Origin of the sequence: Nonomuraea composti, from assembly GCF_012034275.1 — a bacterium.
In the GTDB taxonomy this organism is placed as follows: Bacteria; Actinomycetota; Actinomycetes; order Streptosporangiales; family Streptosporangiaceae; genus Nonomuraea; species Nonomuraea composti.
On the sequence record NZ_JAATEP010000001.1, the window covers coordinates 57473 to 112066 of the forward strand.

The following is a 54594-nucleotide window of genomic DNA, read 5'->3' on the forward strand; positions in this document are numbered from 1 at the left end:
CTGGATCGGCGGGTGAGCCGGAGGCGGTAGCCTCTTCAGGTTGGATCCACACGTGAAGAGGGAGAGGCCGTGGCCGGTCTGGTCGTCGCCATGGACGGCCCTTCGGGGTCGGGTAAGTCGAGCGTGTCGCGCGGAGCCGCCCGCGCGCTTGGCCTGCGTTACCTCGACACCGGGGCGATGTACCGCGCGATGACCTGGTGGATGCTCCAGCAGGGTGTCGACCTGGCCGATCCCGCCGCCGTCGCGGCCCGCTGCGGCGAGCCCGCGATCGTCTCCGGCACCGACCCCGACGGCCCGGCCATCCACGTCGACGGCGTGGACGTAGCCGGCCCGATCAGGGAGTCCGACGTCACCGGCGCGGTCTCGGCCGTCGCCGCCGTGCCGGAGGTGCGGGCGCGGCTCGTCGCGTTGCAGCGCGAGATCATCGGCGCCGGTGACATCGTGGTCGAGGGCCGCGACATCGGCTCCGTCGTCTGGCCCGACGCCGCCGTCAAGATCTACCTGACGGCCAGCCCGGAGGCCCGTGCCCGCCGGCGCAGTGCCGAGGTGGCCGGCTCCACGGTGGAGGCGCAGCAGGAGGCCATGGCCCGGCGTGACACCCTGGACTCAACGCGTAAGACCGACCCGCTCTCGATGGCGGCTGGCGCCATCGAGCTCGACACCACCGCGCTGACGCTCGACGAGGTCATCGCCGAGGTGCTGAGACTGGTCAAAGAGCGCACCTGAGCCGTTCAGGTGCGGTACTCACCTTAAGGATGAAAAATCGTGTCAACGGGGGATTGGGTCGAGGCTGACCTCGACGAGCTGGAGATCGACGAGCACGAGCACCACAGCGCGCCGCTGCCGGTCGTGGCCATCGTCGGGCGGCCGAACGTCGGCAAGTCCACGCTGGTCAACCGCATCATCGGCCGCCGCGAGGCGGTCGTCGAAGACGTGCCGGGCGTCACCCGCGACCGCGTCACCTACGACGCCAACTGGAACGGCCGCCGCTTCACCGTCGTCGACACCGGCGGCTGGGACCCTGACGCCACCGGCATGAACCTGCGCATCGCCGAGCAGGCGCAGGTCGCGGTCGAGCTGGCCGACGTGATCGTGTTCGTCGTGGACGCCACCGTGGGCGCGACCGACGCCGACGAGATCGTCGGCTCCGTGCTGCGCCAGTCCGGCAAGCCGGTCATCCTGGCCGCCAACAAGGTCGACAACCAGCAGCTCGAGCTGGAGGCCGCCGCGCTGTGGTCACTCGGGCTCGGCGAGCCGCACCCCGTCTCGGCCCTGCACGGGCGCTCCAGCGGAGACCTGCTCGACGTCGTCCTCGACGCGCTGCCCGAGACGCCCGCCGTCACGTTCGGCACCGAGCGCGGGCCCGCCCGCGTCGCGCTGCTCGGCAAGCCCAACATCGGCAAGTCCTCCCTGCTCAACAAGCTGGCGGGCGAGGAACGGGTGCTGGTCGACCCGATGGCGGGCACCACCCGCGACCCCGTCGACGAGCTGATCGAGCTCGGCGGGCGCACCTGGCGCTTCGTCGACACCGCCGGCATCCGGCGGCGCGACCGCGAGCTGCAGGGCGCCGACTTCTACGCCGCCATGCGCACCAGGGCCGCGCTCGAACGTACCGAGGTGGCGATCGTGCTGATCGACGCCAGCGAGCCGCTCACCGAGCAGGACCTGCGCATCATCGGCCTGGTCATCGAGTCCGGGCGGGCCATGGTCGTCGCCTTCAACAAGTGGGACCTCGTCGACGAGGACCGCCGCTACTACCTGGAGAAGGAGATCGACCGGCAGCTCGTCCGCACCCCGTGGGCGCTGCGCGTCAACATCTCCGCCAAGACCGGCCGGCACGTCGACCGGCTCGTCCCGGCCCTGGAGAAGGCGCTCGACTCCTGGTCCACGCGGGTGCCGACGGCCCGGCTCAACGCGTTCCTCACCGAGCTCGTGCAGCAGACGCCGCCGCCGGTGCGGGGCGGCAAGCAGCCGAAGATCCTCTTCGCCACGCAGGCGTCCGTCGAGCCGCCCAAGTTCGTGCTGTTCACCTCCGGCTGGCTGGAGGACACCTACCGGCGCTTCATCGAGCGGCGCATCCGCGAGGAGTTCGGCTTCGCCGGCTCGCCCATCGAGGTGACCATGAAGATCCGCGAGAAGCGCGGCAAGAAGGACAAGTAATCGTTTTGCCGCCGATCCCCGCGTGATCGTAGGATCGGCGGCAACGCGTTGACGGAGACGAGTAGCCAGCGGCCCCGCACGGGCCGAGAGAGCCGCCGGTAGCTGCGAAGGCGGCGCCGTGCCCCGCTGGTGAAGACACTCCCGAGTGCGGGGAGGAAATGCCCCGCCGGCCTGACCCCCGTCATCGGGTCATCGAGGCCGTCCCCGCGGGGCGGCGAAAGTGCGGTGGCACCGGGAGCTCCCTTCTCCCCCGCACTCCCAAGGGGTCATGCACTTCCTCATGAGGAGCTGTGATGATCTCTCGTGTCATGTCGGCGGAGCTCGCGAAGCACGCCGGCCAACGAGTGACGATCGCCGGATGGGTCCATCGCCGCCGGCAACTCAAATCCGTGTCCTTCCTCGTCGTCAGGGACCGCACCGGGCTGGCGCAGGTCGTCGTGTCCGGCGACGCCGCCGCTGCCCTGACCGGCGAGGCCGCCGGTGTTGCTGCTAGGGTCACCGCTGGTGACCTGCCGTCCGAGGAGAGCGTCGTGCGCGTCACCGGCACGGTGGCGGCCAACGGGCAGGCACCCGGCGGCCACGAGCTGGTCTCGCCCGAGATCCACGTGCTCGCCCGGCCGGCCACCGCGCCGCCGTTCGACCTGTACCGGCCCGTGGTCGGGGCGGCGCTGCCGACCGTGCTCGACCACGCCCCCGTCGCGCTGCGGCACCCACTGCTGCGCGCCGGGCTGGAGATCTCCGCCGCGAGCGCGGCCGGGTTCCGCGAGACGCTCGACCGGCTCGGCTTTACCGAGATCCACACGCCCAAGATCGTCGGCTCGGCCACCGAGTCGGGCGCGAACGTCTTCGGCCTCGACTACTTCGGCCGGCCCGCCTACCTCGCCCAGTCGCCCCAGTTCTACAAGCAGGCGATGGTCGGGGTGTTCGAGCGGGTCTACGAGGTGGGGCCCGTCTTCCGCGCCGAACCGCACGACACGGTACGGCACCTGGCCCAGTACACGAGCCTCGACGCCGAGCTCGGCTTCGTCCGCGACCACCGCGACGTCATGGCCGTGCTGCGGGAGGCGGTGGCGGGCATGATCGAGTCGGTACGCCTGCGCGCCCCCGCCGCGCTCGACCTGCTCGGCGTCGTGCCTCCCACGGTGCCCGCCGAGATCCCCGCCATCCACTTCACCGAGGCGCAGCGGCTCACCTCCTCCGACGAGCCCGACCTGTCGCCGGCGCAGGAACGATGGCTGTCGGAGTGGGCCGAGCGGGAGCACGGCTCCGAGTTCCTGTTCGTCACCGGGTACCCGATGAGCAAGCGCCCCTTCTACACCCACCCCGACCCCGAACGGCCCGGCCACACCAACGGCTTCGACCTGCTCTTCCGCGGGATGGAGCTGGTCACCGGCGGGCAGCGGCTGCACCGGTACGAGGACTACGTGCGGGCCCTGGCCGAGCGCGGCGAGGGGACGGCGGCGTACGAAGGGTATCTCCAGGCCTTCCGGTATGGGATGCCGCCGCACGGCGGGTTCGCGCTGGGGCTGGAGCGGTGGACGGCGCGGCTGACGGGCGCGGCGAACGTCCGGCAGACGACGGCGTTCCCCCGCGACCTGCACCGGCTCTCACCCTGACCAGCGCATGACACCACCGCGTGCCCGCCGCCGCTCATGGGCGGGGCGGGCACGCCTCAGCGGCGCGGCATGAGGGTGGCGACCGCCGCGCCCAGCACGCAGATGAGCGCCGTCACCAGGAACATCTCCGTGTACTCCGTGTGCAGGGCCGCCTGCACCTTCGCCGTGTAGCCGGCGAGCTGCCGCTGGTACGTCTCCGGATCCACGCCGAACGGGAGCGGCGTGTCCAGCCGCGCCGTCAGCGATTGGAACCGGTGGAACCCCCACGCCGACACGGCCGCGATGCCGATCAGCATGCCCATCATCCTGGCCACCACGACCGCCGCCGACGCCACCCCGTGCTGCGCCGCCGTGCTCACCCGCAGCACCGCCGACGACACCGGCGCGATCACCAGCCCCAGGCCCAGACCGGCCAGCACCAGGTCGCGGTCCACCGTCAGGCCCGCTCCCGCCAGGTCGAGCGGCCAGCGGCTCATCAGCCAGTAGCCCCCGGCGGCCAGCACCATGCCCGCCACCGCCACGGCCCGGTCGCCCAGCCTGCGCGCCAGCAGCCCGCCCAGCAGCGCCGCCAGCGTCAGCGCCGCCAGGAACCTGGCCAGCACCAGCGCCGCCGCCAGCGGCTCCTTGCCCAGCAGCGTCTGCGCCGTGAGCTGCACGAACACCATCGTGACGAGCAGCGCGGCCCCGGCCAGGAAACTCACGGCCAAGGTGGCGAGGAGCGGGCCCTTGCGGGTGGTGGTGAGGTCGAGCAGGCGCACGGGGGAGCGGATCTCCCACCAGACGAACGCCGCCCCCGCCACCACGCCGGCCGCGATCACCGGCGGGCCCCACGGGGGGAGGACGGTGGTGGCCGGGTCGGGGTTGTAGAGACCCACGACCAGCAGCCCCAACGCCAGCGCCAGCAGCACCCCGCCGACCACGTCCACCCGCCCGGCCTGCACACCGCCGACCGTGTGCTCGGCCACCGCACCGCCGGCCACCTGCCCGGCCACCGCCCCGCCGGCCACCGCTCCGTCGGCCGCGTGCTCGGCCTGCGCGCTCCCGGTCGCCTGTCCGGCCTGCGCGCCGTGGCCCACTCGCACCGCCGCGTCGGGCGCGGCTTCGGGCGTTGTCGTGTGGGGCGCGGCGTCCGGCGCCGCCGCTGCACCCGTCAATGGTGCGGCTGCGTGGGCTGTGGTACCGGGCTGGGGTGGCGGGTTCGTGGCGCGTGGGCGTGGGGGGACGGTGAAGTGGATGGCGAGGGCGGCCAGGGCGGCGAGAGGGACGTTGATCCAGAAGATGGCGTGCCAGCCCCCAAGCTCCACCCCCGCCACCACCGTGCTGGGCACCAGCGCCAGCGCGCCGCCGTACAGGGGGCCGAGGGCGCTGCCCAGTTCCTGTGCGGCGCCCACCGCGCCCAGGGCGACGGGCCGCTCGCGTTCGTCCCACAGGTCCCCGATGAGTGCCATCGTGATCGGCAGCAGCGCGCCCCCGGCCACCCCCTGCACGGTACGCCCGGCCACCACCATCGTCTCCCCGGCGGCCAGCGCGGTCAGGACGGAGCCGAGGGCGAAGGCGGCCAGGCAGGCGTGGATGAGGGGGCGGCGGCCGTAGCGGTCGGAGAGGCGGCCGAGCAGCGGCATCGCGGCGACGTATCCGAGAAGGAAGCCCGTGACGATGGGGGTGGCCCGCTCCAGGTGGTTGAGCGGGATGCCGACGTCCTCGGCGATGTCGATCAGGACGGTGACCACCACGTACGCGTCGAGCGCCGCGAGCAGCACCACCGCGCCGCCCGCGCCGAGCACCACCCGCCGGGCCCGCCTCATCTCGCGGACCTCGCCGGAGGTCGTCTCATGGGGCTCACCCTGCGGCGGGCGGCGTGATCGTGACGGGTGCGTCGTAGTCGCTGAACGACACCGTGACGGTGCCGCCCTGCAACGGCAGGCTCGCCTTGGTGAGGCGGCTGGTGGCCTGGTCGAGCCAGACCTTGGCGTTGACGCCCTGGGTGACGCCCGGCACGATCGGTGCGATGACGTCGGCGGGCAGGGTGGCGGCGACCCGGTAGGAGCCGGACTCGGCGGCCTCGACCTTGGGGTCGGTGGCGGAGGCGAGCAGGTGGGCGATGCCCTTGGCGGGGGCCAGGATCGCGGACGGGTCGTAGTACTGGGCGAGCTGCTGCTTGCTCATCTTCTGGAAGCCGCCGGTGGGCCCCTTGAAGTGCACCGTCTCCCCGACGAGGGTGAAGGAGACCTCCTGGAGGCTGCCCAGGATGTTCAGGGTGAGCGTGCCGTCGGCGTCGCCGCCTGCCGTGAGCCGGCCGTCGGCCTTGGTGATCGGCAGGTTGGGCTTGCCCTCTGTGGTGATCGAGAAGCCGGCCGACTTGACGGCCTTCATGGCCTCGGCGGCCTTCTTCATCAGGTCGGGCCCGGCGGGCAGCTCGGCCCCGCCGCCACCCGACGAGCACGCCGCCGCTAACGCGAGCACGGCGACGACGAGGAGTCTTCTGAGCATGCCCGGATCGTATCGACCGCCGGCGCGGGCCGCGCGCGGTGGCCGATATCGGTTGGGTGTCGGCGCAGGCCCGCGGGATGTCACCGCTGGCCCCCCGGGCTCAGCGCGGGCCGGACGTCAGCACGGCGCGTCAGCGGAGCTTCTTCAGGTGCTCCACCAGCGGCGCGTACGCCTCCTCGATCGCTTCGAGCTGGTCGTCGGTGAGCCGGTCGACGAAGTGCTCGCGGACGCCCGCCACGTGGTGCGGGGCGACCCGCTGGATCGTGTCCCAGCCCTCGTCGGTCAGCACCGCGTACGTGCCCCTCCGGTCGTCGCGGCAGTCTTCCCTGACGACCAGGCCCTTGGCCTCCATGCGGGAGATCTGGTGCGACAGCCGGCTGCGCGACTGGATGGTCGCGTCGGCCAGGTCGCTCATCCGCATGCGCCGGCCCTGGCTCTCGGAGAGGTTGACGAGGATCTCGTAGTCGTTCAACGAGAGTGAGTGCTCCTGCAGCTCGCGGTCGAGCCGGTGCATGAGGAGCTTGTGCAGCGCCAGGTGTGTACGCCAGGCACGCTGTTCGGCGGGTGAAAGCCAGCGAGGCGCGCTCATGATCCCCAATCTAGCGCACGTAGAGTTGAACACCATGGGGGAGCCCAAGTCGGGGGAGAGCCTCGGCACCGTGCTCGTCGCCGGCGCCGCGAACCTCACCATCGCGCTGGCCAAGCTCGTCGCCGGGCTGATCGGCGGCTCGGCGGCGATGCTGTCGGAGGCGGCGCACTCGGCCGCCGACACGGTCACCGAGCTCCTGCTGCTGGTGGCGGTGCGCCGCGCGGGCAGGCCCGCCGACCGGCGGCACCCGTTCGGGCACGGCAAGGCCGGGTTCTTCTGGGCGATGATGGCGGCGGTGGCGACGCTGGTGGGCGGGGCGGGGTTCTCGGTCACGCACGGGCTGCACGAGATCAGCCATGGTGAGAAGCTGGCGAACCTCACGCCGTCGTACGTGGTGCTGGCCGTCTCGTTCGTGATCGAGGCGGTCTCGTTCTCGAAGGCGTACCGGCAGTTGCGGGCCGAGGCGGTCCGCTACGAGGTGAGCCCCGTGCGGCTGGTGCGGCTCACGTCCGACACCGCGTTGAAGGCCGTGCTGTTCGAGGACGCGGCGGCGCTCGTGGGGCTGCTCGTCGCCGGTGCGGGGCTGCTGGGGTCGCAGCTCACCGGCTCGGCGCTGTGGGACGGCGCCGCGTCCGTCGCGATCGGCCTGCTCCTGCTGGTCGTCGCGCTCATCCTGATCCAGTCGAACCTGTCGCTGCTCATCGGCCAGGCCGCGCCGCAGGCGCTCGAGACCGGGGTGCGGGCCGTGTTGCTGGCCCAGCCCGAGGTGGAGGACGTGGTCGAGCTGCTGACGATGATGATCGGCCCCGGCGAGGTGCTGGTCGCCGCGAAGATCGACTTCCGGGACGAGGCCAGCGCCGCCGGGGTGGAGAGCGCCTGCGAGGAGGTGGACCGGCGGCTGAGGGAGCGCTTCCCCGGCGTCAGGCAGGTCTTCCTCGACCCGACCCCCACCCGCCGCCGCTCATGAAGGCCCGTTCCTCGATCTGCCGCCACTCGTGAAGGCACACCCTCATGAAGGTGCGCCCGGGATGGGGGCGCGCCGGGCCGGGGTGTCGGTGACGACGGCCACCCTGATGTCCGGGCCGGCCGTCCACTCCAGCAGGTGGCGTCCGGTCAGGTCCTCGCCGCCCGCGCTCACCTTGTCGAGGGTCAGCTCGCCCCGCTTGATGAGCGCCTCCTTGCGCGTCCAGTGCCGGATCAGCTCGTCGTTGCCGGTGACCAGCGCCCGCTCGCGCGGGGTCAGCACGCGGTCGGCCAGCACCGTGTCCAGAGGCCCAGGGCGCACGCGCTCGGCGTCCACCCCGACCTTGCCGGGCCCGGCCGCCGCGCACACGTAGCCGCGCGTGTGGCTGAAGCTGACGCCGAGGTCGGGATACTGCTCGAAGTACGGCCTGCCGTGCCCGAAGCCGTGCATCTCGCAGTACTGCAGCAGCGTGAGCCGCGCCGGGTCCTCGCCCAGCACCTCGGCGGCGCAGAGCCGGACGAGGAGGTGAGCGGCGATGAAGATGGTGCGGTCGGTGTCGAACCTGAAGCGGGCGGCCCGCTCCTTCTCCACCTCGGTGAGCCAGTCATCGGGGGCGCGCACCTCGTCGGGGCGGCCGCCCATCGCTAAAGGGCCGATCGTCAGTCCTTCTTCTTCTTGTCGTCGTTGAGGTTGTACTGGTCTTCCGACGCCGCGCCGAGCACGGTCACGTCATGAATCTTCCAGGTCCCCTTCTCCTTGACAAGGCTGATCTTAAGGTGGGAGTCCTTCACCGAGCGGATCGCCTCCGAGGTGTTCACCTGCTGGTCCACGACGACGATGGCGTGGGCGGTGGCCTCGTCCACGTCCGCCAGGTACACCTCGCGCACCGTGGCCTGCGAGGTGGCCTTGAGCTTGACGATGACCTGCGCCATCGCGCCGCCGAACGCCGCGTCGTACGTGCTCAGGAAGTCGCCCGTGGCCTGGGCGGCGAGGGTGGAGCGGGTGCTCTGGAGGTTCTGGTAGTCGTAGCTGAGCAGGGCGCGGCTGAAGGCGCTGGCCGCGCCGGAGACCTCCAGGCGCAGGGCGCGCTCCGACTCCAGGCCGGCGCGGGCGTCCTCGGCCTGGGCGGCGGAGAGCCACTGCAGGACGGCGGTGGCGGTGATCGCGGTCACCAGCATGGCGGCCAGCGCGCCCATCACCTTGGCCCGCGTGAACCGCCCGCGCCGCGAGGGCCGCCCACCGTCAGGCGCGTGGGTGTCCTCAGGTTCCTGTGCGTCCTCGGGCTTCTGGATGTCCTCACGCTCCTGTGCGTCCTCACGCTCCTGGACGTCCTCGGGCGGCTGGACGTCCTCGGGCGGCTGGACGGCCTTGGGCTCGTCGGTCATCACGGCTCCTCACGGCGGCGGGCGGCCCGGCCCGCCGCGATCCAGCCCACGATGCCACCGCTCACCACCACGGCGAGGAAGATCGCGGCAATCAGCGGGACGACGTTCATGGGGGGCGCGGGCCGGGTGGCGGCCACACCCTTGGGCGACGGGGTGGTGCTGCTGTCAGAGGAAGGCTCAGGAGTGGCCTGCTCGCTGGGACGCTCGGCGGCCGAAGACGCGTCGGCGTCGTCAGCGGAGGTGTGGCCGCGGTCGGCGGTGAAGTCGGGGGCGGGCGCGGGCGAGCGGGCCGGGCAGGAGCGCAGCTTGGGGATGGCGGGCGGCCCGAGCGGGCCTGCGTACTCCTCGGCCGGCGTCGGCCCGCCCGGCACGCTGAAGATGAACGACGCCTTCCCGTACACGGTCCCGCCGCGCCGTTCGCTGATGTCGCCGGCGAGGCTGAGCGCGGTCGGCATGATGCTCAGCAGGTGGTGCACGTTGCGTTCGGTGGCGGCGGAGAAGGCGGGCTGGTGCGGCAACCCGGCGGCGGTCAGCAGGCAGGAGAAGCCGGGCCTGGACGTGCGGATGGCGGCGTCGAGCTGGGCGAACACGCCGGGCCCCTGGTCGAGGATGGCGTTCAGGTCCGTACGTGACTCGCGCAGCGCCGCCGTCACCGTGCGCAGGTCCGTGATGCCGGAGGCGAGCGCGCCGCGCCGGCCGGCCAGCGTGTGGGTGAGCCGGGTGAGCTGCACCGCGAGGTCGTCGAGGACGGCGGCGTTGTCGGCGAGGGTGCCGGTCAGGGTGTGGGCGTCGTCGACGATGCGGCGGATGGCGGGCGCGCGCCCGTCGAGGGCGACGGCGAGCTCGTGCACGATGGTGTCGGCGTCCTCGGGAGGCACGGCGTTGAGCAGCTTGCCGACCCCTTCGAACAGCTTCTTGTAGTCGAGCGGCACGGTCGTCCTGGCCAGCGGGATGGTGTCGCCGGGCGCGAGCGCGGGCCCGGCGACGCCGGTGGGCGGCGGGGAGAGCGCCACGTACGGCTCGCCGATGGCGGAGCGGCGCCGCACCTCGGCGGTGACGCCCTTGGGCAGCCGGATCTCCCTGTCGATGTCCAGGCCCACGATGATCTTGCCGGGCGCGAGCCGCACCTCGCCGATCTTGCCGACGCGCACGCCCAGGTACGCCACGTCGAACCCGCGGATGAGCCCGGGGGAGGAGACGAACTCGGCCGAGACCCGGTAGGGCCGCTCGACGGCGTCCAGCCGGATGATCGTGCTGAACGCCCAGACCGTCATGGCGATGCCCAGCAGCACGAAGAAGCCGAGGTTGACGTAGATGCGGTTTCTCATCGCGGCGGCTCCAGCAGCAGGCTGAAGTCGGCGCCGCGCTCGTCGCGTACGGGGGCGCCGCGCACGTTCGGCAGCAGGCCCTTCAGCCACACGTAGATGAGCACCTGCCCGTTGACGGTGATCGGCGGCGTGTCGATGAACGCCTGCAGCTTGGCCACCAGCGCCTTGAGGTCCTCCTTGCCCCGCTGCATGGCCGTCGAGATGGCCTCCAGCTCGCGCAGGAGCGTGCGCAGCCGCGCGGCGTGGCGCGGGTAGACGGTGAGGTTGGCCTGCTCGGCGAGCCGGGTGAGGGCGACGATGGTCTTCTTGACGTGCCTGCGGCCGTGCGCGAGGCGTCCGGTGGCGGCGGCGAGCGTGCCGGGCAGCTTGTCCAGCTCGGCGCTACCTTCTGCGAGGTCGTCGCCGAGCCTGGCCAGGGCGTCGATGGAGGTGCCGAGGTCGCGGCGGGCGGCCGCGTACGCGTCGGTGACCTGCGCGGTCTGCTTGATCAGCCGGTTCACGTCGTCGCCCTGCCCGGCGAAGGCGGTGGAGGCGGCGTCGAGGATGGCGTTGACGTCCTGGGCGCCGAGCGCCTCGATGAGCGGCCCGGCCTTGGCGGTGACCTGCTCGATGTCCGGCTCGACGGACGTCTCGGCGATGGTGGCGCCGTCCTTCAGGTACGGGCCGGTGGCGAGGTTCTTGCCGGGGGGCGGGGTGAGGCGGACGTAGTTCTCGCCCAGCACGGACGTCTTGGCGACGGTGGCCGTGCTGCCCTCGGGCACCCGGTGCGCCGACTGGATCGACATCGTCACCCTGGCGCGGTAGCCCGCCAGCTCGATGCCGGTGACGGTGCCCACGCGCACGTCGGAGATCTGCACGCTGTGCCCGGTCACGAGGCTCTGCGCGTCGTCGAAGACGGCGTGCAGGGTCAGGTCGCCGGTGGTGGCGCCGAGCGTCTGCAGCGAGCACCCGGCGGTCAGCGCCAGCGCCGCGAGCACTCCCGTCCACCGCCTGGTCATCGGGGGTTCCCCTGTCGCTCGAAGGGGCAGTTGCTCAGCCCGGCGGGCAGGCACGGCACCGGGCCCAGGTTCAGGGCGTCGAACAGCGGGGTCAGCCACGCCCTGGTCATCGCGTTGAGCACGACGCGGATCTTCAGGACGTGCTGCTTGCGGTCCCATGAGTCGATGAGCACGTCGGCGAAGTCGGCCGCGCCCTTGACCGCCCGCGCGGTGGAGGCGCTGTTGGCCCGCACGGTCAGCACCAGCTCGGCCAGCGTCGTGGCGGCCTGGGGCAGCCGCTTGGAGTACTGCTCGATGATGACGTCGCCGCGCCGCACGAACCCGGCCATGGACGTGACGAACCCGCGCAGCCGCCGCCGCTCCTCCGCCAGCGTGGCGCTGGCCTCGGAGAAGGCGTCGATGGCGCCGGTCACCTGGCTCTCGCGCTCGTTGAGGCTGGTGGCCAGCTTGTTGAGGCTCTTGGCGAGGTCCACGAGCTGCTGGTCCTGCTTGGCCAGGACGCCGGTGAGCTCGGCGGTGTCGGCGATGGCGCCGTTGATGGTCTTGCCGCGGCCGCGGACCCCGTCGGCCAGGTCGCCGGCCACCCGGCCGAGCTTGTCGTCGTCGAGCGCGTCGGTCAGCTTGGTGAACGCGTCGAGCGCCTCGTCGATCTCCACCGGCAGGTCGGTGCGCTCCAGCGGGATCGTCGCCCCGGCCTGGGCGCGCGCGTCGCCGGGCTTCCACGGGGGATACAGGACGACGTTGCGCTCGCCCAGCGTGTTCTGCGGCGCGACCACGGCATGGACGTCGGCGGGCAGCGGCACGTGCCGGTCGATGCGCAGCTCCACCCGTACCTTGTCGCCTGATATCCGGATCCGGTCCACGTAGCCGGCGTCGAGCCCCATCACCTTGACCCGCGCCTCCTCGTACAGGGAAGGCGCCTGGCTGAAGATCGCCACCAGCGGGTACGGGCCGGCCCCGCCCACCGAGCAGCCGGAGGCGAGCAGCACCCAGGCGAGCAGCACCGCCGCGAGCCGTCTCATCGCCGCTCCTTCCTGTCGTCGGCGATGGCCGCCAGCACCTCGGGGTTGATCGGCCCCAGGCCGGTCGCGATGGCCTCCAGCCACGGCCCCTGCCCGCCCATCGTGGCCAGCCCGGAGAACGTCGGGCCCGCCCACGCCAGCAGCGCGTTGAGCCGCTCGTTGCTGCCGCTGAGCCGGGTGGTGATGGCCGCGTTGTCGTCGAGCACCCGCACGAGCGCCCGCTCGTGCTCGGTGATCAGCCGGGTGGTGCTCGCCACGAGGTCGCTGCCGTCGCCCAGGATCACGCGCAGCTCGTCGCGGCGGCGGCGCAGCTCGTTCAGCATGATCTCGACCGCGTCGAGCAGCCGGCCGAGCTGGGCGTCCTTCTTCTCCAGGACCTTCATGATCCGGGTGCCGTTGTCGAGCAGCCGCTGGAGCTGCGGCTCGCTGCCGCTGATGGTCTCCGACAGCTCGCCGATGTTGTCGAGCAGGCGGGTGACCCGGCCGCGCTTGAACGTGTCGAGCTTGCCCAGCTCGGTGAGCAGGTCGTCCACGGCATCGGTGTCGAGCCGCTCGACCAGCCGGGTCGCGTCCTTGATGGCGTCGTTGACGAGGGTGGGCACGCCGGTGCGCTGCACGGGGATGCGCCGCTGGGCCTCGGGGAGCTGGTCGAGGTACGGGGGCGCGACGGTGCCGGTGAGCTTGACGTACCGGCCGCCGAGCAGGTTGGACAGGGTGATGTCGGCCCGCGTGGAGCGGCCGAGCCGCACGCCGTCGTCCACCTTCCACGTGACGACCACGTTGCCCTGCCCGTAGTCGGCCCGTACCTCGGTCACCTTGCCGACCCGCACCCCGGCCACGCGGACGTCGTTGCCGGTGCGCAGCCCGCCGGAGTCCACGAACACCCCCGACATCGTGTAGCCGCCCTCCAGCAGCCCCAGGTTCCCGACCAGGAACGTGGCCACCAGCACCACGGCCAGCGTGGCCAGCGACGCCAGGCCGACGGCGTGCTTGTCGCGGTCGCGGAAGGACTTCACCGGCCCACCAGCAGCTTCCTGAGGTCCTTCTCGCTCTGGATCCTGGTGTTGCGCAGCGGCGGCGGCGTCTGCATTCCGTACGGGCAGGGCGCGGCGCTCAGCGCCAGGCACGGCACGGCGGTGATGAAGTAGTGGCCCCGGTTGACCGACGAGTACGCCCGCGTGAGCAGCGGCGGGAACGTGCTGACCGCCTTGTCGATCTCGCCCACGTGCCGCCGGATGCCGCCGGTCAGCCCCGACAGGTTGTCGACCAGCCGGCCCAGCTCGCCGGCGTTCTTGCCGAGCACCTCGTTGGAGGTGTGGAAGGTGGCCGAGAGCTGCACGAGCGCGTCGTCCACGAGCTTCCGGTTGTCGGCGAACGCCTCCGACAGCGTGACGAGGTTGTCGACGAGCCGCTCGATCTGCTTGTCCCGCCTGGCGACGACGCCGGTAACGGTGGCGTAGTCCTTCAGCAGCCGCTCGATGGTCTTCCTGCGCTCGGCGACCGTGGTGGTGATCGCGTTGACGTTGTCGAGCAGGCGGGGGATGTTGTGCTCGTTGCCCTTGAGCGAGGTGGCGGCGGCCGTCAGGAGCCGGTTGATCTGCTCGGGGTCGAGGCTGCGGGTGAGCGGGCCGAGGTCGCTGACCAGCTCGCCGATGTCCACGACGGAGGAGGTGCGGGTGATGCGCGAGCCGGGCGGCAGCCGGCCGGGCGCGGTGCCGGGCAGCAGGTAGACCACGCGCTGGCCGACGGCGTTACGCCAGCGGACGGCGGCTTCGGTGTCGGTGGGCACCTTGACCGCGTCCCGCACCTCCATCGTCACCTCCGCCCGCCCGTCCACGACCCTGATCCGCTCGACCTGGCCGACCGGCGCGCCGGCGATCTTCACCTGGTCGCCCTCGACCAGCCCGGACACGTCGTCGAAGACGGCGGTCAGCCGGTAGCCGCCGCCCGTGCTCACCCGCGCGATCTGCACGGCGATGAACACGATCAGCGACAGCGTCACGCCGATGAACAGCACGAAGCGGACGAACGTCCAGCGGCGGCGCACGCGTTCCATCAGCGCCTCCCGTCGGTGGGGCCGCAGGCGCCGACGATCAGCTCGCAGATGTCGGTCGCCACGAACGCCTCCACCTGGAGCTGGCGGCTGTTGCCGGGCCCCGGGGCCTCGATGAGCTCGTTGAGCAGGTCGATGAGCCGGTTCAGGCCGCGCACGCCGTCGCCGGCCAGGCCGAGCTGGGCGTAGATGAGCGCGGCCACCCGCTCGCCCGAGTGCACGCCGGCCCGCAGGTCCTGCCGGTGCTTGGCCAGGCCGTGCGTGACCTGGCCCGAGATCGAGTCGATCCCGGCGAGCAGCGCGCGCACCTTGTCGGCCCGCTCCAGCAGGTCAGGGGTGATCACGTTGACGTCGGAGGAGATGGCGACCAGGTCGTCGCCCTTGTCCGACAGCGCGGTGCCGAGCAGCGCCGCGTCGTGCAGGAACTGCCTGGCCCGCTGCCGGTGCCGGTGCGCCACGCCCACGACGGTGCCGGCGTCGTCGATCAGCTCGCGCAGGTCGGTGCCCTGCCCCTCCAGGCCCTTGGCCAGGGTGTGCACGATGACGGTGACCTCGCGCGGATCGACCGCGTCCAGGCCCTCGTAGGCGTCGCCGAGCGTGTCGGACAGGTCCAGCGGGTCGCGCGTGTCGGTGATGACGGCGCCGGCCGCCAGGAACGGGCCGGTGGTCTCGCCCGAGCCGGGCTCCAGGCCGACGAACTTGGGGCCGAACACCGACGCGGGCTCCACGGACGCCACCGTGGTCCTGGGCAGCGGGACCGTCACGTGCATGGTGACCACGGCCCGGCCCTGAGGGTCCAGCGACAGGTTCGTCACCTCGCCGACCGTGATGCCGCGGATCTTGACGGGGGAGCCGGCGTCGAGGCCCTGCCCGGCCCGGCCGAACACGGCGTCGATCCGGGTGCCGGGGACCTGGGTGGCGGAGCGGACGGCGTACAGGGCCGCGGCGGCGAAGACGGCCAGCACGGCCAGCGCGAGGCCCAGCCGGGCGGCGAGAGAGAGATCAGCTCGGGCCACCGGCTCACCCCGTCAGCGGTATGTTGCCGCCGCCGCCCCAGAACAGGTACGACAGCAGCAGGTTGAGCAGCACGATCGTGACGATCGACTGGCGGATAGCCCGGCCCGCCGCCACCCCCACGCCCACCGGCCCGCCCGTGGCGTGGAAGCCGTGGAAGCAGTGGATCACGATGACCGCGAAGGCGAACACGGCCACCTTGGCGACGCTGAACACGATGTCGCTGACCGGCAGGTACAGATAGAAGTAGTAGTCGTAGACACCGGGCGCCAGCCCGAACAGCACGGTGCACATCAGCCGGGTGGCGAAGAAGCTGGCGAACAACGCGATCAGGTAGATCGGCACCAGTGCCAGCAGCGCCGCCACCACCCGCGTGCAGATCAGGTAGGTGAAGGCGTTGATGCCCATCACCTCCAGCGCGTCGATCTCGTCCGAGATGCGCATCGCGCCCAGCTCCGCCGTGAACGACGAGCCGACCTGCGCCGCCAGCGCCGTCGCGGCGATGATCGGGGTGATCTCCCGCACGTTCGCGAAGCTGCCGACCAGCCCCATGAACGACTCCGCGCCGATCGCCTGCAACCCCTGGTAGCCCTGCAGGCCCACGGTCGCGCCCACGACGAACGCCATCGTGAACACCACGAAGATCATGCCGCCGCCGATGACGGTCGCCCCGACGCCCACGACCACGTCGCTGACCTGCCGGACGACGACCTTGAAGTACTTCAGCCGGAGCACGACGTCGCGTACGGAGTAGAACAGCACCCGCCACACGAACAGCGGCCAGTCGGCCAGCGCGGCGAACCGCTCGGCGGCGTCCCGTCCCCTGCGGGCGAGCCGGAGGCCGGCGGTCCGGGTGACCATCAGAGCGACCTCGGCGGGTAGGCCAGGAAGTACACGGCCGAGATCACGTAGTTGAACGTGAACACCAGCATGAACGTCACCACGGTCGCCTGGTTGACCGCCCGCCCCACCCCGACCGGGCTGGTCGCGCACGTCATGCCCTTCCAGCACGCCACGCCCGCGGCCACGAACCCGAAGATCCACGCCTTGAACAGCGTCACGTACAGGTCGGACGCCACGACCAGCGACAGCGCCCCGTCGAAGTACGCGCCCGGCGTGACGCCCTGCACGACCACGTTGAAGAAGTAGCCGCCCGCCGCGCCCGCCACGATGACCAGCGGGCACAGGCACACCGCGATCGTGCTGGCCGCCCACATGCGCGGCGTGACCAGGCGGTGGATGGGGTTGACCGACATGACCTCCATCGCGCTCAGCTCGTCGCGGATGTGCCGGGCGCCGATGTCGGAGGTCATCGCGCTGCCGCCGGCCCCGGCGATGAGCAGCGCGCTGGCCAGCGGCGCCACCTCGCGGATGAGGCCGACGAAGACCGCGCTGCCGGTGGCGGAGCCGGCGCCCAGCTGCCTGGCCAGCTCGCCCACCTGCAGGGCCACGGTGGCGCCCAGCGGCAGGGCGACCAGCAGCACGGGGACGCTGGTGACGCGGGCCAGGAACCAGCACTGGTCGACGAACTCCCACCACCAGCGCCTGACGTCCCAGCTCCGGCGCAGGCCCTCCAGGACGATGACGAACAGGTCGCCGACCTGGCCGAGAGCCGAGCCGGCCCGGCGTCCGACGTACCCGGACCAGGCCATCACCACCTCCGCCGCCTACGGATCGCCCACCCTACTGACGGGTTGTCCAGTAGGCCATGGCTTGGCGGGAATTTGCGCGAAAGGGATGAGGGCCGGGCCGCGCCTTGTCAGGCGGGTACGAAAAGTGACCGCCCCGTTACACCCGGCCGATCACAGCAGGGCGCCCATCCACGCCTCGATCTCGTCGGGGTGGCGGGGCAGCGCCGAGGACATCAGGCGGGCGCCGCCGGCGGTGATCACCAGGTCGTCCTCGATGCGGATGCCGATGCCGCGCAGCTCCTCCGGCAGCGTCAGGTCGTCCGGCTGCAGGTACAGGCCCGGCTCGACGGTCAGCACGTGCCCCTCCTCCAGGACGCCGTCCAGGTACATCTCGGCGCGCGACTTGGCGCAGTCGTGCACGTCGAGGCCGAGCATGTGGCCGCTGCTGCACAGCGTGTAGCGCCGGTACAGGCCCGTCTCCATCAGCTCGTCCGTGGACTGCGTGAACAGGTCCCAGTCGCGCAGCCCGTCGCAGATGACCCGCATGGCGGCGAGGTGGAAGTCGCGGAAGCGGGCGCCGGGGCGCAGGGTGGCGATGGCGGCCGACTGGGCCTCGTACACCAGCTCGTACGCCTGCCGCTGCACCGCGCTGAACCGGCCGGACATCGGGATGGTGCGGGTGACGTCGGCGGTGTAGAGCGTGTCGGCCTCGACGCCCGCGTCCATCAGCAGCAGGTCGCCGGCGTTCAGGGCGCCGTCGTTGCGGATCCAGTGCAGCACGCACGCGTGCGCGCCGGCGGCCACGATGCTGTCGTAGCCGACCGCGTTGCCCTCAAGCCGCGAGCGCAGCCCGAACACGCCCTCCAGGTACCGCTCGCCGCGCGGGTGCCCGAGCGCCTGCGGCAGCGCGCGCACCACGTCCTCGAAGCCGCGCGCGGTCGCGTCCACGGCGCCCTGCAGCTCGCCGATCTCCCACTCGTCCTTGACCAGCCGCATCTCCGACAGGAACGACTCCAGCTCGGCGTCCCCGTCGCCCCTCGGCACCCGGGCGTCCACCGAGGCGTCCACGCCGCGCAGCACCCGGGCCGGGCCCTCAAGGCTCAGCTCGCGGATGTGGGCGCACTCGATCTGGTACAGCTCGGCCGCCTCCGCCAGGTCGGGCCGCGGGCCGGCCCAGAACTCGCCGTAGCGGCGGTCGCGGTAGAACTCCTGGCCCTCCTCGCGCGGGGCGCGCGGCCTGACGTACAGGACCGCCTCGCCGGACGGCTCGATCACCAGCACGTCGTCCGACTCGCCCGCCCCCGTCAGGTACGAGTACGCGCTGTGCGGCCGGAACCGGTAGTCGCAGTCGTTGCTGCGCACCTTCAGCGTGCCCGCCGGGATCACCAGCCGCTCGCCGGGGAAGCGCTGCGCCAGCGCGGCCCGCCGCTTGGCCGCCCAGGGCGCGATCGGCCGCGCGCTCACCTCGGCCGCGCCTTGCCGCCCCCAGCCGGTGCGCATGAAGGCGGCCAGCTCCTCGGTGACGGGCAGGTCGTGGCTTCCGGTGTTGAGCGGCTCGGTCATCTGGCAGTCCTCGGGTGATATTTCGGTCGTGTACGGGATTTCGTACGCCAAGCAGCCTACGTGACCCATTGACTCCGTCCCCACCGGCTTGTTTGCCTGGAGGCAGGCTTGGAAGACTGAGGGCAGAGGTGGTGCACATGCTCATCGGGACGATCCTTCGTGCGAAAGGCAGTGGCGTGACGACGGTGGCACCCGGGGCCACCGTTCGAGAGCTGCTCGCCCGGCTCGCGGAGCACAACATCGGCGCCGTCGTCGTCTCGACCGACGGCCAGACCATCGAGGGGATCGTCTCCGAGCGCGACGTCGTGCGCCGCCTGCACGACCGCGGCGCCGCGATCCTCGACGCCCCGGTCTCGTCGATCATGACGACCGAGGTCACCACGGTCGGCCCGGGCGAGAACGTCGACTCGCTGCGCCGCACGATGACCACGCAGCGCTTCCGCCACATGCCCGTGGTCGAGGGCGGCCGGCTCGTCGGCATCGTGAGCATCGGCGACGTGGTCAAGAGCGCGATCGAGGAGCTGGAGACGGAGAAGGCGTCGCTCGTCGACTATCTCCACCGTTGACAGGGATGGCACGCTTGGGTCCGTGATGTACGGGCCCCCGCCACCCCCTGACCAGTCCCGGTACCCGGATTACCCGCGGGCGACCAGCAGTCCGCCGATCATCGTGCTCGTCTCAGGGCTGGCGGCGCTGCTGGGCTTCCTGCTGGGCGTGCTCGTCGGGTTCGGGGCGGGCACGACGGGCGAGGAGGAGCCCGCCGAGCCCAAGGTGACGGTGACGGTCGAGGACACGCTGCCGGAGGAGTCCGCCCCGGCCGGGACCACGCCGCCCCAGGACACGCAGCCGCCCGCACAGACCCAGCCACCCGCACAGACCCAGCCACCCGCCCAGACCCAGCCACCGGCTCAGACCCAGCCACCGGCTCAGACGCAGCCACCCGCTCAAACCCAGCCGGGGCAGGCCACCACTCCTCCGGCCGGTGACGGAGGTGCCACCGGGCCCGCCGTCGAGCTCTCCTCGCTCCTGCGCACGCTCGTCGTCGGCACCGACATCCAGCCCGGCACGTACCGCACGACCGGCCCCATGTCCGGCTTCCCGATGTGCTACTGGGCCAGGCTGCGCACCACGACCGGCGACGCGATCGCCACCGGCATGCCGAACGGCCCCGCCACCGTCACGATCCTGGCCACGGACAAGGCGTTCCAGACGGGCGGCTGCGTGGAGTGGACCAAGGTCTGACGCCCTTTCTTGACCGAAGCGCTGGACAATCCGGCAAGAACGCGCAATTCTGTCGGGCGACAGAGAGGAGGCACGCCCGGGCGTGCTGGCGTGTCGACCCTGCGCTCTATGGGCCACGCCACTCCGGCGTCCCTGGCCAGGACGCGCGACGGAGAGTGCGGAACAGCACGCGTGAGCCACCGATCCGAACCCTTCCGTTCGCGAGGAGTGTCCATGCGTCTTCCCGTTCTCATCTCCGCCCTGGTCGTCACCGCCGCTCTCACCACTGCGCCCGCCGAGGCCGCGACGCTGCCCGACCCCGTCCCGTGCGCCGGCTGCTGGAAGCCCGCGCTCAACACCAGCTGGGAGTGGCGGCTGTCCTCCCTGCCCGCCAAGCCGTTCCTCGACGTGCAGATGTACGACATCGACGGCTTCGCCGCCAAGAGCGGCACGATCGTCAAGGAGCTCAAGGCCGCCAAGCCCGGCCGCAAGGTCGTCTGCTACATCAGCGCAGGCACCCACGAGGACTGGCGCCCCGACGCCGGCCGCTTCCCCGCGAGCGTGATCGGCGAGCCGCTGGAGGAGTGGGAGGGCGAGCGCTGGCTCGACATCCGCCAGTACGGCGGCACGCTCGGCGAGATCATGAAGGCCCGGCTCGACATGTGCAAGGCCGCCGGGTTCGACGCCGTGGAGCCCGACAACGTCGACGCCTACACCAACGACAGCGGCTTCCCGCTCACCGCCGCCGACCAGCTCGCCTACAACGCCTGGTTCGCCAACGAGGCCCACAAGCGGGGGCTGTCCGTCGGGCTCAAGAACGACGTCGCCCAGATCCCGAAGCTGCTGCCGTACTACGACTTCGCCGTCAACGAGCAGTGCTGGCAATACTCCGAGTGCACCACCGCCCAGAACGGCACGTACGGCTACGACCAGTTCGTCAAGGCCGGCAAGGCCGTCTTCCAGGTCGAGTACGAGCTGAAGACCTCCCAGTTCTGCGCCAATTCCAACGCCCAGAACTTCAACTCGCTGAAGAAGACCTACGACCTGGACGGCACCCGCACCGCCTGCCGTTAAAGGCGTTTGCGCCGGTAGGGCGAGCGTAGGAGGATGCGCTCAGCCCACCAAGGAGGAAGACATGTCGGTGTTGCAGAGCTTCGTGGACAGCGTGCGCGGCGGCGCGATCGAAGTGATCGACCTCACCGCGCCCCTCTCGCAGGACACGCCGATCCTCCAGCTGCCCGAGCCGTTCGGCAACACGATCCCGTTCCGGCTGGAGGAGATCAGCCGCTACGACGACCGCGGCCCGGCCTGGTACTGGAACGACATCCACACCGGCGAGCACACCGGCACCCACTTCGACGCCCCCGTCCACTGGGTCACCGCCCGCGACGGCCAGGACGTCTCCCAGGTGCCCGCGCGCAGCCTCATCGCGCCCGCCGTGGTGCTCGACTTCGCGGCGGAGGCGTCGAAGGATCCCGACTTCCTCCTTCAGATCGACCACGTCAAGGAGTGGGAGCGGGCCAACGGCCCGCTCCCCGACGGCGGCTGGCTGCTCTACCGCACCGGCTGGGACACCCGCTCCGGCGACCAGGCCGCCTTCCTGAACGCCGACGCGAACGGCCCCCACACGCCCGGCATCTCCGTGGAGTGCGCCCAGTGGCTGGCCGCCGAGACCCCCATCCTCGGCATCGGCGTCGAGACCGTCGGCACCGACGCCGGCGCGGCCCACTCCTTCGACCCGCCCTTCCCCTGCCACTCCTTCCTGCTGGGCGCCGGCAAGTACGGCCTCACCCAGCTGCGCAACCTCGACCGCCTGCCGGTGACCGGCGCCGTCGTGGTCGCCCCGCCGCTGCCCATCGTCGGCGGCTCCGGCAGCCCCGTGCGGGTGCTCGCCCTGGTGGAGCGTTGATCGTCGCGGAGGCCGTCGGCCGGGCCCTGGCCGCGTGCGGCGCCGGCACCGTCTTCGGGGTGGTCGGCAGCGGCAACTTCCACGTCACCAACGCCCTCGTCGCGAGCGGGTCGCCGTTCGTCGCCGCCCGCCACGAGGGCGGCGCCGCCACCATGGCCGACGCCTACGCCCGGATGAGCGGCCGGGCCGGCGTGGTGACCGTGCACCAGGGGCCCGGCCTCACCAACGCCATGACCGGGCTCACGGAGGCGGCCAAGAGCCGCACGCCGCTGATCGTGCTCGCCGGTGAGGCCACCGAGGCCCGGTCCAACTTCCACATCGACCAGGCCGGCCTGGCCACCGCCGTGGGAGCGGCGGCGCTGCGGGTCACCTCGGCGCGGGCGGCGGTGGAGCAGGTGGTCGAGGCGTACCGGGTGGCGGTGGAGGAGCGGCGCACGGTGCTGCTGAACCTGCCGCTCGGCGTCCAGTCCGCCGCCTACGACGGGCCGCAGGACGTGCCCGCGCTCGTCGCCCGCCTGCTGGCGGCCGAGCCGCCCTCAGGGTTTCCCGCCGCGAAGGAGCCGGCCGGGTCCGAGGTGGGGGCGCTGGTGCAGGCGCTGGAGGCGGCCCGGCGGCCCGTGTTCATCGCCGGGCGCGGCGCCCGGCATGCCCGCCGTGAGCTGGAGGAGCTGGCCGAGCGGACGGGCGCGCTGCTGGCGACGTCCGCGGTGGCCAAGGGGCTCTTCCGCGGCAGCCCGTGGGATCTCGACGTGTCGGGCGGGTTCGCCACGCCGCTGGCCGCCGAGCTGATCCGCGCGGCGGACCTGGTCGTCGCCTGGGGCTGCGCGCTGAACATGTGGACCACCCGCCACGGCTCCCTCATCTCGCCCGGCGCCAGGGTGGCGAAGGTGGATCTCGACGCGGCGGCGCTCAAGACGCACGTCCCGGCCGACCTGGGCGTGGTGGGCGACGTGGCCGAGGTCGCCCGCAAGGTGGCCGCCCAGGTCGCGGTGCGGCCCGGTTGCCGGACGCCCGCGCTGGCCGCCCGCATCAGGGCCGAGGGGCGCTGGCGGGCCGTCCCGTACGAGGACGAGAGCGGCGGCGGCCGGATCGACCCGCGGACGCTCACGATCGGCCTGGACGAGCTGCTGCCCGCCGAGCGGATCGTCTCCGTCGACTCCGGAAATTTCATGGGATATCCGTCGATGCTGCTGGACGTCCCCGACGAGGGCGGGTTCTGCTTCACGCAGGCGTTCCAGTCGGTCGGGCTCGGCCTGGCGACCGCGATCGGCGCCGCCGTCGCCCGCCCCGACCGGCTCCCGGTCGCCGCGCTCGGCGACGGCGGCGCGCTCATGGGCCTGGCCGAGCTGGAGACCGTGGTCCGGCTCGGGCTGCCGATGGTGATCGTCGTGTACGACGACGAGGCGTACGGGGCTGAAGTGCACCACTTCGGCCCGCACGGCCACCCCCTGGACACCGTCACGTTCCCGCCCGCCGACCTGGCGGCCATCGCCCGCGGCCACGGCCTGGCCGCCGTGACCGTCACCCGGGCGGAGGACCTGGCGGGCGTCGCCGGCTGGGTGAACGGCCCGCGCGACCGCCCGCTGCTGGTGCACGCCAAGGTGGCGGGCGAACGCGGCTCCTGGTGGCTGGAGGAGGCGTTCAAGGGCCACTGACGGTGCCTTTCGCCACTAACGGTGTTTTCGCCACTGACCGTGCTTTTCGGCGCGTCAGAGCGCGTCAGAGCGCGTCAGAGCGCGTCAGAGCTTGCGGAAGGTGCGGGCCTCCTCGGCCGCCTCCAGCACGTCGGCCAGCGGAACGCCCGCGCCCGCCGCCACCGCCGCCGCGATCGCCCCCTCCACGAACGGCACGTCCGCCACCACCACCCGCCCGTCCTCCTCCAGCAGCCGGGCCGTCAGCACTGAGCTGCCGAGATCGGGGATGATCACCACCCCGGCTCCCCTGTCGACGCCGCGCACGGCCGCCTCGATGAGGTCCACGCTCGTGCCCAGCCCGCCGTCCTCGGTGCCCCCGGCCGCCGCCACCGGCGCGTTCTCGCCCGCGATGCCGCGCGCCAGCGCCGCCGCCTCGATCGCCAGCCCGGCGCTGTGCGAGACCAGCACCACACCCACCATCACGGCGTCCCACCACCTCCCGCGGTCGCGGCCGTCATCCCGCCACGTTGGCCAGCGCCGTCATGATCAGCGTCGCCGACGCCGCCCCCGGGTCCTCGTGGCCGATGCTGCGCTCGCCCAGATAGCTGGCCCTGCCCTTCCTCGCCTGCATCGGGATCGTGGCCTTGGAGCCCTCACCGGCCGCGCGGGCCGCCTGGTCGAGCGCCTCCCGCACCCCCACCCCGTCCCGTACGGCCAGGGCCAGCGCGCGCGACGCCGGCGCCAGCGCGTCCACCATGGTCTTGTCGCCCAGCGCGGCCTTGCCCAGCCGCTCGACCGCCACCACGCCCTCCTCGAACGCCCCCGCGAACCCGGCCAGCGTCACCGGCGTCTGCAACACCTTGCCCATCTGCCGGAACAGCGACCCGTACAGGGGCCCGGAAGCGCCGCCGACGCGGCGGATCAGCGTCGCGCCCGCCGTCGTCAGCACCTCAGCCTCCGACGCCGGCGCCGACTCGGCCAGCGCCTTCAGCACCTCCGCCAGGCCGCGGTCGAGGTTGGTGCCGTGGTCGGCGTCGCCGATCGCGGCGTCGAGGCGGGTCAGCCGGTCGCGGTCGGCGCGCACCAGCCTGGCCGCCTCCTCGAACCAGGCCACGAACAACGCGGTCTCCATCAGCGCCCCCACCGCAGGCCGGGCGTCTCGACCGGCGCGTCCCACAGCCGGGTCAGCCGGTCGTCGAGCCGGCAGACCGTGACCGAGAAGCCCTGCATCTCCAGGCTCGTCACGTAGTTGCCCACCAGCGACCGCGCCACCCGCGCCCCCTTGCCCTTGACGAACGCCGCCACCTCGGCGAACACCACGTACAGCTCCATGAGAGGCGTGCCGCCCATGCCGTTCACCATCACCAGCAGGTCGCCCTGGAGCGGCAGGTCGCTGTGGATCGCCTCCATCGCCACGCCCGCCAGCTCGCGCGCCGACACCATCGGCACCCTGGCCCTGCCCGGCTCGCCGTGGATGCCGATGCCCAGCTCCACGTCCGTCTCCGGCAGGTCGAACGTGGGCTTGCCGGCCGCCGGCACCGTGCACGACGACAACGCGATGCCGAACGAGCGGCTGCGCTCGTTCACCTCGGTCGCCACCGCCGCCACCTCGTTCAGCGGCGCGCCCTCCTCCGCCAGCGCCCCCGCCATCTTCTCCACGAACAGCGTCGCGCCCGTGCCGCGCCGGCCCGCCGTGTAGAGGGAGTCCTGGACGGCCACGTCGTCGTCGACGAGCACGCTGACCACCTCGACGCCGTCGGCCAGCTCGGCGGCCATCTCGAAGTTGAGCACGTCACCCGTGTAGTTCTTGACGATGTGCAGCACCCCGGCGCCGCCGTCCACGGCGTTCGTGGCGTCGATGATCTGGTCGGGCACCGGCGAGGTGAAGACCTCGCCCGGGCAGGCGGCGTCCAGCATGCCGTGGCCGACGAACCCGGCGTGCAGCGGCTCGTGCCCCGAACCGCCACCCGAGACCAGGCCCACCTTCCCAGGGCGAGGGCCGTCCGCCCGGTAGACCACCCGGTCGCGGACGCGCAGCGACGGGTGGGCCGCGGCCATGCCGTTCAGCGCGTCCTCGACCACGGAGTCCGCCGAGTTGATGAGCTTCTTCATGGTCAAAACATCTGCCCGTTTTCACGACCGCGCAAGCGTCGTAGCGTGGGCGGGGTGGATGTCGTCTACGACCCGTACGATCCCGCGGTGAACGACGAGCCTTACCCCGTCTACGCCCGGCTGCGCGCGCAAGCGCCCCTGTACCACAACGCCGACCTCGGCTTCTGGGCACTGTCCCGCCACGCCGACGTCTCCGCCGCGCTGACCGACAGCGCGCTGCTGTCCAGCGACCACGGCCCCATGCTCGACCCGGGGGCGTGGGGGCCGCACGCCCGCACGTTCCTGTCGTTCGTGGCCATGGACCCGCCCGAGCACACCCGCATGCGCGCCGCGATCTCGCGCGGGTTCACCCCGCGCCGCGTCGCCGCCCTCGAACCCATGATCAGGCGGATCGCCCAGGGGCACATCGAGCGGGCGGTCGAGCGGCGCACGTTCGACTTCGCCCGCGACATCGCCGCCAGGCTGCCGCTCGACGTGATCTCCGAGCTGGTCGGCGTGCCGCCGTCCGAACGGGCGCAGGTGCGCAGGAACTTCGGCACCCTGCTCATGTACGACCCCGACGGCAAGATGGCCGAACAAGGGCTCAGAAGCATCATCGGCCTCGGCGACTACTACCGCGCCATCGTCGCCGAACGCAGGAAGGCGCCCCGCGACGACCTCGTCTCCGTGCTGGTCGCCGACGACGAGCTGACCGACGACGACATCGTCGCCTTCCTCTTCCTGCTCATCGGCGCCGGCGCCGAGACCACCACCCACCTGCTCAGCGCCGCCTGGTACTGGGCGTGGCGCAACCCCACTCAGCGCGCCACCGCCTTCGGCGGGGCGATCGAGCCGTGGATGGAGGAATCGCTGCGCTACGACACGCCCGCCCACGGCACCGCCCGCCGCCTCACCCGCGACACCGGCTGGTACGGCGTCCGTGTCCCCAAGAACTCCAGGATGTGGCTGCTCATCGGCTCCGCCAACCGCGACGAGACCGTCTTCCCCGACCCCGACGTCTACGACCTCGGCCGCGACACCGGCCGCGCCATCAGCTTCGGCGCCGGCCGCCACTACTGCCTCGGCGGCCCCCTCGCCCGGCTCGAAGCCCGCATCGCCCTCGAAGAGCTGACAAAAGCCGTCAGACCCGGCTACGACGTCGATCCCGGCGGCATCAGCCGCACCGCCCACGGCAACGTGCGCGGCATGGTCAGCCTCCCCACTACCGTGACACCCGCCTGAGTAGGTTACCTTCTGCACATGGCTGAGATCGTGTACCCGCCGGTGATCGCCGCCGCGCGGACCCTCTTTCGCGTGCTCGACATCCGCTTCCACATGGAGGGCACCGAGCACGTGCCGCGGTCCGGGGGAGCGGTGCTGGTGAGCAACCACATCAGCTACCTCGACTTCATCTTCGCGGGGTTCGCCGCGCTGCCGTCCAAGCGCCTGGTGCGCTTCATGGCCAAGGAAGACGTGTTCACCCACCGGATCTCGGGGCCGCTCATGCGCGGCATGCACCACATCCCCGTCGACCGGGGGGCGGGCGCGGGCTCGTACGCGACCGCGCTGCGCATGCTCAAGGCGGGCGAGGTGGTCGGCGTCTTCGCCGAAGCCACGATCAGCCGCTCGTTCACCGTCAAAGAGATCAAGAACGGCGCCATCCGCATGGCCATGGCCACCGGCACCCCGATCATCCCCGTCGGCCTCTGGGGCAGCCAGCGCCTCTGGACCAAGGGCCGCCCCCGCAAGCTCCTGCAACGCCACGTCCCCCTCACCATCCTCGTGGGCGAGCCGATCTACCCCAAGCGCGGCGAAAACGTCAACCAGCACACCTCCGACCTCCACGCCCGCCTGTCCGAGCTCGTGGACCGCGCCCAGCGCACCTACCCGGAGGTCCCGAAGGGTGTCTGGTGGCAACCCGCCCATCTCGGAGGCACGGCACCCACACCGGAGGAGGCCGCGGCCCTCGACGCCGCCGAAGCCGAGGCCCGCGCCAACCGCGACCAACCCACCACCTGACCCGCCCGCCGGCGACAGCCCCTGGGCGGGGCAGCCACCGCCCGCGCCACGCCACCCACCGCCGCACTCGGCCTCGCCGCGTCGGCGCCGGTGGGGCGTGAGCCGCCGATCGTGCGTGAGCCGCCGCACGCTCGGTCACTCATCGTGTCCCGCCCCGCGGCCCGCCGGCCGCTGCCTCCGTCGCTGACGGCCGTCGCGTCCGGCGGCGGTCCCTTCGGGGGCCGGCCGCCACGTCCTTGGGGTTGGCCGCCGTGCGCGTCGCGCCGCTCGCCGCCGTACAACGTCTCGCCGCACCGGCGCCGGTCCAGCTCGTGCCACCGTGCGCTGTGCTGCGCCTCCGGTCGGGCGTGGGCTGCCGCACGGCCCGGCGCTCGCCGCGCTGCGCTCCCCGCTTGGCGCCCGCCGCGCTGGACCGGGGCTTGCCGGCCGTCGTGCCGCGCGTCCGGCATCCCGGCACCGGGCCGGGCCGTCAGATGGCTGCTTGGTAGGCGCTGGCGCGCATGCCGGCCAGCAAGCCCGCCGTCTGCTCCGGTGTGTACCGCCGCACCGGGTCGTGGTGCAGCAGACCTTCGATGAGGGGGCGCATCACCCCGGCTCGCCGTGGCGGCGGGTAGGGGCCGCTGCGGGCCATGCCGAGGACGGTGGCGGCGTCCTGGCCGGGGTAGGGGGGCTGGCCTTCGATGGCGCTGTAGAGGGTGGCGCCGAAGGACCACATGTCGGCCTCCTTGCTGGCCGGCCCGCCGTGCAGGCGTTCGGGCGCCATGAAGGCGGGGGTGCCGCGCAGGCGGCGGGAGGTGGTCATGCGGATGTCGCCCTCGGCGGTGGCTATGCCGAAGTCGGTCAGCACCACCCGGTCGCCGGTCAGCATGACGTTGGCGGGCTTCACGTCGCGGTGCAGCACGCCGGCCTGGTGGGCGGTGCGCAGCGCCGCGAGCAGGTGCTGGCCGATGGCCGCGACCGACTGCGCGGGCAGCGTGCCCACTTGGGAGAGCAGCTGGTGCAAGGAGAGCCCGTCGAGGTACTCCATCACGATCCAGAGCTTGCCGCCCTCTTCGATCAGGTCGTGGACCGTGATGATGTTGGGGTGCGTCAGGCCGGCTGCCATTCTGGCCTCACGCAGCACCCGGCGGCGTACCATCTCGGCCTCTCCGGCCAAGGTCAGCTCCTTAAGTGCCACCGTACGGTGGAGGAGCTGATCGAACGCCCGCCAGACGACTCCCATACCCCCACGACCGGCCTCCTCATTCAGGAGGTACCGTCCGCCGATCTTCCGCATACCATCCCCTCAAGCTCGGGGATAATCATGTCACCTCAGCACGAGCTGTAGGGTGCCTAACGTGATGTGGATATGTCGGAAAGTGTAGGTGCGCTGGTCAGAGGCCCAGAAAATTGATCTGACAAGGCGCGCCACACCATCCCGACCGCCACCAAACATACTCCTGTCGCGCCGACGAGGGCGGCGGTGAGGCCGGCGAGCTCGGCCACGAGCCCTCCGAGGGCGGCTCCGAGCGGCATGCCGCCCATTCCGACGAGGCGGTATGCCGAATTGACCCGGCCGAGCAGTTCCGCCGGGATGAGCCGCTGTCGGGTGGAGATGACCAGGACGTTCCCGGCGGCGCCGACGAGGCCCCACAGCACGGCGGTGGGGTAGAGGGTCCACGGCGACGGCACGATCACGGGCACGAGGAGCAGCACGCTGGTGACGAGCCAGTTGCCGACGAGGGTGCGCAGCTCGCCGAACGCGGTGGCGGCCCGGCCGGCCAGCAGCGAGCCGAACACGGCCCCGGCGGCGAAGGCCGTGGTCATGAGGCCGTACTCGCCGGGCTCCAGCCCGATCCGCGACCCGTCGCCGACCGCCCACAGGACGAAGACGGCGAAGTAGCCGGCGTTGGCGAGGTTGAGCAGCCCGGCGGTGATGGCGAGGCCGCGCAGGACGCGGTGCCCCCACAGGTAGCGCAGGGCCTCGGCGATGTCGGCCCGCATGGGGCGGCGCGCGGGCGGTTCCGGCAGCCGGTACGTGCCGCGCATGCCGAGCAGGAGCAGCCCCGCGGCGCCGTACAGGATGGCGGGGGAGCCGAAGACGGCGGCGGGCAGCGCGACGACGAGGAGGCCCGCGACGGGGGCGCCGACGAAGTCGTTGCCGATCATCTGGGCGGTGGACACGCGGCCGTTCGCCCTGGTCAGCTCCCCTTCGGGGACGGTCATGGGCAGGACGGACTGCGCTGACAGGTCCGCGAACACCTCGCACACCCCGGCGAGCAGCACGGCGGCGAGCAGGAGCCAGAGGTTGAGCAGGCCGAGGGCGGCCAGGACGGTGGCGCAGGCGAGGAGGGCGGCGCGGGCGAGGTTCGCGCGGACCATGATGCGCCGGCGGTCGGCCCGGTCGGCGATGGCGCCGGCGTGCAGCGCGAGGACCAGCCACGGCAGCGTGGCGGCGGCGCCGGCGAGGGCGACGAGGGTGGGGGAGCGGGTGAGCGTCACGGCCAGCAGCGGCGCCCCGATCTTGAGTACGCCGTCCGCCAGGTTGGACAGCCCGGTGGATGACCACAGGAAGGCGAACGATCGCCCGAGACGCGCCACAGTGCTCTCCGATAGTGTGTAAGGAAAAATGTGCACAGGTTTCTTTGCAAAGATAGGCTTGCACAGTGACGCAGATCAAGTCCTTCTCCGCCCGGACGCTCGACGCGAACGCGCTCAAGTCCTTCGCCCACCCCCTGCGGCTGCGCATCTACGAGCTCCTCGACGAGCACGGCCCCGCCACCGCCACCGGGTTGGCCGCCCTGCTCGGCCAGAACACCGGCGCCACCAGCTACCACCTCAGGGAGCTGGCCAAGCACGGCATGATCGAGGTCGTGGCCGGCATGGGCCGCGGCAAGGAGAAGTACTGGCGCATCACCCCCGGCGGCTTCTCCTACGGCGAGGCGAACCCCGCCGACCCCGAGGTGGCCGGCGCGCTCGACTACCTGCTCGACGACCTGGTACGCACGCGCGGCGCCGAGCTGTCCCGCTGGCGCGAGGAGTCGGCCACGGCGCCCGAGGAGTGGGTCCAGGCCAGCGTGTACGGGCGGCGCTCCCTGCGCCTCACCCCCGAGGAGACGGCGCGGATGCGGGACCAGGTGTTCGAGGTGCTGGAGCGCTACCGCGCCCTGTCGGACTCCGGCGAGCGCGAGGGGGCCGGGCACGTCGTCGTGCACTTCGACGTCCTGCCCGTGGGCACGAACCGCTCCTGACCGGCGGGGATGAGGTTCAGGGGTGCCCGCCGCGATCACAACCTAGGGATTTCCCTAGGTGCCGCCCTGAGGCCACGGCTTCGCGCCAGCCCTTAGGTTCTTCGTCACCCGGCCTATCACGAGCAGTGCTCAACTGAGGTAGGAGTCGACCATGGCACGCAGCACCGACACGGGCGACGGCCGGACCGCGGACCCTGGGCCTCGCGCCCGCCCTCTGGAACGGTCCAGAGGGGTGCGGCGGGGGACGCTCCCATGGGCGGCAGGCGGGGGCTCGCCCGCGCGCGAGCGCGCCCGTACGCGGTCCCGGCAGGTGCGGTCGCGGGCGGGGATGCTGGGCGCGGCGCCGCCGTCGGAGCGGGCGATGTTCGGCGGCGCCGCAGCCCTTACCGACACGCCAGACCTCCGGGCCCGCCGGACATAGGGCACGGAGGGGCGGCGCCCTCGTCCCGGGCTGGAGGGACGGGGGCGCCGGCTCCATCCACAGGATCAGGGGAGCAGGCTGAGGGCGCGTTCCATCATCGCCTGGGACGCGGTCTTCGCCGAGCCGGAGTCGAACGGCGGCTGCGGATCGTACTCGATCATGAGCTGCACGCTGCGCGCCGTCTCCTCGCCGCTCGCCTGCCCCAGCAGCGTCAGCGCCATGTCGATGCCCGCCGACACCCCCGCCCCCGTCACGATCTTGCCGGAGGTGACCACGCGCTCGCTCACCGGCTCGGCCCCGTACTTCTTGAGCTCGTCCAGCACCGCCCAGTGCGAGGTGGCGGGCAGCCCGTCCAGCAGGCCGGCCGCGCCGAGCAGGAGCGAGCCGCTGCACACCGAGGTCGTCCAGCGCGTGTGCTCGTGCGCCTGCCGGATCCAGGCGACCAGGGCCTCGTCGGCCAGCGCGTCGAAGGTGCCGCTGCCGCCCGGGACCACGATCACGTCCGGGGCGGGCAGGTCGGCGTACGAGGCGGTGGCGGCGATCCGGAGCGTGCCGTGATCGTCCGGCACCGGGCCCACCTGGCCCGCCACGAACGTGACGGTGAAGCCGGGCGCGAAGGCCAGCACCGTGTACGGGCCCACGGCGTCGAGCGCGGTGAACCGGGGATAGAGCGGGATGGCGACGTGCATCTTGCCTCACCTTTCACTGGAAATCGGGTCAGTGGGAGCCCTGTCGGCGGGAACCTTGGAGCGGAACCTCCTGCGGTGGTCGCCGGGCGAGATCCGCCAGTGCCGGCGGAAGACCCGGTACAGCGTCTCCTGCGTGCCGAGCCCCGCCTCCCTGGCCACCGCAGCCAGGGGGAGGGCGGTCACCTCCAGCAGCCGCCTGGCGGTGTCGGCGCGGCTGCGCTCGACGTACCGGCCGGGCGACAGGCCGGTCTGCTCGGTGAAGACGCGCGAGAAGTGGCGCTCGCTCATCCCGGCGAGCGCGGCGAGCGCGGGCACGCTGAGGTCGGCGGCCGGGTTGGCGTCGATGTAGGCCTGCAGCTCCCTGAGCGGCTCGCTACGAGGCGTCCTGACCCGCATGGGGGTGCTGAACTGGCTCTGCCCGCCCGGCCGGTGCAGGTAGACCACGAGGCCGCGGGCGACGCTCGTGGCCAGCTCGTGGCCGTGGTCGCGGGTGACCAGCGCCAGCGCCAGGTCCACCCCTGACAGCACGCCGGCCGAGGTCCAGATGTCGCCGTCCTCGATGTAGAGCGGGTCGGGGTCCACCTCGACGTCGGCGTACCGGCTGCCCAGCTCGCCGGCCGCCAGCCAGTGCGTGGTGACCCGCCGGTGATCCAGCAGCCCGGCCTCCGCCAGCAGGAACGCGCCGTTGCACACCGACGCCACCCGCCGCGCGCCGGCGGCCAGCCGGACGATGTCGGCGATCAGCGCCCGGTCCTCGACGTGCCGGGGCACGCTCAGCCCGCCCGCGACCAGCAGCGTGTCGATCGGCCCCGAGACGTCGCCGAGCGCCCCCGCCACGACCGTCACGCCGTTCCCCGCGGCCACCGGACCACCGCCCGGCGCCACCACCTCCACCGCGTAACCATCGCCGGGCCTGAGCAGAGTGGCCGTCCCGAACACGTCCGCGGGACCGGCCATGTCGAGAAGCTGGAAGCCGGGGAAGACGACGATCACGACCCGTCGCTGCATGCCTCTCATGCTGGTCGCGGCCCGGCATGGCGTCAACGACACGAATATTGCAGATTACGCCATCACCGTGGCCGGAACGCCGACAGCCCCCGGGGGCAGGACCCGGGGGCTGTCGGCGGAAATGGGCTGGTCTCAGCCCATGTGCGGGTAACGGTGGTCGGTCGGCGGCACGAACGTCTCCTTGATCGCGCGGGCGCTCACCCACCGCGTCAGGTTGAACATCGAGCCGGCCTTGTCGTTGGTGCCCGACGCGCGCCCGCCGCCGAACGGCTGCTGGCCCACGACGGCGCCCGTCGGCTTGTCGTTGACGTAGAAGTTGCCCGCCGCGAAGCGCAGCCGCTCCGCCGCCGCCGCGATCGCGTAGCGGTCCTGGGCGATGATCGAGCCGGTCAGCGCGTACGGGGCGATGCCCTCCATCTGGTCCACGACCGTGTCGTAGTCGCGGTCCTCGTAGACGTGCACGCCCAGGATCGGCCCGAAGTACTCCTTGACGAAGATCTCGTCGGCCGGGTCCGCGCACTCCAGGACGGTCGGCTTGACGAAGTAGCCGACCGAGTCGTCGTAGGAGCCGGTGAGCACGTCGATGTTCGAGGCCGCGCGCGCCCGGTCGATCGCCTCCTTGTGCTTGGCGAACGCCCGCGCGTCGATCACCGCGCCCATGAACGTCGACAGGTCCGCCGCCACGTCGCCCACCGTCAGCGACTCGGCGGTGGCGACGAAGTCGTCACGCATGCGGGTCCACAGCGAGCGCGGCACGTACGCCCGCGACGCCGCCGAGCACTTCTGCCCCTGGTACTCGAACGCGCCCCTGATCAGCGCCGTCGCCAGCACGGCCGGGTCGGCGGACGGGTGCGCGAGCACGAAGTCCTTGCCGCCGGTCTCGCCGACCAGGCGCGGGTAGCCGTGGTAGGAGGAGATGTTCTCGCCGATCGTCCGCCACAGGTGCTGGAACGTCGCCGTCGAGCCGGTGAAGTGGATGCCCGCCAGCGCCGGATGGGCCAGCGCCACCTCCGAGACGGCCTGCCCGTTGCCCGTCACCAGGTTGATCACGCCGGGCGGCAGGCCCGCCGCCTCCAGCAGCCGCATCGTGAAGTGCGCCGCGAACTGCTGCGTCGGCGACGGCTTCCACACCACGACGTTGCCCATCAGCGCGGCCGACGTCGGCAGGTTGCCGGCGATCGCCGTGAAGTTGAACGGCGTGATCGCCAGCACGAACCCCTCAAGGGGGCGGTACTCCATCCGGTTCCACACGCCGGGCGACGAGATCGGCTGGTCGGCGTAGAGCTGCCGGGCGTAGGCCACGTTGAAGCGCAGGAAGTCGATCAGCTCGCACGCCGAGTCGATCTCCGCCTGCTGCACCGACTTCGACTGCCCCAGGACGGTCGCCGCGTTCAGCGTCGCCCGCCACGGCCCCGCCAGCAGGTCGGCCGCCTTCAGGAAGATCGCCGCCCGCTCGTCGAACGACAGCGACCGCCACGCCGGCGCCGCCGCCAGCGCCGCCCCGATCGCGTCCTGCACGTCCTGGGCCGTAGCGTCGTTGGTACGGCCCAGGACGGAGGCATGGTTGTGCGGCTGCACCACGTCGATGGGGGCGCCGCCGCCCAGCCGCTGCTCGCCGCCGATCGTCATCGTCAGGTCGAGCGACGCGCCGGCCAGCTCCTTGATGCGGTCCTCCAGCGTCTCCCGCTCGGCGCTGCCGGGCGCGTAGCCGAGCACCCGCTCGTTCGCCGGCACCGGGACGTTGCTGATGGCATCCATTTACTTACCCCCAAGGGCACGAAGGAAGAAGGCGACGTTGGCCGGGCGCTCCGCTAGGCGGCGCATGAAGTAGCCGTACCAGTCGTCGCCGTAGGGGACGTACACGCGGACCGTGTGACCGGCCCCGGCCAGGGCCTCCTGCCGGTCGGTCCTGATTCCGTAGAGCATCTGGAACTCGTGGTCGCCGAGCGTGCGCCCGAACCGGTCGGCGAGCAGCTCGGTGATCGCGATCATGCGGTCGTCGTGCGTCGCCACCATGGGGTACCCCTTCCCCGCCATGAGGATCCGCAGGCATCGCACGTACGCCTTGTCCACCTCCGCCTTGGACTGGTGGGCGACCGACGCCGGCTCCCGGTAGGCGCCCTTCACCAGCCGCACGCGCGAGCCCTCCGCGGCCAGGTCGCGGCAGTCCTGCTCGCTGCGGAACAGGTACGCCTGGATCGCCACGCCCGTCGACGGATGGTCCTCGCGCAGCTTGCGCAGGATCGACAGCGTCGAGTCGACCGTGGTGTGGTCCTCCATGTCGAGCGTGACCGTCGAGCCGTTCGAGGCCGCCGCGGCACAGATCTCGCGGGCGTGCTCCAGCGCCATCGCCTCGTCGAGCCGCTGCCCGACGGCCGACAGCTTCACCGACACCTCGCCCCGCGTCCCGAGGTCGAGCGGCTCGATCGCGCGCAGCAGCGTGACGTAGGCGGCGGCGGTCTCCTCGGCCGCCTTCGCGTCGAGCGTCTCCTCGCCGAGATGGTCCACGGTGACGGCGAGGTTCGCGTCGCGCAGCCGTTCGATCGCGGCGCGGGCCTCCTGGACGCTCTCACCCGCGACGAACCGCCGCACGACCCTCTTCGTGAGCGGAAAGCCTGACACGGAACGGCGTACGACGCCGCTCCTCGAAGCGGCGAGCAGCAGTTGACCCAGCATGCGTTCAGTGTAGAAACCGCAGCTCAGAGGGGGCCATCGACGGGCGTAACGCCGGGTGTGGCAGGCTGTCGTACAAATGCACAACGCCGCTGACCTACAAGAGATCGTCGACGAGATCGCCGCCCGGCTGGGGGCGTCCGCGACACTGGAGGACCGCTCGTTCCGGCTGCTCGCCTACGGCGCGCAGCACGGCGACATCGACACCGTCCGCCAGGAGTCGATCCTGCGCCGGCGCGCCACCGGCGAGGTGCGCGACTACTTCGAACGCTACGGCATCGCCAGAGCCGGCGGCCCTGTCAGGATCCCCGCCGACGCCGAGCTCAAAGTCCTCGCCCGGGTCTGCTGGCCGCTGCGCCACGCCGACGTCACCTACGGCTACCTGTGGCTGCTCGACTCCGGCGAGCTCACCGACGAGCGGCTGCGCGCCGCCGCGCCCCTCGTCGCCCGCGCCGCCGCCGCCCTCGCCCAAGAAGCCAGAAGCCGCCAGGACCTCGGCCACGGCCTGCGCGCCCTCCTCTCCGCCGACCCCGAAGAACGCGCCAACGCCTCCATCGACGTCCCGGGGCCCGTCGCGGCCATCGCCGTGCGCGAATCACCCGAACGCGTCGCCGCCCTCTGGACCCTCCCGCGCGGCGTCCTCGCCCGCGCCGGCTCCCCCGTCGCCCTGCTCGCCCCCGCCCACCTCGCCGCCGAAGTCGCCCAAACCGTCCAGAGCGCCTACGGCACCGCGGCCGGCATCGGCGCCACCCGCGCCGACCCCGCCGACGCCTGGCTCAGCTGGCGCGAAGCCCGCCAAGCGCTGCGCATCGCCGAACACTTCCCCCGCCATGCGCCCATCGCCCGCTGGGAAGACCTCGGCGTCCACCGCCTCCTGGCCCGCCTCAGCCAGGCCGACCTGCGCGAACTCGCCGCCGAGATCGCTGCCCTGGACGTCGAGCTGGCCCAGACCGTGGAGGTGTACCTCGATCGCGGGGGGCACGTGCAGAAGACCGCGGCCGAGCTGGGTATCCACCGGCAGACGCTCTACTACCGGCTGGGCAAGGCCGAACGCCTCACCCACCGGGACCTGTCGGACGGGGATGATCGGCTGGCCGTCCACCTGGGCCTCAAGGCCGCCCACCTCCGGACCCAGAACGGGCCTTAGCGGGGGTTGGGGCTTTGTGCCCGGCTATCGTGTGCCCGGCTCGCCCGCTCCTGCGCATGCCCTGCCCGCCCGTCGGTTCCTGCGCGCGGCTTCGTGCCGGGGTGGGGCCCGAGCTCCTGCGCGCCCGGCTCGCTCCGCGCTCCTGCGCGCACGCCCTGCCGCGCGCCGGTTCCTGCGCGCCCTCGGGCCGGGGTGTCGTGCTGGGCGCCGTGCGCGTTGCGCCGGTTACCACCGTGCGGCTCGCCGTACCGGCGCCGGGGAGGGCCGGCGCGGGTCGAGGTGGCCGGCCGTCGCGACGCCGGTCATCTCAGCGTCGGGTAGGAAGGCGTCCAGGGGAGGCGCTGGGCGGGAAACGGGCGGAAGGGTGGGGCGGCCCGCCGGGGTGGGAAGCGCGCCGCAACCTCGCGTGGCGGGGCGAGGCGGTCCTTGGGCGGAGCCTCGCCCCGGCGGGACGGTCCAGGGCAGGAGCGGGGCCTAAGTGGTCAGGACCTGGCGGAGGGTGGTGGCGAAGGCTTCTGGTTGGCCGGGCATGCCGAACTCGTTGCCCAGGAAACCGCCGTGGTTGCTGGGGAAGGTGACCGGCTTCGTGCCGAGGCGGTCGGCCACGCCCTCGCCTCCGCGGTGGGCCATCTCGCCCTCCGACTCCGCCCCGATGCCGATCACGATCCGCGTGGAGGCGGCGCGGAGGGCGTCGAAGTCGGGCTCGTAATGGGTGCAGGTGATGAGGTTCTGGCCGAGGAGGGGGTCGTCGCGGGAGCCGTCGTCGGCGGTCGGGAGCCCCATGGTGGCGGGGTCGGGGGCCGGCAGCTCGGACGGGGCCGCAGGGAACTCGCCCTTGTGGCCGGTGGTGGCGATGAACTTGGCCATGGCCGGGCCGAAGCCCTCGCGTTCGTACGTCTGGCGCATGTCGGCGATCACGGCCAGCGCCCGGTCGCGGTCGGGCAGGACCTTGGCGACCGGCGGCTCGTGCGCCACCAGCGTGCGGACCTGCTCGGGGTGCCGGGCGACCAGGGCCAGGGCGTTGACCGCGCCACCGCTGCTGGCGAAGATGTCGACGGGCCCGCCGCCGATCGCGTCGATCAGCCGGTGCAGGTCGTCGGCGTGCAGGTCGGGGGTGGACTCGGCGAGGCCGTCGGTGCGCTTGCTCCGCCCGACCCCGCGCGGGTCGTACGTCACCACCGTGCGGTCCTCGAAGTGGCCGGCCAGGGTGGTGAAGCCGGTGGCGTCCATCGGGGAGCCGATCATCAGCAGGATCGGCTCGGTGGTGCCCTCCGCCTCGCGCAGGTCGTAGGCGATGGTGGCTCCGGGCACCTCAAGGGTGTGGGTCTTGGGCTCGGTCATGTGGCAGCTCCTTCTCGACGGTCGCCAATGTAGACGGCGGGGGTGACAAAAGCTCATCGCCGCCCGCGAAGCCGCCCGAGAGGCCGCCGCGAAGTCGCCGCGAAGCCCCGAAGAAGCCGCTCGCGAAGCCCTGGAGAAGCCGCCCAAACCGTCGGCAGGCCGCCGACTGACGTCAGCGGGCCTTGTAGATCTTGACCCAGTCCACGTACATGGACACGGTGTCGGGGGTCGTGGAGTCGCGGCACTTCGGCTCGCACACCACGTCGTTCTGCAGCGCCAGCCCCATCCGCCGGCCGGCGGGCACGTGCGGCCCCCGGTAGTCCCAGATCTTCCGGCCGTCCAGCCAGAACGTCAGCCGCCCGGGCAGCCAGTCCACGGCCACGGTGTGCCAGCGGGTGAAGTCCGCGTGCAGGACCTTCCTGGCGCGGCCGCGTTCGCTGTGGACGAAGATGCCGCCGCCCTGCCGTCGCGGGTCGACGATCTCGGCGATGTTGACCTCGGAGTAGCCGGAGTCCTCGGTGGCGGGCCAGAGCAGCGCCACGGGCGTGTAGCCGGCCCCGGCCTCGGCCTTGAACCTGACCTCCCACCGGCCGTACTCCTGGGCGAGCCGGCTGGCCACGCCGCCGGACAGGTCCTTGCCGCCGTACAGGCCGCCCTTGAGCCGCAGGACGCCGTTCGCGACGGAGGCGGCCTTCCCGGTGCGGGGGTTCCGCTCGGCCTGCGGCGAGTGGTAGATCATCCAGCGGCTGGTGTCGATGGAGGAGCCGTCGAAGTTCTCCACGAGGGCGGGGCGGCCCCATGGGGACGTCTGCGCGTGCGCGGTCTGGGGGAGGACGGCGACGCCGGCGAGCGCCACCGCCGCCAAGATCGGACTGCGTTGAGGCATGCGGTCCATCGAAGCAAAGATCTCGCTCGGATAACAACCCTTCTGTCCCATCCGTCACTCGGGTGGGGCGCCGAGCAGGGAGCGGGTGAGGGCTTCGTGGCCGTGCAGCATCTCCTCCAGCGCGGCCGTCAGGTGCTCCATGGAGGGCCGGTCGGGGGCGGGGTCCTCGCGCAGGGACTCCAGCACCGCCCGGCGCAGCAGCTCCTTGAAGAACGAGGCGGTCATGCCCTCGGTCCTGGTCACCAGCCGCTCCAGGTCCGCCTCCGGCAGGTGGCCGCCGCCGTACAGGCGCAGCAGGGCGGCGCGGCGGACCGCGTCCGGCCGGGGCACCTCGACGGCCAGGTCCACCCGGCCCGGGCGGGTGGCGAGGGCCTCCTCCAGCAGGTCGGCGCGGTTCGTGGTGAGCACGAACGTGACGTCGGCGTCGGCGCCGATGCCGTCCATCGCGTCGAACAGGGTGAACAGCAGCGGGCTGCCCTCCTCGGAGTAGCGGCGCGCGTGCGCGACCAGGTCGACGTCCTCGACGACGACGATGGCCGGCTGCAGCCGCCTGGCCATGGCGGCGGCGTCGGAGATGGCGCGCAGGGCCGTACCCGTCATGATCACCACTGTCACGCCCGGCATGCGGCTCATCAGGTAGCGCACCGTGTGGGTCTTGCCCGTGCCGGGCGGGCCGTGCAGCAGCAGGCCGCGCTTCAGGTGCTGGCCGCGGGCCAGCAGCGCCTCCGCGTGCCGGCCGATGCCGGCCACGTGCCGCTCCACCGTCTCCAGCACGCCCTCGGGCAGGATCACCTCGTCGGGGCCGAGCGCGGGGCGCGGCAGGAACGTCACCAGGCTGTTGCCCCGGTGCTCCGAGACGCCGAACGTGAGGATCTGGCCGCGCATCACGTCGTCGCGGCGCATCAGCCGCTCGATCTCCTCCCGCGCGGCGGTGGCGCTCGTCCGGGACGCGGCGATCACCTCGACCCTGCACCCCTCCCTGCCGAACATCTCGGCCGGCCCGCGCAGCCCGATCACGATGGGCGAGCCGTCCGGCGCGACGGTCTCGACCAGCCCGAACGTCACGACGTCGATCGTCTGGTCCGGGCCGGTCGCGGTGGTGGCGTAGTCGACGGCGCCGATCTCGAAGTGCTCGAAGCCGCGCCTGGACATGCCGAGGATGTCGATCGTGTCACTGTGGCTGCGGCCCTGCCCCGACACGCCGAACCAGGAGGAGGCGCCCCTCGTCGCGAGGTAGGCGTCCACGCCCCGCTGGAGGCTGGCGTGCTCCCAGTTCTGGAAGGACTGGGTGACGCACACCAGGTCCTTGATCGCGCAGGACAGGTGCCCGGTCACCCTGGAGGCCAGCTCCGAGACGGGGCGGGACTCGTCGATGACACGGTGGGCGTCCTGGAAGAGCTGCTGGAGGGCGCGCGCCAGAGCGTTCGCGTCGTGGAGGTCCATGCGCGCACGATCGCACATGAGGGCGGGCCTGGAAATGGCGCCGGCAGGTGGCCGCTGCCACCTGCCGGGAGTCCGTACGAAAAGGGGTCAGGCGCAGGCCGCCTCGTAGACGCGGACCAGCTCCTGGCTCACCCGCTCCCAGGAGTACCGCGAGCGCGCCCGGTCGGCGCCCGCGTAACCCAGCGCGGTGCGCAGGGTGGGGTCGTAGAGCAGCTCGCGGGCCAGCCGCGCGGTGCGGGCGGGCCGGTCCGGCGGCACCAGCAGGCCGGTGACGCCGTCGATGACGGAGTCGAGGTGCGCGCCCACGGCCGAGGCGATCACGGGGACGCCGCAGGCCATCGCCTCCAGCGCCACGATGCCGGTCACGGCCTCGCGCGGCACCGACACGACGGCGTCCGCGCTGCGCATGAGCTTCGGCACGGCGGACCGCTTGACCTGGCCGAGCAGCGTCACCCGGTCGGCCACGCCGAGCTGATCCGCCAGCGCGCGCAGGCGGCGCGCGTCCCTGTCCTGGTCGAGGTCCTCCGGCTCGGGCCCGCCGGCGATGACGAGCTCGACGTCCCCGAGGCCCTGCAGCGCCCGCACGATGGTGTGCGCGCCGCGCTCGATGGACAGCGGCCCCACGTGCAGGAGGCGCTTGCGGCTGCCGCGCGTGGCGACCGCGCCCCGGCGCTGGAAGCGCTCGGTGTCGACGCCGTACGGCACGACGGCGATGTTGCCGCGCGGGACGCCCAGCCTGATCAGCGCCGACTCCTCGTCGCCCGAGCCCGCGATGACCGCGTTGGCCCGGCGGCCGAGGGCGCGCTCCAGCTCGATGCGCTTGTTGTCGACCGTGTGGAACGTCTGCGTGACGGGCACGCCCAGACCCTTGGCTCCCGCCACCGCCACGAGGCCGCCGGTCCACGAGTGCGCGTGGATCACGTCGGGGCGATCCTGGCTCCACCGCTTCATCAACTGGTTGCCGACCTCGTTGAGGTAAGGCACCACGTCGTCACTGGTGAGCTCTCTGGCCGGGCCCACGTCGATGTGCTCCAGAGTGACACCCGGGGCCACCCGCGTCTTGGGCTTGCCATCGGAGTTGTCACGACGGGAGTAGATGGTGACGTGATGCTCACGGCCCAGCTCGCGTGCGACGGACAGGATGCGGTGGCGCTGGTTGCCGTTTGCGGAAGCGACGATCGCGATATTCATGGCACACCTCAAGCGTGGAAAGCCTTCAAAGGTGTGCCTGCGTCTTAGGCACGTCGTTCTACGACTTCGACCATACCCAGTTTTCCGTCGATCGCAAACCCCCGCAGATCAGACACCTCGCAGGGCGAACACCACGATCTCATCCCAAACCTGACCGCCCGAGAACGTGTGCCGGTCCGCCTCCACCGCCTTGACGACCGTGGACGGCGCCTGGCCGGCGCACCGGCTGAGCACGTCGGCCAGCCGCTCCTCCCCGTACGGCTCGCCGCGCTCGTTCCTGGAGGAGATGAGCCCCTCCGAGTAGAGCACCAGCGTCTCGCCCGGGGCGATCGTCAGCGTCTCGACCCCGGTCTCCGCCTCGGGCGAGATGCCCAGCGGGACGCCGCCGCCCGCGGCGAAGCGCACCCCGCCGTCGGGCTGGAGCAGCACGGCGGGATGGTGCCCGGCCGACGACATCCGGATCTCCCTGCCCTTCACGAACCCGGCCACGGCCATCACGAACATGCCCGTGCCCTGCGTCACCAGGGCCTCGTTCACCTTGCGCATCACCAGGTCGGGATCGGAGTCCCAGACGCTGAGCACGCGCAGCCCGCCGCGCACCATGGCGCTGACCGAGGCGGCCTCCTCGCCCTTGCCGGCCGCGCCGCCCAGCGCGAAGCCCCAGCCGCCCGAGACGGGGAAGACGTCGTAGAACTCGGCGCCCACCGAGGAGCCCGGGTGGTAGACGGCCGCCGCCTCGTAGCCGGGCACGTCGGGCAGGTTGCGCGGCGCGACGCTGGCCGACAGGGCGTCCGCGGCCCGCGAGCGGCTCTGGAAGCTGCTCTGCGCGCGTACGGCCAGCCCGATCTGCAGGCCCACCTCCTGCAGCACGGCGAGGTCGGCCAGCGCGAACGGCGGGCGGTCGTGCGCGCGGACGAGCGTCAGCACGCCGTCGGAGCGGCCGATCGGCACGCACAGCACCGACCCGGCGCCCATCACCGTCAGCAGCGGCCCGTCGGGGCAGAAGCCGAACAGCGTGTCGTCGTCCACCATCTCCAGCACCAGGCCGGAGCCGCGCTCCAGCACCTGCAGCACGAGCTGGCTGGCGGTCGGCTCGGCCGACTCCACCTGCCGGACGAGCCCGCCCAGCGGGTGGTTCTTCGGCGCCATGACGACCGAGCGGCGCGGCGCGCCGTTGCGCACCATGTCGGCGATCACCCAGTCGGCCCACTCGGCCGCCAGCAGCCGTGAGGCCCGCTGCAACGCCACGGGCCGCAGCAGCGCCTCCTCGTCGAGCAGCACCCGGCCCATCCGGGTCAGCAGGTCCTGGCGCCTGGCCGCGGCCAGCAGCAGCGCGCCGTCGGACTGCTCGGGCCGGCGCGCGCCCGGCTCGGGGAGCTGCACCTCGGTCGGCAGCGCCACCGCCGCCACCATCTGCTGCGGCTCGCCCGGCATCGTCAGCCTGGTCAGCGCGAGCTGCACGGTGTGCGTGCGCCCCTGGTGCGCCAGCCGCGTCTCGAACGCGGCCGGCTGCCCGGTCTGCAGCACCGCCGTCAGGTGCGAGCGGAACGCCGCCCGCCGCGACACGTCCACCAGCAGCGGGAACGAGCGGCCCACCAGGTAGCCGTCGGGGCTGCCCAGCACGCGCGAGGTCTCAGGGTTGATCCGCCGCACCACGCCGCCGCCGTCGAGGATGATGACGGGAACGGGAAAGGCACGCAGGACCTGGCGCAGCAGCTTCAGCTCCCGCTGCCCGCCGTCCTTGCGGCCGGTGGCCCGCTTGGGAGCCTTGCGCAGCTCCTCGCGGGCCTCGGCCAGCAGCTCGGCGGCGGTGTCGAGCTCGGCGAGCGCGGCATCCAGGGTCGGTGCCAGGTCGGCGGGGTAGGCGGCCCTCGCCTCGCGCAACGAGGAGACGCGCCCGGCCAGCGCGTCAAGCGCGTGTTCGAGGTCCGGCATGGTCATGGTCTGACGCTACGCCACTCGGGATAATGCTAGCCATAAGGGGTAGAAGCTTGTTGCTATGGAATCGACCGCGATGATCACTCCCGGACTTGCCCGAGACCTCGCCGCACTGGGCCGGCTGGGGGAGGACACCTCGACAGAAAGCGTACTGCGCGGCCTGACCACAGCCCTGGCGACCGGCGTCCCCAACTGCTCGGGCGCCTCCGCCGAGCACTGGCGCGACCACCGCGTCCTCGTCTCCGGCTCCCACAGCGAGCTCATCATGCTCGTCGAAGGCGAGCGCGAGCTCGGCGAGGGCCCCTCCATCGAGGCCCGCCAGAGCGGCGGCCGCGCCACGGTGACGGACGTGCTCAAAGAGACCCGCTGGCCCCGCTACGACGCCCTGGCCACCCGCTGGGGCGTGCGCTCGGTGCTCGTCGTCCCCATCGAGGTGCCGCCCGCGCTGCTCGTCGTCGGGCTCTATTCCGTGCGGCCCGGGGCGTTCTCCCCGCAGGGCGCCGGCTCCCTGGCCGACATGCTGGCCGAACAGGTCGGCGTGGCCATGGCGAACATGTGGGAGTTCGAGGAGGTGCGCACCGACCACGCGCAGCTCCAGGAGGCCCTGGCCGGCCGTTCGGTGATCGACCAGGCCAAGGGCATCATCATGCAGACCAGCGGATGCACCGCCGAGGCCGCCTTCGAGGAGCTGCGCAGGATCTCCCAGCACCACCAGGTCAAGGTGGCCGACCTCGCCCGGCTGCTGGTGGACGAGCACCAGCGCAAGTCGGCGAGACGCTGATGGACGCTAGGCGATGGCGGACAGGGCGTCCTCCAGCGTGTCGTACAGCGGCAGGCGCTGGGCCAGGCCGGTGATCCACATCACCTTCGATTTGGAGTACTCGACTCCGATCAGGGCGAACTTGGCGCCCGCCGCGAGGCTCGTCTGCCAGTGGTGCACGATCAGACCGAGGGCACGTGAATCCATGAACGTCACCCCGGCCAGATCCAGGATCAGATCGGGGCCCGCCATCGCCAGGTAGTCGGCGAACTGGGCCCGTGTCGTGGCGTCGAGAACACCGTCGACCCTGACCACGGTGATCTCGTTCACGGTCGACGACGTCAGGCTGAGGGCCGCCACTGGCTCCTCGCCGTTCTCCGGCATTGTCACGGGGCAACCCTACTGTCACCGCGCGATCGAGGAATACTTCCCGCGGCATGGGGGATACTGGAGCCGAAGTCCAGCAGAGGGCTTCGGTCTCGAGAGTTGAGCGAGGCGTGCCTCTGCATGGGCTTTTTCCTTGTGCGGCAGGCCGCCTGCGACCCATATGAGGAGCAGCGATGGCTGTGCAGGAATACGTCCTCGAGGAGATGTCCGCGGAAGAACTCCTGGCCGAGATGGTCAGGGAAGAGACGCCCGACAGCGTCCGGGAGCGTCTGCGCGAGCGCATCGTCGAGATGCACCGGCCGCTCGCCATGGAGATCGCCCGACGCTACCGCTACCGCGGCGAACCTTTGGAGGATCTCCTCCAGGCCGCGTATGTTGGCCTGATGAAGGCCGTCAACGGCTTCGATCCGACGCTCGGTCACGCGTTCAGGGGGTACGCGGTCGTGACGATGACCGGCGAGGTCAAGCGCCACTTCCGCGACCGCACCTGGGCCATCCGGGTGCCCCGCCTCTACCAGGAGCGCCGCTCCGAGCTCAACCGGCTCGTCGCCGACCTCAGCCAGGACCTCGGCCGGTCCCCGACCGTGGCCGAGCTGGCGGCCAAGATGAACATCAGCGAGGAGGACGTCCTGCTCACGCTCGACGCCTCCGCCGCCTACAGCACCCTGTCGCTCGACGCGCCGCTCGGCACCGACGACGACGCCGCCTCGCTCGGCGACGTCATCCCGGAGGACGACGACACGCTGAGCAACATGGTCGACCGGGAGGCCGTCAAGCCGCTCATCGACGCGCTGCCCTCCCGCGAGAAGCACATCCTGCTGCTGCGCTTCTTCGGCAACATGACGCAGGCCGAGATCGCGGCCGAGTTCGGAATCTCCCAGATGCATGTTTCGCGTATTCTCCGCAAAGTTCTCGACCAGCTTCGCACCGAGCTGGTCGGCTGACGAGGGCGGTCGCCGGGTGAACGAGGACGTCGAGCCTCAATCGGGCTACACGAGCCCGCCACCCGGCGCGCCCGTGAAATCCCTGCGCTTCCGCCTGCCGGACCTGCCGCAGGTCCGGCAGTTCGCCGAGGACGAAGCCAGAGCCGTCGGCATGCCGGAAGACGCCATCGGCGACTTCGTCATCGCCGTCAACGAGGTGGCCACCAACGCGGTCACCCACGGCGCCGGCGACGCCCGCATGCGCACCTGGGTGCTCAGCGGAGACCTGATCGTCGAGGTGCACGACGAAGGAGCCTGGAAGCCCGGCCCCATGCCCGGTGCCGTCGGCGGCATGGGGCTGTGGGTGGCGCGGCTGCTCTCCTCCGACCTGACCCTGCGGGTCGGCCGGGGCGGCAGCACCGTCATCATGCGCTTCCCCGGCAAGACCTGACCCGGCGGGACCTGACCCGGCAAGACCTGGCTTGGCAAGACCTGGCTTGGCAAGACCTGGCTCCTGACGGCAGATCGCCGGGTGGCTTCCGCCACCCGGCGATCTCATGTCGTGCTCCATCCTCGTCAGCGGCGGGCTCGGCCGCCACGCCAGTTGCTGTAGCCCGTACGGATGCTGGCCGTGCCGACGCCTGCCTGGTGCAGGGCCAGCAGGGTCAGCCCCAGCAGGACGAACGTCATGCCGGAGAACCCGCCTGGGATCCGCGCGCCTACCAGGTCGAGCAGGAAGCCCAGCCCGAAGATGATCGCCGCGATGACCGCGAGCATGTCATGTCACCTCATTCCCTGACTCTGGAACGGATCAGGCTGCACCGCGCCCACCGCCTGGGCCGGTTGGGCCGACTGGGCCGGCTGGGCGGGTGACTTGCTGGACAGGGCCAGCAGCCGCTCCAGGACCGTCCGGTAGTCGCGCAGGGCCAGGCGCAGCTGCTCGGTGTCGGCGCTGCTCCCGGTCTCCTTCCAGCGCTCGCGCAGGGCGTTCGTCCGGCTGGTGAGCGTGCTCGTGAGCGAGTCCACCACCTCGCCGACCAGCCCGTCCGCCCGGCGCACCGCCTCACCGGGGTCGTCCACGAAGGAGGACTGCAGGTCGCGCCAGCGGGCCTGCACCTCGGTCGGGTCCTGGTCGAACAGGACGACGTCGTCGGGAGCGGCGTGGGAGCCGGGGGCCTGCACCGGCTCCGGCTCGGGCTCGGGCTCGTCCGCCAGCATGTCGCCGTCGGTCCTGGCGTACGGCTCCCGGTAGTCGCCGTCGTCGTGCTGGGGAAGGGTCTCGGTCCTGGCCTCGCTGCGGGCCAGCTCCTCGCCGTCGACCGGATCGTCCCTCAGGGCGTCCCGGTCCCGGTCGTCGTGCACGTCATCCTTGACGTCGTCGTGCACATCGTCGTTCACGTCGTTGCGCTGCTGCTGCGACGGGACCTTCAGCTCGTCGCTGCTCATATCGTTCACCGTCCTCGGGTGGTTTCGTGCAGCAGCTCCTCGAACAGCGCGCGGTAGTGCACCATGGCCTGGCGGAGCTCCTCGGTGGAGGCCTCCTTCCTGGCGGCGCGCCCGCTGATCTCGTGAGCCTTCCGGTAATGGTCGAGCGTCTCCGCGTGCCCCACCGACAGGTCGGACACCCGCTGCTCGAAGTTCTCCGTGGGGTAGCCGCGCTCCGCCATGACCGCCGTCACGAGCTGGTCGGCCTCGGTCACCGCGAACCCGGGTGCGTCCACGAAGCGTTCCTGCACCTCGGTCCACCGGTTGGCGTAGGTGTCGCGCGACTCCTGCGTCAAGGGGCGGATGTCGAGCTCGGCGTGCCGCTGCTCACGGTTGAGCAGCTCCTGCTCCGCCTCCCGGCGGTTGTCGTGCTCGGCGACCATACGTTCGTATTCCGGGCCGAAGCGTTCGCGGAGATGGGCGCGGCGCTTCTGTTGCTGCAGCACGAAATAGCCGACTGCGGCGAGCGCCACCACCGCGACCACGACGACGGCCACCCATGCCCAGGTGGTCATGATGTTCGCCTCCGGTCTCTGTGTCGAGACCAGCGACTGCCCTCGAACGGCAGGTCGAAACGCGTTTCTCAGCGGTTGTCAAGTGCCTTCCTGGCCGCGGCCAGCACGGAGGCGACGTGTGAGCCGTGAGGGGCGGCCGGCACCTCGGTGAACCCCTCGTTGGCGTCGTAGCGCACGTCGAGGCCGCCGTCCACCAGCCGCTGCGCCCACCGCAACGCCGTGTTCAGCCGCTCCGCCGCCGGCGGCCTGCCCTGCGCCGCCGCCGACAGGTTACGCAGGTTCGTGGCAGGACCCGACTGGGCGTGCGCGCGCGCCAGCTTCCACGGCAGGGCGGCGCTGTGGTCCAGCATCGGCTTCGCCAGCCCGGCGGCCCGCTTGGCCTGCAGCACCCCCGACTCGCTGACGCCGAAGTGAGCGGCCAGCTCCTGCACGCTCATCCCCTCGGCCACCAGCCGCGCCAGCTCCTTGCGATCAATGGTCGCCTTACGCCCCACCTGGCCGCCTCCGCTCCCGCTCTCCGTGTACGCGTGCACCTCCGATGTGCGCTAAGGTTATGACGTCCCGCCCCACACCGGGCGGCCGACACAAGCCGGGACGTAGCGCAGCTTGGTAGCGCACTTGACTGGGGGTCAAGGGGTCGCAGGTTCAAATCCTGTCGTCCCGACCAGATTCTCGCTGGTCGATCAGGGTGTCACTCTTCGGGTGGCACCCTTTCGCATGTCCGCGGTTCAGCCGAGGTCCGGGTGCGGCACGTACCGGTCCGCACGGATCAGGGCGAGTGCCGCGTCGTCGGCCATGAAGGTGTCCAGGTCGGCGATGCGCCAGCCGGTGCCGAGCAGCAGCGGGACGAGAGGGTGCGGGCCGGGCACGGCGAGCTTCGCGGGGTGCGACGAGGGAGCGGTGGCGGCGAGGGCGCCGAGGACGGCGGTCACGCAGTCGTGCGGGGTGGCGCCGCCCGCCGGGCCGATCAGGGTGCCGCCGGCCGTCGTGCGGGTGAAGGCGTAGCCGGCGTCCGTCGTGTACGCCGTGACGCCGGGCAGGGCGGCGTACCAGGTGAGGGTTCCGGCGCGGCTCCCGCCCGAGACGTCGGCGTCCAGGGCGGCCGTGTCCTCGGCGGTGGCGATCCGGACGGGTGGGGCGGGCCGGCCGGCCGGCGGGCCGGTCAGGTAGAGCAGCGGGCACCACGGGCGCAGGCCGTGGCGGACGTACAGGCTCATCGCGCGCGGGTCGGAGGAGGCGAACGTCACCTTCGGGCCGTCGCCGGACAGCAGGCGGGACAGGAGGGTGCGGCCGACGCCCGAGGACTGGCGGGCGGGCAGGACGAACAGGTCGCCCAGGTGGGTGAGGCCGCCCCTGCGGAGGGTGCCGCCGAAGCCCGTGGCGGACCCGTCCTCGCCGCCCGGGGCGAGGAGCAGGGTGCCGAAGGCGCGTTCGGCGTCGAGGAAGTCGGGGGAGCCGGGATGCCAGCCGCTGAGCAGGCCGAAGCGCTTGGCGACGGCGCGTACGGCGGGCATGTCGCCTTCCGTGGCGGCGCGCACTGCGGTGTGCGGCATGTCCTCGCTCCCCCTGAGCCGGTCGGTGACTGGATGCTAATGGCTCTGTGCTGGTCAGCGAGGGGCCGGGCCGGTCAGGTAGCGCTGGAGCGCCGGGGCCGCCCAGGCGGTCAGCTCGGCGGGATCGGCGGTGACCAGGGCGTCCACGCGGACGGCGTACCGGGTGATGGCCAGGCCGACGAGCTGGGCGGCGGCCAGCGCGGCGCGCAGCTCCGGGTGGTCGGTGCCGAGCTGCCGGGTGAGCTTGCCGAGCATCTCGTCGGCGAGGAAGGTCCTGATCAGGGCGGCGGCGTGGGCGCTGGTGGCGGCGGAGCGCATCAGGCCCAGCAGCGGGCCGGGGCGCTCCACCTCGCCCAGCAGCCCCAGCACGTACGCGGCCAGCCGCTCACCCAGGCCGGCGCGCGGGCCGTCGAGCAGCATGGGCAGGGCCTGCTCCGGCCGGAACACGTCGGTCACGACCGCGCTGAAGAGCTGCTCCTTGCCGCCGAAGAAGCGCCGCACCAGGGCCGGGTCGACCCCGGCCGCGGCGGCGACCTGCCGCATGCTGGTGGCCTCGTAGCCGGCGACGCTGAACGCCTCGGCCGCCGCCGCCAGGATCTCCTCCCGGGTGGTGGAGGTGCCCGGCCGCCGTCCTGTCCTGCTCATGCAGGTGAGGCTAGCCCCTAGCACCGCCGTCCACGCAGGGGCTAGGCCGTCGCGCGCACGGGCCGGACGATGGCCTCGGTGGCCCGGCTGACCACGACCTGGCCCCGGTGCGCGGAGGTCTCCTTGACGCCGAAGCGTTCGCCGAGGTCGCGCTGGAGCTCGCCCACGGTGCTCTCCGACCGGACGGCCGCCGCCTCGTCCTCGTAGACGGTGATCGTGATGGCCGTCCCGCCGCCGGTGTCGACGGCGCTGTAGAGGACGGCGCCGACCTGCCGCGGGACGCGGTCGGCGAACTCGTCGTCGACGGCGGAGATCATCGCCTCGACGGCGCCCGGGGTGGTGCGGTAGTGGCGTACGACTGCGTACATGGCATCTCCTGATCGCCAGGGGTGACGGGGTCAGGATCAGCATAAGTCCTCATGTGGGGACTTTTCTAGAGGGTGGCGTGGCGCTCCAGGAACGCGGCCACCTCGTCGGGGTCCTCCAGGGGCAGCGGGTAGACCAGCAGCCGGTCCACGCCCAGCTCGCGGTAGCGCGACGCGGTCGCGGCGTCCACCTCCACCGGGTCGAGCTGCATGAACGTGATCTCCAGCCGGCCGAGCCGGGCCGGGCGCTCGACCTCGGCGGCCGCCCTCTCCAGCCCGGCCAGGGCGGCGGCCAGGTCCTCGGGGGAGCGGCCGTTGCCGATCCAGCCGTGCCCGCGGGCCACGGCCCTCCGGAACGCGGCGGGGCTGTGCCCGCCGACCATGACGCGCGGGCCGCCCGGCTGGACCGGCCGCGGGTGGGCGTCCAGGCCCTCGAACGAGACGTGCCGCCCCGCGTAGGAGACGGGGGCGGGCGCGGTCCACAGGGCCCGCATCGCGTCCAGGTAGTCGTCGGTACGGCTGCCGCGCTCGGACATCGGCACGCCCAGCGCGGCGAGCTCCGGCTCCAGGTAGCCGCCGGCCACGCCGAGCCGCAGCCGGCCGCCGCTGAGCACGTCGAGGCTGGCCGCCTGCTTGGCGAGGACCAGCGGGTTGCGCTGGGGCAGGATGATGATGCCGGTGCCGAGCTCGAGCGTGGTGCTGAGCGCGGCGACATGGGCGAGGTGGACGAGCGGGTCGAGGATCGGGTCCTCAGGGTCCATGGGGGAGGCGGGCACGCGCGGGCTGGGCAGCACCACGTGATCGCCCGCCCACCACGAGCGGTAGCCGAGGTCCTCCGCCAGGCGCACCAGGCGGGCCGTCTCGGCCGGGCCCAGGGTGGCCTTGGCGTTCAGGCCGTTGACGCCGAGCTCCATCACGTTCTCCGTCCTTCGGGAATTCGCGGACGGGGCTCATGATCGGCGCGTGGCGGCTGCGGCGTCCAATACCTGCTGTCATAGCCGCCGGCTATGGATCAGGCGGCGTAGACGGGGGCGAGGTCGACGAAGATGCGGTAGTCGGTGATCAGGCCGTCGGTGCTACGGACGCGCCAGATCGACACGGCCGGGACGCTGACGTCCTTGCCGTCGAGCCGCCGGTAGGTGACCTCGGTCTCGGCGATGTTGTCGTCGCCGACCTGCCACGTCCTGACGATGCGGTGCCGCAGGCCGCCGATGGTGGCGAAGAACTCGCGCAGCCCGGCGGCGATGGCCTCGCGCCCGGTCGCCGGCTCGGCGTTGGCGAACACGAGCGTGGCGTCCTCGGCCAGCAGTTGCACGAACGCGTCGGCGTCGAAGGAGTCGACCACCTGGAAGACGTGCCGGATCGCAGCGGCGGACATGCCGATCACCCCTCACGTGATCAGGATCGTTGGCAGGGACGATACGGGACCACGTGCGGCGCGCAACTAGCAGAAAAGCAAGCATTCCGGGGTGGACGGCCGGGGGCGTGACCCCGATGCTGGTGAGCAGCACGCCCGTGATCACCGGACCACTGGAGGAGCCCCATGATGTTCCGTACCCGGACGCGCCGCGCCGCCGCGGCGACCGCGGCCCTGGGCGCCGTGTTCGTGCTGGGCGCCGCCCCGGCGCAGGCCGACGGCGGGTCCGACCCGTGCAACGCCGCGACCGTGGTCCGCACGCCGCAGGTGAGCGGCGTGCAGGCCGATGGCGACTCGGGGACCAAGCGCCCGCAGTATGTGCAGGCCGATGGCGACTCGGGGACCAAGCGCCCGCAGTATGTGCAGGCCGACGGCGACTCGGGGACCAAGCGCCCGCAGTACGTGCTGGCCGACGGCGACTCGGGGACCAAGCGCCCCGCCTAGGGCGTCGCCGCATTAGTACGACGGCTGTCGAAGTTTGACAGCCGTCGTACTTCCGTGCTGGAGTGGGCCTCCCATTCCTGCTGCGGAAGGACTGTGCGATGGCCAGGAAAGTGTTGTTCCACGAGCTCGGCGGGCCCGAGGTGCTGCGGGTCGAGGACGTCGAGGTGGGTGATCCGGGCCCCGGCGAGGTGCGGATCCGGGTGGAGGCGATCGGGCTGAACCGGTCGGAGTCCCTGTTCCGCTCCGGCCACTACATCGAGCCCGTGAAGCGCTTCCCCGCCACCTTGGGCACGGAGGCCGCCGGCGTGGTCGAGGCCGTCGGCGCCGGGGTGACCGGGTTGCGGCCGGGGGAGCCGGTCAGCACGGTGCAGACGTTCTCCATGAACGACCACGGCGTGTACGGCGAGCGCGTGATCGTCCCCGCGGCGGCGGTGCTGCGCCGCCCCGAAGGGCTCGGCGCCGTCGAGGGCGCCGCCGTGTGGATGGCGTACGTGACCGCCTACGGCGCGCTGATGGAGGCCGGCGGGATGCGGCCCGGCGACACCGTCGTGCTGAACGCGGCCTCCAGCAGCGTGGGGCTGGCCGCCATCCACGTCGCCGGCCGCCTCGGCGCCGCCCCGATCGCCCTGACCCGCACCGCCGCCAAGAAGGAGGCGCTGCTGAAGCAAGGGGCGGCGGAGGTGATCGTCACCGAGGACGAGGACGTGGTGGAGCGGGTGCTGGCGGCGACCGATGGCCGGGGGGCCGAGATCGTCCTCGACGCGGTCGCCGGGCCCGGCGTGCGGGACCTGGCCAGGGTCGTCGCGGACGACGGCAAGCTGCTCGTGTACGGGGCGCTGAGCGGCCAGCCGACGCCCTACCCGGGGATCGAGCTGGGCATGCCGGCGCTGTCCATGCGGACGTACACGATGCTGGAGACGACGACCCGGCCCGAGCGGCTGCGCCGGGCGGAGGCGTTCGTGGCGTCGGGGCTGCGCTCCGGCGCGTTCAGCGCGGTCGTGGACCGCACGTTCGAGCTGGGGGAGATCGTCGAGGCGCACCGCCACCTGGAGTCGAACGCGCAGGTCGGCAAGATCGTGGTCACCGTCCAGTAGGCGCGGCGAACTTTCGTCTGGTGGAACGATGGTCTAGGGTTCGGAACATGTCCGAGCAGAACTCCGCGGACAAGCTCGTCGGCTCCGACCGGGTGCTGGCGGTGCTGGCCGAGCTGGCGCGCCACCCCGACGGCATCGGGCTGGAGGAGATGGCGCGCGCGGTGGCGAGCCCCAAGCCGACGGTGCACCGGGCGCTGGCCGCGCTGCGCCGCGCCGGCTTCGCCGCGCAGCACGGTCACGGCCGGTACGTGCTGGGCGATGAGTTCCTGCGGATGGCCTTCGCCCACCACGAGGCGCGGCCCGACCACGTCCGCGTCATGCCGGTGCTCAAGGCCCTGTGCGACCGGTACGGCGAGACGGCGCACTACGCCGTGCTCGACGGCCCCTCGGTCGTCTACCGCTCGAAGCTCGACCCGGCCAGCGGGGCGGTGCGGCTGACCTCGGTGGTGGGCGGGCGCAACCCGGCGCACTGCACGGCGGTCGGCAAGGTGCTGCTCGCCGACGCCCTTCCGACGCGGGAGGCGGTCGAGGCGTGGGCGGCCGGCCGCACCCTGGAGCGTCCGACGGAGCGCTCGATCGGTACGGTGGAGGAGTTGCACGCCGAGCTGGCCCGCATCCGCGAGCAGGGCTACGCCACCGACGACCAGGAGAACGAGCCGGGCGTCAACTGCGTGGCGGTCGCGGCCTACCTGACCTCGCCCACCGTGCCCAGCGGCGCGATCAGCGTCAGCGGCCTGGCCTACCGCACGCCGCTGAAGCGGCTCATCGACGATCTGCCGGCCATCCGCGCCATCGTCTCCGGAGAGGAGCATTCGTGACGTTCACCGCCGTCCCGGCCTCGGCCGGCGTCCACACCCTGGGGGAAGGCCCCGTGTGGGACTCCGCCCGGCAGCGCCTGCTGTGGGTCGACATCGTCGCCGGCACCGTGTACGAGGGGCGGCTCGACGGCGACGCGATCACCGTCACCGGCAGCCACACCTTCGACGGCACGGTGGGCGCGGTCGCGGTGGCGGCCGACGGCACGCTGCTCGTCGCCGCGCAGTCCACGCTGATCGCGGTCGGCACCGACGGCAGCCGCAAGGAGCTGGCGCGGGTGCTGCCGGAGGGCGTGCGCAGCCGGCTCAACGACGGCGCCGTGGACCCGGCCGGGCGCTTCCTGATCGGCAGCCTGGCGCAGGACGACCGCCACGGGCAGGAGGTGCTGGCCCGCCTCGACGGCACCGGCCTGACCTACCTCGACACCGACCTCGTGCTCTCCAACGGCCTGGCCTGGGTGGACGGCCGCCTCTACAACGTCGACACCGTCCCCGGCACGATCTGGGTGCGCGACTACGACGCGGAGACGGGGGAGA

Annotated in this window: 58 protein-coding genes and 1 tRNA gene (1 of these 59 running past the window's edge); 21 read left to right on the top strand and 38 right to left on the bottom strand. The window is 72.3% G+C overall.

Features of this window, described 5'->3' with window-relative positions; genetic code table 11:
• Window positions 1-69 precede the first annotated feature (69 nt).
• The 3 genes from cmk to aspS all read left to right on the top strand — a co-directional run bounded on the left by cmk (window position 70) and on the right by aspS (window position 3776).
• Entirely contained in the window at window positions 70-726 is a 657-nt protein-coding gene (cmk, locus tag HCN51_RS00260; RefSeq protein WP_346433476.1) for a (d)CMP kinase, read from the top strand.
• A gap of 39 nt (window positions 727-765) precedes the next feature.
• Window positions 766-2160: a ribosome biogenesis GTPase Der gene (gene der / locus HCN51_RS00265; protein WP_168005462.1), complete on the top strand. Its 1395-nt coding sequence runs from the start codon at window positions 766-768 to the stop codon at window positions 2158-2160.
• A gap of 293 nt (window positions 2161-2453) precedes the next feature.
• On the top strand, window positions 2454-3776 hold the full coding sequence (aspS, locus tag HCN51_RS00270; RefSeq protein ID WP_206066374.1) for an aspartate--tRNA(Asn) ligase: 1323 nt from the start codon (window positions 2454-2456) through the stop codon (window positions 3774-3776).
• Window positions 3777-3832: 56 nt separating this feature from the next.
• Here the strand turns inward: aspS and HCN51_RS00275 are convergent, their stop codons facing one another.
• The 3 genes from HCN51_RS00275 to HCN51_RS00285 form a co-directional block, all read right to left on the bottom strand.
• Window positions 3833-5581: an MFS transporter gene (locus tag HCN51_RS00275; protein ID WP_168005464.1), complete on the bottom strand. Its 1749-nt coding sequence runs from the start codon at window positions 5579-5581 to the stop codon at window positions 3833-3835.
• 34 nt (window positions 5582-5615) lie between these two features.
• The gene (locus tag HCN51_RS00280; RefSeq protein WP_168005475.1) at window positions 5616-6266 is read right to left on the bottom strand and encodes an LppX_LprAFG lipoprotein; all 651 of its coding nucleotides are present in this window, start codon (window positions 6264-6266) and stop codon (window positions 5616-5618) included.
• Window positions 6267-6396: 130 nt separating this feature from the next.
• On the bottom strand, window positions 6397-6855 hold the full coding sequence (locus HCN51_RS00285) for a MarR family winged helix-turn-helix transcriptional regulator (protein ID WP_080040939.1): 459 nt from the start codon (window positions 6853-6855) through the stop codon (window positions 6397-6399).
• Between the two features lie 34 nt (window positions 6856-6889).
• Between HCN51_RS00285 and HCN51_RS00290 the strand changes: the two genes are divergently transcribed.
• Window positions 6890-7822, top strand: a complete 933-nt coding sequence (locus tag HCN51_RS00290; RefSeq protein WP_168005477.1) for a cation diffusion facilitator family transporter — start codon at window positions 6890-6892, stop codon at window positions 7820-7822.
• Between the two features lie 42 nt (window positions 7823-7864).
• On the opposite strand, the gene HCN51_RS00295 is transcribed toward HCN51_RS00290, so the two are convergent.
• The 11 genes from HCN51_RS00295 to HCN51_RS00345 form a co-directional block, all read right to left on the bottom strand.
• A complete protein-coding gene (locus HCN51_RS00295; protein WP_168005486.1) occupies window positions 7865-8461 on the bottom strand; it encodes a 4'-phosphopantetheinyl transferase family protein in 597 nt (198 codons plus the stop codon).
• Between the two features lie 17 nt (window positions 8462-8478).
• Window positions 8479-9204, bottom strand: a complete 726-nt coding sequence (locus HCN51_RS00300) for a hypothetical protein (protein WP_168005488.1) — start codon at window positions 9202-9204, stop codon at window positions 8479-8481.
• Window positions 9204-10532: an MlaD family protein gene (locus HCN51_RS00305; RefSeq protein WP_168005490.1), complete on the bottom strand. Its 1329-nt coding sequence runs from the start codon at window positions 10530-10532 to the stop codon at window positions 9204-9206. Before HCN51_RS00305 ends, HCN51_RS00300 begins: the two co-directional genes overlap by 1 nt.
• Window positions 10529-11530: an MCE family protein gene (locus tag HCN51_RS00310; protein ID WP_168005492.1), complete on the bottom strand. Its 1002-nt coding sequence runs from the start codon at window positions 11528-11530 to the stop codon at window positions 10529-10531. Before HCN51_RS00310 ends, HCN51_RS00305 begins: the two co-directional genes overlap by 4 nt.
• Entirely contained in the window at window positions 11527-12552 is a 1026-nt protein-coding gene (locus HCN51_RS00315) for an MCE family protein (protein WP_080040932.1), read from the bottom strand. Before HCN51_RS00315 ends, HCN51_RS00310 begins: the two co-directional genes overlap by 4 nt.
• The gene (locus tag HCN51_RS00320) at window positions 12549-13568 is read right to left on the bottom strand and encodes an MCE family protein (RefSeq protein WP_168005494.1); all 1020 of its coding nucleotides are present in this window, start codon (window positions 13566-13568) and stop codon (window positions 12549-12551) included. The genes HCN51_RS00315 and HCN51_RS00320 overlap by 4 nt, the downstream gene beginning before the upstream one ends.
• Complete coding sequence (locus HCN51_RS00325; RefSeq protein WP_168005496.1) at window positions 13565-14608, bottom strand: MCE family protein; 1044 nt, start codon at window positions 14606-14608, stop codon at window positions 13565-13567. Before HCN51_RS00325 ends, HCN51_RS00320 begins: the two co-directional genes overlap by 4 nt.
• Complete coding sequence (locus HCN51_RS00330; protein WP_168005498.1) at window positions 14608-15621, bottom strand: MCE family protein; 1014 nt, start codon at window positions 15619-15621, stop codon at window positions 14608-14610. The genes HCN51_RS00325 and HCN51_RS00330 overlap by 1 nt, the downstream gene beginning before the upstream one ends.
• A gap of 4 nt (window positions 15622-15625) precedes the next feature.
• Entirely contained in the window at window positions 15626-16480 is an 855-nt protein-coding gene (locus HCN51_RS00335; protein WP_080040928.1) for an ABC transporter permease, read from the bottom strand.
• Entirely contained in the window at window positions 16480-17271 is a 792-nt protein-coding gene (locus tag HCN51_RS00340; RefSeq protein WP_080040927.1) for an MlaE family ABC transporter permease, read from the bottom strand. The genes HCN51_RS00335 and HCN51_RS00340 overlap by 1 nt, the downstream gene beginning before the upstream one ends.
• A gap of 150 nt (window positions 17272-17421) precedes the next feature.
• Window positions 17422-18813, bottom strand: a complete 1392-nt coding sequence (locus HCN51_RS00345) for an aminopeptidase P family protein (protein WP_168005500.1) — start codon at window positions 18811-18813, stop codon at window positions 17422-17424.
• Between the two features lie 137 nt (window positions 18814-18950).
• Here HCN51_RS00345 and HCN51_RS00350 point away from each other — a divergent pair, with 137 nt between their 5' ends.
• From HCN51_RS00350 to HCN51_RS00370, 5 genes are all read left to right on the top strand, one after another.
• On the top strand, window positions 18951-19379 hold the full coding sequence (locus tag HCN51_RS00350; protein ID WP_168005502.1) for a CBS domain-containing protein: 429 nt from the start codon (window positions 18951-18953) through the stop codon (window positions 19377-19379).
• 25 nt (window positions 19380-19404) lie between these two features.
• Window positions 19405-20055: an Rv1352/Rv1906c domain-containing protein gene (locus HCN51_RS00355; protein ID WP_487353028.1), complete on the top strand. Its 651-nt coding sequence runs from the start codon at window positions 19405-19407 to the stop codon at window positions 20053-20055.
• Window positions 20056-20268: 213 nt separating this feature from the next.
• Window positions 20269-21108 (top strand): endo alpha-1,4 polygalactosaminidase, encoded by an 840-nt coding sequence (locus HCN51_RS00360; RefSeq protein WP_168005504.1) that lies wholly within the window; start codon window positions 20269-20271, stop codon window positions 21106-21108.
• Between the two features lie 61 nt (window positions 21109-21169).
• Complete coding sequence (locus tag HCN51_RS00365) at window positions 21170-21943, top strand: cyclase family protein (protein ID WP_168005506.1); 774 nt, start codon at window positions 21170-21172, stop codon at window positions 21941-21943.
• The gene (locus HCN51_RS00370) at window positions 21940-23598 is read left to right on the top strand and encodes a thiamine pyrophosphate-binding protein (RefSeq protein ID WP_168005508.1); all 1659 of its coding nucleotides are present in this window, start codon (window positions 21940-21942) and stop codon (window positions 23596-23598) included. The genes HCN51_RS00365 and HCN51_RS00370 overlap by 4 nt, the downstream gene beginning before the upstream one ends.
• 84 nt (window positions 23599-23682) lie before the next feature.
• Here the strand turns inward: HCN51_RS00370 and HCN51_RS00375 are convergent, their stop codons facing one another.
• From HCN51_RS00375 to dhaK, 3 genes are read right to left on the bottom strand one after another with little or no spacing between them, the layout of a single operon-like run.
• Entirely contained in the window at window positions 23683-24057 is a 375-nt protein-coding gene (locus tag HCN51_RS00375) for a PTS-dependent dihydroxyacetone kinase phosphotransferase subunit DhaM (RefSeq protein WP_080040921.1), read from the bottom strand.
• A 34-nt stretch (window positions 24058-24091) separates the two neighbouring features.
• The gene (dhaL, locus tag HCN51_RS00380; protein WP_168005511.1) at window positions 24092-24709 is read right to left on the bottom strand and encodes a dihydroxyacetone kinase subunit DhaL; all 618 of its coding nucleotides are present in this window, start codon (window positions 24707-24709) and stop codon (window positions 24092-24094) included.
• A complete protein-coding gene (dhaK, locus tag HCN51_RS00385) occupies window positions 24709-25689 on the bottom strand; it encodes a dihydroxyacetone kinase subunit DhaK (protein WP_168005513.1) in 981 nt (326 codons plus the stop codon). The genes dhaL and dhaK overlap by 1 nt, the downstream gene beginning before the upstream one ends.
• 54 nt (window positions 25690-25743) lie before the next feature.
• Here dhaK and HCN51_RS00390 point away from each other — a divergent pair, with 54 nt between their 5' ends.
• Both HCN51_RS00390 and HCN51_RS00395 read left to right on the top strand, forming a co-directional pair.
• Window positions 25744-26910: a cytochrome P450 gene (locus tag HCN51_RS00390; RefSeq protein WP_346433477.1), complete on the top strand. Its 1167-nt coding sequence runs from the start codon at window positions 25744-25746 to the stop codon at window positions 26908-26910.
• A gap of 18 nt (window positions 26911-26928) precedes the next feature.
• Window positions 26929-27687 carry a lysophospholipid acyltransferase family protein gene (locus HCN51_RS00395; RefSeq protein WP_080040918.1) on the top strand — a complete coding sequence of 253 codons (759 nt, stop codon included), beginning with the start codon at window positions 26929-26931 and terminating at the stop codon, window positions 27685-27687.
• A 469-nt stretch (window positions 27688-28156) separates the two neighbouring features.
• Here HCN51_RS00395 and HCN51_RS00400 read toward each other — a convergent pair whose 3' ends face one another.
• Window positions 28157-28963 carry a serine/threonine-protein kinase gene (locus tag HCN51_RS00400; RefSeq protein ID WP_080040917.1) on the bottom strand — a complete coding sequence of 269 codons (807 nt, stop codon included), beginning with the start codon at window positions 28961-28963 and terminating at the stop codon, window positions 28157-28159.
• A 56-nt stretch (window positions 28964-29019) separates the two neighbouring features.
• Complete coding sequence (locus HCN51_RS00405; RefSeq protein ID WP_168005517.1) at window positions 29020-30267, bottom strand: MFS transporter; 1248 nt, start codon at window positions 30265-30267, stop codon at window positions 29020-29022.
• A 65-nt stretch (window positions 30268-30332) separates the two neighbouring features.
• On the opposite strand from HCN51_RS00405, the gene HCN51_RS00410 reads away from it, so the two are divergent.
• Window positions 30333-30917 carry an ArsR/SmtB family transcription factor gene (locus tag HCN51_RS00410; protein WP_080040915.1) on the top strand — a complete coding sequence of 195 codons (585 nt, stop codon included), beginning with the start codon at window positions 30333-30335 and terminating at the stop codon, window positions 30915-30917.
• A gap of 486 nt (window positions 30918-31403) precedes the next feature.
• Here HCN51_RS00410 and HCN51_RS00415 read toward each other — a convergent pair whose 3' ends face one another.
• The 4 genes from HCN51_RS00415 to HCN51_RS00430 form a co-directional block, all read right to left on the bottom strand.
• The gene (locus tag HCN51_RS00415) at window positions 31404-32027 is read right to left on the bottom strand and encodes a DJ-1/PfpI family protein (protein WP_168005519.1); all 624 of its coding nucleotides are present in this window, start codon (window positions 32025-32027) and stop codon (window positions 31404-31406) included.
• Between the two features lie 6 nt (window positions 32028-32033).
• A complete protein-coding gene (locus tag HCN51_RS00420) occupies window positions 32034-33035 on the bottom strand; it encodes a GlxA family transcriptional regulator (protein WP_168005521.1) in 1002 nt (333 codons plus the stop codon).
• A 132-nt stretch (window positions 33036-33167) separates the two neighbouring features.
• Complete coding sequence (gene pruA, locus HCN51_RS00425; RefSeq protein ID WP_168005523.1) at window positions 33168-34793, bottom strand: L-glutamate gamma-semialdehyde dehydrogenase; 1626 nt, start codon at window positions 34791-34793, stop codon at window positions 33168-33170.
• Window positions 34794-35711, bottom strand: a complete 918-nt coding sequence (locus HCN51_RS00430; protein ID WP_168005525.1) for a proline dehydrogenase family protein — start codon at window positions 35709-35711, stop codon at window positions 34794-34796.
• 76 nt (window positions 35712-35787) lie between these two features.
• Here HCN51_RS00430 and HCN51_RS00435 point away from each other — a divergent pair, with 76 nt between their 5' ends.
• A complete protein-coding gene (locus tag HCN51_RS00435; protein ID WP_168005527.1) occupies window positions 35788-36855 on the top strand; it encodes a PucR family transcriptional regulator in 1068 nt (355 codons plus the stop codon).
• 474 nt (window positions 36856-37329) lie between these two features.
• On the opposite strand, the gene HCN51_RS00440 is transcribed toward HCN51_RS00435, so the two are convergent.
• The 5 genes from HCN51_RS00440 to HCN51_RS00460 form a co-directional block, all read right to left on the bottom strand.
• Window positions 37330-38196 carry an alpha/beta fold hydrolase gene (locus HCN51_RS00440; protein WP_168005529.1) on the bottom strand — a complete coding sequence of 289 codons (867 nt, stop codon included), beginning with the start codon at window positions 38194-38196 and terminating at the stop codon, window positions 37330-37332.
• Window positions 38197-38368: 172 nt separating this feature from the next.
• Window positions 38369-39082: a glycoside hydrolase family 16 protein gene (locus tag HCN51_RS00445; RefSeq protein ID WP_168005531.1), complete on the bottom strand. Its 714-nt coding sequence runs from the start codon at window positions 39080-39082 to the stop codon at window positions 38369-38371.
• A 54-nt stretch (window positions 39083-39136) separates the two neighbouring features.
• On the bottom strand, window positions 39137-40525 hold the full coding sequence (locus HCN51_RS00450; protein ID WP_168005533.1) for an AAA family ATPase: 1389 nt from the start codon (window positions 40523-40525) through the stop codon (window positions 39137-39139).
• Window positions 40526-40612: 87 nt separating this feature from the next.
• The gene (locus tag HCN51_RS00455; RefSeq protein ID WP_168005535.1) at window positions 40613-41716 is read right to left on the bottom strand and encodes a glycosyltransferase; all 1104 of its coding nucleotides are present in this window, start codon (window positions 41714-41716) and stop codon (window positions 40613-40615) included.
• A gap of 108 nt (window positions 41717-41824) precedes the next feature.
• A complete protein-coding gene (locus tag HCN51_RS00460; RefSeq protein WP_240972289.1) occupies window positions 41825-43657 on the bottom strand; it encodes a SpoIIE family protein phosphatase in 1833 nt (610 codons plus the stop codon).
• A 58-nt stretch (window positions 43658-43715) separates the two neighbouring features.
• Between HCN51_RS00460 and HCN51_RS00465 the strand changes: the two genes are divergently transcribed.
• Window positions 43716-44435, top strand: coding sequence for a GAF and ANTAR domain-containing protein (locus HCN51_RS00465; RefSeq protein WP_080040905.1), 720 nt, complete (start codon window positions 43716-43718; stop codon window positions 44433-44435).
• Between the two features lie 6 nt (window positions 44436-44441).
• On the opposite strand, the gene HCN51_RS00470 is transcribed toward HCN51_RS00465, so the two are convergent.
• On the bottom strand, window positions 44442-44798 hold the full coding sequence (locus tag HCN51_RS00470; RefSeq protein WP_080040904.1) for an STAS domain-containing protein: 357 nt from the start codon (window positions 44796-44798) through the stop codon (window positions 44442-44444).
• A gap of 176 nt (window positions 44799-44974) precedes the next feature.
• On the opposite strand from HCN51_RS00470, the gene HCN51_RS00475 reads away from it, so the two are divergent.
• Both HCN51_RS00475 and HCN51_RS61000 read left to right on the top strand, forming a co-directional pair.
• Entirely contained in the window at window positions 44975-45745 is a 771-nt protein-coding gene (locus HCN51_RS00475) for a SigB/SigF/SigG family RNA polymerase sigma factor (RefSeq protein WP_168005537.1), read from the top strand.
• 16 nt (window positions 45746-45761) lie between these two features.
• Window positions 45762-46175, top strand: coding sequence for an ATP-binding protein (locus tag HCN51_RS61000; RefSeq protein ID WP_168005539.1), 414 nt, complete (start codon window positions 45762-45764; stop codon window positions 46173-46175).
• 125 nt (window positions 46176-46300) lie between these two features.
• On the opposite strand, the gene HCN51_RS00485 is transcribed toward HCN51_RS61000, so the two are convergent.
• The 4 genes from HCN51_RS00485 to HCN51_RS00500 all read right to left on the bottom strand — a co-directional run bounded on the left by HCN51_RS00485 (window position 46301) and on the right by HCN51_RS00500 (window position 48218).
• The gene (locus HCN51_RS00485) at window positions 46301-46501 is read right to left on the bottom strand and encodes a hypothetical protein (RefSeq protein ID WP_080040901.1); all 201 of its coding nucleotides are present in this window, start codon (window positions 46499-46501) and stop codon (window positions 46301-46303) included.
• Window positions 46502-46507: 6 nt separating this feature from the next.
• A complete protein-coding gene (locus HCN51_RS00490) occupies window positions 46508-47170 on the bottom strand; it encodes a hypothetical protein (RefSeq protein WP_168005541.1) in 663 nt (220 codons plus the stop codon).
• A gap of 5 nt (window positions 47171-47175) precedes the next feature.
• A complete protein-coding gene (locus HCN51_RS00495) occupies window positions 47176-47724 on the bottom strand; it encodes a hypothetical protein (protein WP_080040899.1) in 549 nt (182 codons plus the stop codon).
• A 68-nt stretch (window positions 47725-47792) separates the two neighbouring features.
• The gene (locus tag HCN51_RS00500) at window positions 47793-48218 is read right to left on the bottom strand and encodes a hypothetical protein (RefSeq protein WP_168005543.1); all 426 of its coding nucleotides are present in this window, start codon (window positions 48216-48218) and stop codon (window positions 47793-47795) included.
• Between the two features lie 96 nt (window positions 48219-48314).
• On the opposite strand from HCN51_RS00500, the gene HCN51_RS00505 reads away from it, so the two are divergent.
• Window positions 48315-48391, top strand: a tRNA-Pro gene (locus HCN51_RS00505).
• Between the two features lie 61 nt (window positions 48392-48452).
• Here the strand turns inward: HCN51_RS00505 and HCN51_RS00510 are convergent.
• The 5 genes from HCN51_RS00510 to HCN51_RS00530 form a co-directional block, all read right to left on the bottom strand.
• A complete protein-coding gene (locus tag HCN51_RS00510) occupies window positions 48453-49277 on the bottom strand; it encodes a GNAT family N-acetyltransferase (protein ID WP_168005545.1) in 825 nt (274 codons plus the stop codon).
• 54 nt (window positions 49278-49331) lie between these two features.
• Window positions 49332-49922, bottom strand: a complete 591-nt coding sequence (locus tag HCN51_RS00515) for a TetR/AcrR family transcriptional regulator (RefSeq protein ID WP_168005549.1) — start codon at window positions 49920-49922, stop codon at window positions 49332-49334.
• Window positions 49923-49963: 41 nt separating this feature from the next.
• A complete protein-coding gene (locus tag HCN51_RS00520) occupies window positions 49964-50290 on the bottom strand; it encodes a hypothetical protein (protein WP_168005551.1) in 327 nt (108 codons plus the stop codon).
• 65 nt (window positions 50291-50355) lie between these two features.
• Window positions 50356-51201, bottom strand: a complete 846-nt coding sequence (locus HCN51_RS00525) for an LLM class F420-dependent oxidoreductase (protein ID WP_168006351.1) — start codon at window positions 51199-51201, stop codon at window positions 50356-50358.
• Between the two features lie 98 nt (window positions 51202-51299).
• Window positions 51300-51665, bottom strand: coding sequence for a nuclear transport factor 2 family protein (locus HCN51_RS00530; protein ID WP_168005553.1), 366 nt, complete (start codon window positions 51663-51665; stop codon window positions 51300-51302).
• 165 nt (window positions 51666-51830) lie between these two features.
• Between HCN51_RS00530 and HCN51_RS00535 the strand changes: the two genes are divergently transcribed.
• From HCN51_RS00535 to HCN51_RS00550, 4 genes are all read left to right on the top strand, one after another.
• A complete protein-coding gene (locus HCN51_RS00535) occupies window positions 51831-52148 on the top strand; it encodes a hypothetical protein (RefSeq protein ID WP_168005555.1) in 318 nt (105 codons plus the stop codon).
• Between the two features lie 98 nt (window positions 52149-52246).
• Entirely contained in the window at window positions 52247-53242 is a 996-nt protein-coding gene (locus tag HCN51_RS00540; protein ID WP_168005557.1) for a zinc-dependent alcohol dehydrogenase family protein, read from the top strand.
• A gap of 47 nt (window positions 53243-53289) precedes the next feature.
• Complete coding sequence (locus HCN51_RS00545; RefSeq protein WP_168005559.1) at window positions 53290-54060, top strand: IclR family transcriptional regulator; 771 nt, start codon at window positions 53290-53292, stop codon at window positions 54058-54060.
• Window positions 54057-54594, top strand: the 5' portion of a protein-coding gene (locus HCN51_RS00550; protein ID WP_168005561.1) for an SMP-30/gluconolactonase/LRE family protein. The gene runs 320 nt beyond the window's last position; the window shows 538 of its 858 coding nt (coding positions 1-538); its start codon is at window positions 54057-54059; the stop codon falls past the right edge of the window. Before HCN51_RS00545 ends, HCN51_RS00550 begins: the two co-directional genes overlap by 4 nt.

Coding starts and splice junctions, on each gene's coding strand:
- HCN51_RS00275 (WP_168005464.1), bottom strand. CDS start 5,581: ATGAGGCGGGCCCGGCGGGTGGTGCTCGGCGCGGGCGGCGCGGTGGTG.
- HCN51_RS00445 (WP_168005531.1), bottom strand. CDS start 39,082: ATGCCTCAACGCAGTCCGATCTTGGCGGCGGTGGCGCTCGCCGGCGTC.
- HCN51_RS00395 (WP_080040918.1), top strand. CDS start 26,929: ATGGCTGAGATCGTGTACCCGCCGGTGATCGCCGCCGCGCGGACCCTC.
- aspS (WP_206066374.1), top strand. CDS start 2,454: ATGATCTCTCGTGTCATGTCGGCGGAGCTCGCGAAGCACGCCGGCCAA.
- HCN51_RS00470 (WP_080040904.1), bottom strand. CDS start 44,798: ATGCCGGAGAACGGCGAGGAGCCAGTGGCGGCCCTCAGCCTGACGTCG.
- HCN51_RS00335 (WP_080040928.1), bottom strand. CDS start 16,480: ATGGTCACCCGGACCGCCGGCCTCCGGCTCGCCCGCAGGGGACGGGAC.
- HCN51_RS00485 (WP_080040901.1), bottom strand. CDS start 46,501: ATGCTCGCGGTCATCGCGGCGATCATCTTCGGGCTGGGCTTCCTGCTC.
- HCN51_RS00465 (WP_080040905.1), top strand. CDS start 43,716: ATGGAATCGACCGCGATGATCACTCCCGGACTTGCCCGAGACCTCGCC.
- HCN51_RS00300 (WP_168005488.1), bottom strand. CDS start 9,204: ATGACCGACGAGCCCAAGGCCGTCCAGCCGCCCGAGGACGTCCAGCCG.
- HCN51_RS00375 (WP_080040921.1), bottom strand. CDS start 24,057: ATGGTGGGTGTGGTGCTGGTCTCGCACAGCGCCGGGCTGGCGATCGAG.
- HCN51_RS00475 (WP_168005537.1), top strand. CDS start 44,975: ATGGCTGTGCAGGAATACGTCCTCGAGGAGATGTCCGCGGAAGAACTC.
- HCN51_RS00295 (WP_168005486.1), bottom strand. CDS start 8,461: ATGGGCGGCCGCCCCGACGAGGTGCGCGCCCCCGATGACTGGCTCACC.
- HCN51_RS00525 (WP_168006351.1), bottom strand. CDS start 51,201: ATGGAGCTCGGCGTCAACGGCCTGAACGCCAAGGCCACCCTGGGCCCG.
- pruA (WP_168005523.1), bottom strand. CDS start 34,793: ATGGATGCCATCAGCAACGTCCCGGTGCCGGCGAACGAGCGGGTGCTC.
- HCN51_RS00440 (WP_168005529.1), bottom strand. CDS start 38,196: ATGACCGAGCCCAAGACCCACACCCTTGAGGTGCCCGGAGCCACCATC.
- HCN51_RS00345 (WP_168005500.1), bottom strand. CDS start 18,813: ATGACCGAGCCGCTCAACACCGGAAGCCACGACCTGCCCGTCACCGAG.
- HCN51_RS00495 (WP_080040899.1), bottom strand. CDS start 47,724: ATGACCACCTGGGCATGGGTGGCCGTCGTCGTGGTCGCGGTGGTGGCG.
- HCN51_RS00490 (WP_168005541.1), bottom strand. CDS start 47,170: ATGAGCAGCGACGAGCTGAAGGTCCCGTCGCAGCAGCAGCGCAACGAC.
- HCN51_RS00530 (WP_168005553.1), bottom strand. CDS start 51,665: ATGTCCGCCGCTGCGATCCGGCACGTCTTCCAGGTGGTCGACTCCTTC.
- HCN51_RS00340 (WP_080040927.1), bottom strand. CDS start 17,271: ATGGCCTGGTCCGGGTACGTCGGACGCCGGGCCGGCTCGGCTCTCGGC.
- HCN51_RS00310 (WP_168005492.1), bottom strand. CDS start 11,530: ATGACCAGGCGGTGGACGGGAGTGCTCGCGGCGCTGGCGCTGACCGCC.
- HCN51_RS00400 (WP_080040917.1), bottom strand. CDS start 28,963: ATGCGGAAGATCGGCGGACGGTACCTCCTGAATGAGGAGGCCGGTCGT.
- dhaL (WP_168005511.1), bottom strand. CDS start 24,709: ATGGAGACCGCGTTGTTCGTGGCCTGGTTCGAGGAGGCGGCCAGGCTG.
- HCN51_RS00355 (WP_487353028.1), top strand. CDS start 19,405: ATGTACGGGCCCCCGCCACCCCCTGACCAGTCCCGGTACCCGGATTAC.
- HCN51_RS00420 (WP_168005521.1), bottom strand. CDS start 33,035: ATGCAGCGACGGGTCGTGATCGTCGTCTTCCCCGGCTTCCAGCTTCTC.
- HCN51_RS00510 (WP_168005545.1), bottom strand. CDS start 49,277: ATGCCGCACACCGCAGTGCGCGCCGCCACGGAAGGCGACATGCCCGCC.
- HCN51_RS00450 (WP_168005533.1), bottom strand. CDS start 40,525: ATGGACCTCCACGACGCGAACGCTCTGGCGCGCGCCCTCCAGCAGCTC.
- HCN51_RS00455 (WP_168005535.1), bottom strand. CDS start 41,716: ATGAATATCGCGATCGTCGCTTCCGCAAACGGCAACCAGCGCCACCGC.
- dhaK (WP_168005513.1), bottom strand. CDS start 25,689: ATGAAGAAGCTCATCAACTCGGCGGACTCCGTGGTCGAGGACGCGCTG.
- HCN51_RS00545 (WP_168005559.1), top strand. CDS start 53,290: ATGTCCGAGCAGAACTCCGCGGACAAGCTCGTCGGCTCCGACCGGGTG.
- HCN51_RS00315 (WP_080040932.1), bottom strand. CDS start 12,552: ATGAGACGGCTCGCGGCGGTGCTGCTCGCCTGGGTGCTGCTCGCCTCC.
- HCN51_RS00350 (WP_168005502.1), top strand. CDS start 18,951: ATGCTCATCGGGACGATCCTTCGTGCGAAAGGCAGTGGCGTGACGACG.
- HCN51_RS00535 (WP_168005555.1), top strand. CDS start 51,831: ATGATGTTCCGTACCCGGACGCGCCGCGCCGCCGCGGCGACCGCGGCC.
- HCN51_RS00435 (WP_168005527.1), top strand. CDS start 35,788: ATGCACAACGCCGCTGACCTACAAGAGATCGTCGACGAGATCGCCGCC.
- HCN51_RS00285 (WP_080040939.1), bottom strand. CDS start 6,855: ATGAGCGCGCCTCGCTGGCTTTCACCCGCCGAACAGCGTGCCTGGCGT.
- HCN51_RS00360 (WP_168005504.1), top strand. CDS start 20,269: ATGCGTCTTCCCGTTCTCATCTCCGCCCTGGTCGTCACCGCCGCTCTC.
- HCN51_RS00365 (WP_168005506.1), top strand. CDS start 21,170: ATGTCGGTGTTGCAGAGCTTCGTGGACAGCGTGCGCGGCGGCGCGATC.
- HCN51_RS00280 (WP_168005475.1), bottom strand. CDS start 6,266: ATGCTCAGAAGACTCCTCGTCGTCGCCGTGCTCGCGTTAGCGGCGGCG.
- HCN51_RS00430 (WP_168005525.1), bottom strand. CDS start 35,711: ATGCTGGGTCAACTGCTGCTCGCCGCTTCGAGGAGCGGCGTCGTACGC.
- HCN51_RS00290 (WP_168005477.1), top strand. CDS start 6,890: ATGGGGGAGCCCAAGTCGGGGGAGAGCCTCGGCACCGTGCTCGTCGCC.
- HCN51_RS00305 (WP_168005490.1), bottom strand. CDS start 10,532: ATGAGAAACCGCATCTACGTCAACCTCGGCTTCTTCGTGCTGCTGGGC.
- HCN51_RS00415 (WP_168005519.1), bottom strand. CDS start 32,027: ATGCACGTCGCCATCCCGCTCTATCCCCGGTTCACCGCGCTCGACGCC.
- HCN51_RS00540 (WP_168005557.1), top strand. CDS start 52,247: ATGGCCAGGAAAGTGTTGTTCCACGAGCTCGGCGGGCCCGAGGTGCTG.
- HCN51_RS00520 (WP_168005551.1), bottom strand. CDS start 50,290: ATGTACGCAGTCGTACGCCACTACCGCACCACCCCGGGCGCCGTCGAG.
- HCN51_RS00460 (WP_240972289.1), bottom strand. CDS start 43,657: ATGACCATGCCGGACCTCGAACACGCGCTTGACGCGCTGGCCGGGCGC.
- HCN51_RS00325 (WP_168005496.1), bottom strand. CDS start 14,608: ATGGAACGCGTGCGCCGCCGCTGGACGTTCGTCCGCTTCGTGCTGTTC.
- HCN51_RS00515 (WP_168005549.1), bottom strand. CDS start 49,922: ATGAGCAGGACAGGACGGCGGCCGGGCACCTCCACCACCCGGGAGGAG.